Origin of the sequence: Pseudomonas corrugata (assembly GCF_001269905.1) — a bacterium.
GTDB lineage: Bacteria > Pseudomonadota > Gammaproteobacteria > Pseudomonadales > Pseudomonadaceae > Aquipseudomonas > Aquipseudomonas corrugata.
The window spans coordinates 798,025-855,165 of record NZ_LHVK01000003.1 but is presented as its reverse complement, the minus strand read 5'-3'; the positions used below and the strand labels follow the sequence as shown (position 1 = coordinate 855,165).

General features: G+C 61.3%; 51 protein-coding genes and 1 pseudogene (2 of these 52 cut by a window edge). 25 read left to right on the top strand and 27 right to left on the bottom strand.

What is annotated here, in order from left to right; translation table 11 throughout:
• Positions 1–67, bottom strand: partial view of a hypothetical protein gene (locus tag AD665_RS04240; protein WP_024780044.1) — the beginning only. The gene continues 404 nt to the left of window position 1, outside the view; only the first 67 of its 471 coding nucleotides appear in the window; its start codon is at positions 65–67; its stop codon lies beyond the left edge, outside the window.
• A gap of 407 nt (positions 68–474) precedes the next feature.
• Between AD665_RS04240 and AD665_RS04235 the strand changes: the two genes are divergently transcribed.
• Both AD665_RS04235 and AD665_RS04230 read left to right on the top strand, forming a co-directional pair.
• Complete coding sequence (locus AD665_RS04235) at positions 475–723, top strand: hypothetical protein (protein ID WP_033034800.1); 249 nt, start codon at positions 475–477, stop codon at positions 721–723.
• A gap of 82 nt (positions 724–805) precedes the next feature.
• On the top strand, positions 806–1,042 hold the full coding sequence (locus AD665_RS04230; RefSeq protein WP_024780045.1) for a DUF2789 family protein: 237 nt from the start codon (positions 806–808) through the stop codon (positions 1,040–1,042).
• 197 nt (positions 1,043–1,239) lie between these two features.
• Here AD665_RS04230 and AD665_RS04225 read toward each other — a convergent pair whose 3' ends face one another.
• From AD665_RS04225 to AD665_RS04170, 13 genes are all read right to left on the bottom strand, one after another.
• Positions 1,240–2,463 (bottom strand): methyl-accepting chemotaxis protein, encoded by a 1,224-nt coding sequence (locus AD665_RS04225; RefSeq protein ID WP_392397207.1) that lies wholly within the window; start codon positions 2,461–2,463, stop codon positions 1,240–1,242.
• A gap of 583 nt (positions 2,464–3,046) precedes the next feature.
• On the bottom strand, positions 3,047–3,451 hold the full coding sequence (locus tag AD665_RS04220; RefSeq protein ID WP_024780047.1) for a TraR/DksA family transcriptional regulator: 405 nt from the start codon (positions 3,449–3,451) through the stop codon (positions 3,047–3,049).
• Positions 3,452–3,777: 326 nt separating this feature from the next.
• The gene (locus AD665_RS04215; protein ID WP_024780048.1) at positions 3,778–4,800 is read right to left on the bottom strand and encodes an ABC transporter permease; all 1,023 of its coding nucleotides are present in this window, start codon (positions 4,798–4,800) and stop codon (positions 3,778–3,780) included.
• Positions 4,801–4,951: 151 nt separating this feature from the next.
• Positions 4,952–6,505: a sugar ABC transporter ATP-binding protein gene (locus AD665_RS04210; RefSeq protein ID WP_053191076.1), complete on the bottom strand. Its 1,554-nt coding sequence runs from the start codon at positions 6,503–6,505 to the stop codon at positions 4,952–4,954.
• A gap of 80 nt (positions 6,506–6,585) precedes the next feature.
• Positions 6,586–7,512, bottom strand: a complete 927-nt coding sequence (locus tag AD665_RS04205) for a sugar ABC transporter substrate-binding protein (protein ID WP_024780050.1) — start codon at positions 7,510–7,512, stop codon at positions 6,586–6,588.
• 53 nt (positions 7,513–7,565) lie between these two features.
• Entirely contained in the window at positions 7,566–7,718 is a 153-nt protein-coding gene (locus AD665_RS27560) for a hypothetical protein (protein ID WP_167355715.1), read from the bottom strand.
• 141 nt (positions 7,719–7,859) lie between these two features.
• Entirely contained in the window at positions 7,860–8,912 is a 1,053-nt protein-coding gene (locus tag AD665_RS04200) for a Gfo/Idh/MocA family protein (protein WP_024780051.1), read from the bottom strand.
• A gap of 208 nt (positions 8,913–9,120) precedes the next feature.
• Positions 9,121–10,131, bottom strand: a complete 1,011-nt coding sequence (gene iolG, locus AD665_RS04195) for a bifunctional inositol 2-dehydrogenase/D-chiro-inositol 1-dehydrogenase (RefSeq protein WP_024780052.1) — start codon at positions 10,129–10,131, stop codon at positions 9,121–9,123.
• Positions 10,132–10,161: 30 nt separating this feature from the next.
• Entirely contained in the window at positions 10,162–12,093 is a 1,932-nt protein-coding gene (gene iolD, locus AD665_RS04190; RefSeq protein ID WP_024780053.1) for a 3D-(3,5/4)-trihydroxycyclohexane-1,2-dione acylhydrolase (decyclizing), read from the bottom strand.
• 145 nt (positions 12,094–12,238) lie between these two features.
• Positions 12,239–13,060: a TIM barrel protein gene (locus tag AD665_RS04185; protein WP_024780054.1), complete on the bottom strand. Its 822-nt coding sequence runs from the start codon at positions 13,058–13,060 to the stop codon at positions 12,239–12,241.
• Positions 13,061–13,119: 59 nt separating this feature from the next.
• Positions 13,120–13,929, bottom strand: coding sequence for a 5-deoxy-glucuronate isomerase (iolB, locus tag AD665_RS04180; RefSeq protein ID WP_053191074.1), 810 nt, complete (start codon positions 13,927–13,929; stop codon positions 13,120–13,122).
• Positions 13,926–14,819 carry a myo-inosose-2 dehydratase gene (gene iolE, locus AD665_RS04175; RefSeq protein ID WP_024780056.1) on the bottom strand — a complete coding sequence of 298 codons (894 nt, stop codon included), beginning with the start codon at positions 14,817–14,819 and terminating at the stop codon, positions 13,926–13,928. The genes iolB and iolE overlap by 4 nt, the downstream gene beginning before the upstream one ends.
• A gap of 162 nt (positions 14,820–14,981) precedes the next feature.
• Positions 14,982–16,919, bottom strand: coding sequence for a bifunctional 5-dehydro-2-deoxygluconokinase/5-dehydro-2-deoxyphosphogluconate aldolase (locus tag AD665_RS04170; protein WP_053191072.1), 1,938 nt, complete (start codon positions 16,917–16,919; stop codon positions 14,982–14,984).
• Between the two features lie 311 nt (positions 16,920–17,230).
• Here AD665_RS04170 and AD665_RS04165 point away from each other — a divergent pair, with 311 nt between their 5' ends.
• Positions 17,231–18,151 (top strand): MurR/RpiR family transcriptional regulator, encoded by a 921-nt coding sequence (locus tag AD665_RS04165; protein ID WP_024780058.1) that lies wholly within the window; start codon positions 17,231–17,233, stop codon positions 18,149–18,151.
• A gap of 159 nt (positions 18,152–18,310) precedes the next feature.
• Here the strand turns inward: AD665_RS04165 and hcnC are convergent, their stop codons facing one another.
• The 3 genes from hcnC to hcnA are packed head-to-tail and all read right to left on the bottom strand — an operon-like array spanning position 18,311 to position 21,310.
• On the bottom strand, positions 18,311–19,588 hold the full coding sequence (hcnC, locus tag AD665_RS04160; RefSeq protein ID WP_053191070.1) for a cyanide-forming glycine dehydrogenase subunit HcnC: 1,278 nt from the start codon (positions 19,586–19,588) through the stop codon (positions 18,311–18,313).
• Positions 19,581–20,990, bottom strand: a complete 1,410-nt coding sequence (gene hcnB, locus AD665_RS04155; RefSeq protein WP_024780060.1) for a cyanide-forming glycine dehydrogenase subunit HcnB — start codon at positions 20,988–20,990, stop codon at positions 19,581–19,583. Before hcnB ends, hcnC begins: the two co-directional genes overlap by 8 nt.
• Entirely contained in the window at positions 20,987–21,310 is a 324-nt protein-coding gene (hcnA, locus tag AD665_RS04150; protein WP_024780061.1) for a cyanide-forming glycine dehydrogenase subunit HcnA, read from the bottom strand. Before hcnA ends, hcnB begins: the two co-directional genes overlap by 4 nt.
• 302 nt (positions 21,311–21,612) lie before the next feature.
• On the opposite strand from hcnA, the gene AD665_RS04145 reads away from it, so the two are divergent.
• A complete protein-coding gene (locus tag AD665_RS04145; RefSeq protein WP_024780062.1) occupies positions 21,613–22,296 on the top strand; it encodes a response regulator transcription factor in 684 nt (227 codons plus the stop codon).
• Entirely contained in the window at positions 22,274–23,659 is a 1,386-nt protein-coding gene (locus AD665_RS04140) for a sensor histidine kinase (RefSeq protein ID WP_024780063.1), read from the top strand. Before AD665_RS04145 ends, AD665_RS04140 begins: the two co-directional genes overlap by 23 nt.
• Positions 23,660–23,692: 33 nt before the next feature.
• Here AD665_RS04140 and AD665_RS04135 read toward each other — a convergent pair whose 3' ends face one another.
• The 4 genes from AD665_RS04135 to AD665_RS04120 all read right to left on the bottom strand — a co-directional run bounded on the left by AD665_RS04135 (position 23,693) and on the right by AD665_RS04120 (position 28,653).
• A complete protein-coding gene (locus tag AD665_RS04135; RefSeq protein WP_024780064.1) occupies positions 23,693–23,944 on the bottom strand; it encodes a DUF1652 domain-containing protein in 252 nt (83 codons plus the stop codon).
• A gap of 242 nt (positions 23,945–24,186) precedes the next feature.
• Positions 24,187–25,671: a helix-turn-helix transcriptional regulator gene (locus AD665_RS04130; protein WP_024780065.1), complete on the bottom strand. Its 1,485-nt coding sequence runs from the start codon at positions 25,669–25,671 to the stop codon at positions 24,187–24,189.
• 96 nt (positions 25,672–25,767) lie between these two features.
• Entirely contained in the window at positions 25,768–27,051 is a 1,284-nt protein-coding gene (locus AD665_RS04125; protein WP_024780066.1) for a Zn-dependent hydrolase, read from the bottom strand.
• Positions 27,052–27,174: 123 nt separating this feature from the next.
• Positions 27,175–28,653, bottom strand: a complete 1,479-nt coding sequence (locus tag AD665_RS04120; RefSeq protein WP_024780067.1) for an NCS1 family nucleobase:cation symporter-1 — start codon at positions 28,651–28,653, stop codon at positions 27,175–27,177.
• A 623-nt stretch (positions 28,654–29,276) separates the two neighbouring features.
• Here AD665_RS04120 and hydA point away from each other — a divergent pair.
• The 3 genes from hydA to preA all read left to right on the top strand — a co-directional run bounded on the left by hydA (position 29,277) and on the right by preA (position 33,513).
• Positions 29,277–30,716 carry a dihydropyrimidinase gene (gene hydA, locus AD665_RS04115; protein WP_024780068.1) on the top strand — a complete coding sequence of 480 codons (1,440 nt, stop codon included), beginning with the start codon at positions 29,277–29,279 and terminating at the stop codon, positions 30,714–30,716.
• A 154-nt stretch (positions 30,717–30,870) separates the two neighbouring features.
• Positions 30,871–32,238, top strand: a complete 1,368-nt coding sequence (locus tag AD665_RS04110) for an NAD(P)-dependent oxidoreductase (protein WP_053191068.1) — start codon at positions 30,871–30,873, stop codon at positions 32,236–32,238.
• A complete protein-coding gene (preA, locus tag AD665_RS04105; RefSeq protein WP_053191066.1) occupies positions 32,239–33,513 on the top strand; it encodes an NAD-dependent dihydropyrimidine dehydrogenase subunit PreA in 1,275 nt (424 codons plus the stop codon).
• 114 nt (positions 33,514–33,627) lie between these two features.
• On the opposite strand, the gene AD665_RS04100 is transcribed toward preA, so the two are convergent.
• Complete coding sequence (locus AD665_RS04100; protein WP_024780071.1) at positions 33,628–34,248, bottom strand: TetR/AcrR family transcriptional regulator; 621 nt, start codon at positions 34,246–34,248, stop codon at positions 33,628–33,630.
• 465 nt (positions 34,249–34,713) lie between these two features.
• Here AD665_RS04100 and AD665_RS04095 point away from each other — a divergent pair, with 465 nt between their 5' ends.
• The 7 genes from AD665_RS04095 to AD665_RS04065 all read left to right on the top strand — a co-directional run bounded on the left by AD665_RS04095 (position 34,714) and on the right by AD665_RS04065 (position 42,160).
• On the top strand, positions 34,714–35,943 hold the full coding sequence (locus AD665_RS04095) for an OprD family porin (RefSeq protein ID WP_055137624.1): 1,230 nt from the start codon (positions 34,714–34,716) through the stop codon (positions 35,941–35,943).
• A 442-nt stretch (positions 35,944–36,385) separates the two neighbouring features.
• Complete coding sequence (locus AD665_RS04090) at positions 36,386–37,207, top strand: NAD-dependent epimerase/dehydratase family protein (protein ID WP_024777388.1); 822 nt, start codon at positions 36,386–36,388, stop codon at positions 37,205–37,207.
• A gap of 43 nt (positions 37,208–37,250) precedes the next feature.
• Positions 37,251–38,156, top strand: coding sequence for an SMP-30/gluconolactonase/LRE family protein (locus tag AD665_RS04085; protein WP_024777387.1), 906 nt, complete (start codon positions 37,251–37,253; stop codon positions 38,154–38,156).
• A 54-nt stretch (positions 38,157–38,210) separates the two neighbouring features.
• Positions 38,211–39,188, top strand: a complete 978-nt coding sequence (locus AD665_RS04080) for a TRAP transporter substrate-binding protein (RefSeq protein WP_053191061.1) — start codon at positions 38,211–38,213, stop codon at positions 39,186–39,188.
• A 73-nt stretch (positions 39,189–39,261) separates the two neighbouring features.
• Positions 39,262–39,789, top strand: a complete 528-nt coding sequence (locus tag AD665_RS04075; RefSeq protein ID WP_024777385.1) for a TRAP transporter small permease — start codon at positions 39,262–39,264, stop codon at positions 39,787–39,789.
• The gene (locus AD665_RS04070; RefSeq protein ID WP_053191059.1) at positions 39,789–41,069 is read left to right on the top strand and encodes a TRAP transporter large permease; all 1,281 of its coding nucleotides are present in this window, start codon (positions 39,789–39,791) and stop codon (positions 41,067–41,069) included. The genes AD665_RS04075 and AD665_RS04070 overlap by 1 nt, the downstream gene beginning before the upstream one ends.
• Before the next feature lie 221 nt (positions 41,070–41,290).
• The gene (locus AD665_RS04065) at positions 41,291–42,160 is read left to right on the top strand and encodes an aldose 1-epimerase (RefSeq protein ID WP_024777383.1); all 870 of its coding nucleotides are present in this window, start codon (positions 41,291–41,293) and stop codon (positions 42,158–42,160) included.
• Between the two features lie 132 nt (positions 42,161–42,292).
• Here AD665_RS04065 and bkdR read toward each other — a convergent pair whose 3' ends face one another.
• The gene (bkdR, locus tag AD665_RS04060) at positions 42,293–42,781 is read right to left on the bottom strand and encodes a Bkd operon transcriptional regulator BkdR (RefSeq protein ID WP_003202929.1); all 489 of its coding nucleotides are present in this window, start codon (positions 42,779–42,781) and stop codon (positions 42,293–42,295) included.
• A gap of 191 nt (positions 42,782–42,972) precedes the next feature.
• On the opposite strand from bkdR, the gene AD665_RS04055 reads away from it, so the two are divergent.
• The 5 genes from AD665_RS04055 (at position 42,973) to AD665_RS04035 (ending at position 49,192) form a co-directional block, all read left to right on the top strand.
• Positions 42,973–44,208: a 3-methyl-2-oxobutanoate dehydrogenase (2-methylpropanoyl-transferring) subunit alpha gene (locus AD665_RS04055; protein WP_024777382.1), complete on the top strand. Its 1,236-nt coding sequence runs from the start codon at positions 42,973–42,975 to the stop codon at positions 44,206–44,208.
• 1 nt (position 44,209) lies between these two features.
• Positions 44,210–45,268, top strand: coding sequence for an alpha-ketoacid dehydrogenase subunit beta (locus AD665_RS04050; protein ID WP_024777381.1), 1,059 nt, complete (start codon positions 44,210–44,212; stop codon positions 45,266–45,268).
• The gene (locus AD665_RS04045) at positions 45,269–46,543 is read left to right on the top strand and encodes a dihydrolipoamide acetyltransferase family protein (RefSeq protein ID WP_053191057.1); all 1,275 of its coding nucleotides are present in this window, start codon (positions 45,269–45,271) and stop codon (positions 46,541–46,543) included.
• Positions 46,544–46,557: 14 nt separating this feature from the next.
• Positions 46,558–47,943 (top strand): dihydrolipoyl dehydrogenase, encoded by a 1,386-nt coding sequence (gene lpdA, locus AD665_RS04040; protein ID WP_053191055.1) that lies wholly within the window; start codon positions 46,558–46,560, stop codon positions 47,941–47,943.
• 229 nt (positions 47,944–48,172) lie between these two features.
• A complete protein-coding gene (locus AD665_RS04035) occupies positions 48,173–49,192 on the top strand; it encodes a branched-chain amino acid aminotransferase (protein WP_024777378.1) in 1,020 nt (339 codons plus the stop codon).
• A gap of 107 nt (positions 49,193–49,299) precedes the next feature.
• Here AD665_RS04035 and AD665_RS04030 read toward each other — a convergent pair whose 3' ends face one another.
• Entirely contained in the window at positions 49,300–50,055 is a 756-nt protein-coding gene (locus AD665_RS04030) for an ArsR/SmtB family transcription factor (protein WP_053191053.1), read from the bottom strand.
• 82 nt (positions 50,056–50,137) lie between these two features.
• On the opposite strand from AD665_RS04030, the gene AD665_RS04025 reads away from it, so the two are divergent.
• Complete coding sequence (locus AD665_RS04025; RefSeq protein ID WP_053191051.1) at positions 50,138–51,271, top strand: cytochrome P450; 1,134 nt, start codon at positions 50,138–50,140, stop codon at positions 51,269–51,271.
• Between the two features lie 15 nt (positions 51,272–51,286).
• Here AD665_RS04025 and AD665_RS04020 read toward each other — a convergent pair whose 3' ends face one another.
• A complete protein-coding gene (locus tag AD665_RS04020) occupies positions 51,287–51,628 on the bottom strand; it encodes an FKBP-type peptidyl-prolyl cis-trans isomerase (protein WP_024777375.1) in 342 nt (113 codons plus the stop codon).
• Between the two features lie 177 nt (positions 51,629–51,805).
• Between AD665_RS04020 and AD665_RS04015 the strand changes: the two genes are divergently transcribed.
• On the top strand, positions 51,806–52,867 hold the full coding sequence (locus AD665_RS04015; protein WP_053191049.1) for a M4 family metallopeptidase: 1,062 nt from the start codon (positions 51,806–51,808) through the stop codon (positions 52,865–52,867).
• Complete coding sequence (locus AD665_RS04010) at positions 52,867–53,190, top strand: protealysin inhibitor emfourin (protein WP_024777373.1); 324 nt, start codon at positions 52,867–52,869, stop codon at positions 53,188–53,190. The genes AD665_RS04015 and AD665_RS04010 overlap by 1 nt, the downstream gene beginning before the upstream one ends.
• A 26-nt stretch (positions 53,191–53,216) precedes the next feature.
• Here the strand turns inward: AD665_RS04010 and AD665_RS04005 are convergent, their stop codons facing one another.
• Positions 53,217–53,525 (bottom strand): RcnB family protein, encoded by a 309-nt coding sequence (locus tag AD665_RS04005; protein ID WP_024777372.1) that lies wholly within the window; start codon positions 53,523–53,525, stop codon positions 53,217–53,219.
• A 310-nt stretch (positions 53,526–53,835) separates the two neighbouring features.
• Entirely contained in the window at positions 53,836–55,914 is a 2,079-nt protein-coding gene (locus AD665_RS04000) for a putative bifunctional diguanylate cyclase/phosphodiesterase (RefSeq protein WP_024777371.1), read from the bottom strand.
• A gap of 319 nt (positions 55,915–56,233) precedes the next feature.
• On the opposite strand from AD665_RS04000, the gene pncA reads away from it, so the two are divergent.
• Both pncA and AD665_RS03990 read left to right on the top strand, forming a co-directional pair.
• Entirely contained in the window at positions 56,234–56,863 is a 630-nt protein-coding gene (pncA, locus tag AD665_RS03995; RefSeq protein ID WP_024777370.1) for a bifunctional nicotinamidase/pyrazinamidase, read from the top strand.
• Between the two features lie 3 nt (positions 56,864–56,866).
• A pseudogene (locus tag AD665_RS03990) lies at positions 56,867–57,141 on the top strand (DUF1345 domain-containing protein); it runs 366 nt beyond the window's last position.

Genomic DNA, 57,141 nt, shown 5'->3' with positions numbered 1-57,141 from the left:
TGACCAGTTTCGCCCGAAGATCACCCAGTACAAATAACGCATGCGTGTCGAGATTACTTACTGCCAAGGAAACATCCCCATCTTTGAAAACGGCCCGTTCCGCAGAAAGGACGGACCACGAGAACCCGTGCCGACTCTAGTGTGGCAATGGACCTGTAACTGAAATTCGAAGTGAACGGCGCACCCTGTCCCGGGGCGAGAGAAGACTAAAGGATTGTCACTCTCGCCGTCTTTTCCAGGAGGTCGTCAGAAGCTGAAGGAAATAGCCACTCTGAGCATCGGAAAAGGTGGGACTACTAACTTTAGGGAAAATTCTCACTTAAAAAAGCATTTTTCTGACATCGAGCCTAAAAAAAATTGCTTTAGATATGCGCAACCGTCCACTCAGCGCTGTTGATTCTAGAGCAGCCGGAGGTGCGGAGACTACTTGAAATACCTGCCAATTCGTCGGTAAACCATAGAAAAGGACTTCACATGGGCACTTTCACAACCTTTACCCACCCCATCACACCTCGCATCGTCAACCGCTATGACGCCTTTGACGGGATCGACTACCTGCCGGTTTCGTTGATTCAACCGCGTTATCGGGTCGTCCTGGCCGGCAAATGTTTTTTCCATATTGAAGAAACATCGACTGGACGTGTGAGAGGTTTCCGCACTGATCATAACGAAGCCTGCTACCTGGCCAGGCATCTCGAGAGAAATGCCGGAACACAGCAATAATCGAACTCCTGACGCTCGCTTGCCTCAGATAGAGGGACGCAACCGAAGCGCCATGACGGCGCATGCCCAAAGGAGAACCCCCATGGAACAGCCTTCCCACGAACTCAAGACCCTGTTCGATCAACTGGGTCTGTCCTCGGACGACAAAGCCATCGACAGCTTCATCGCGGCACACCCTCTGGACCCGGAGACAAAACTGGTAGAAGCCGATTTCTGGTCGGATCAGCAGAAGGACCTGCTACGGGAATGGTTGCTCGCCGATGGCGAAGAAGCGGTGTTGGTGGATCAACTGAACGTGCGTCTGCACGACGGCAAATAGCGGTTCAAGGCATCCGGGCTTGCTCGCGATGGCGGTGGCACTTCCCGGTATCGATGCAAGCTGGTCCACCGCTATCGCGAGCAGGCTCGCTCCCACAGTGGCCTTCGGTGGCCGCAAGATCCGCGAACACCACAAATCCCCTGTGGGAGCGAGCCTGCTCGCGATCAGCGGTGAGCCTGCTCTATCCAAATGGAAACCTATCGCGGCTTCTCGGGTTTGTAGCCCAACCGCAACCCACCCCAGTGGCGGCCCTTGAGCATGATGGGCACGGACAGGTCATGCATCAGCTCGCCCGTGTCGCGGGTGTAGGTCTGCAACAGCACCGGCTGCTGGTGACTGCCGCATCGAATCCCGGTCCGATCGGAGAACTTGCGCTTGGTACGGTTGTTCAGCGTGTCGACGGCTGGATCTCCGGTCAACGGCTGGCTGAAGACTTTGTTGTGGGTTGGCACGTACCCCTGTTGGGTGCAGGCAATCGCAAACACCAGCCCCTCATGCCGAGCAAGCAAAGGCTCCTGGATGGCCGGCAGGACCTGGTCGGTATAACGGTCGAAACGGGTCTGGAACTTGGCTGGATGAGTATCGGGAATGGCTTGGTAGTTACGATCGAACAGATCCTCCAGGCTGATACGTCCTTGATCGACATCCGCCTCGAATTGCGCGGCGATCTGGCTCGCGCCTTCACGGGCCAGGTCATAGACCCGCTGGTGATAATCGTCGAGCCCCACCTCGGCCAGGCGCTCGCTGATGGTTTCCGCCTGGCCCTCCATCTGCACAGCCGCCTCGGCCAGGCGTTGGGTCTGCTGGTCGCTGATGGACAGATCGCTGCGCATCTGCTCGATGGCGTGGAACAGGCTGTCGAGTTGTTCTCGGTTGGTGTCGGTGCCCTGGGCAATGGAACTGACCTGGGTTTCGACACCTGCGGCGAGCCGGGCAATGTTCTCAAGGTGCTGGCCCGTGTGCTCGACCTGCTGCACACCGCTGTCCAGATCTGCGGCCAACTGACGAATCTGTTCAACCACCTGGGTGGTGCGCTGCTGGATGTCGGCCACCATGACCCCAACTTCACCGGTCGCTGCAGCCGTGCGGCCCGCCAGGCCACGGACTTCATCGGCAACCACGGCGAACCCGCGGCCATGCTCCCCGGCCCGTGCCGCCTCGATGGCCGCGTTCAGCGCCAGCAGGTTGGTCTGGCTGGCAATCGACTGAATCACCAGGCTGACCCGCTGGATCTCGTCGCTGCGCACGCTCAAAGCCTCGATCAACTCGCGGCTGTCGTTTGCCCGCTGGCTGAGCTGGTGCATGCGGCTGATGGACTCCACCAGTTCGCTGCGCCCGGCAACGCTGCTGCGATGGGCTTCGCTGGCAGCGCCCAGGGCTTGCTGGCTGAGTTGGGAAGTGGCCTGTTCGGTGACGATCATCGCCTCTGCATTGCTGACGATCTGCGCTGCCGCATCGAGTTGTGACTGGACTTTGCCGGCCAGTTGCCTGACCGAATAGGCGACGCCGGCGGCCGACAACGCGTTATGACTGGTGGTGTAGGACAGGTCACGGGTCAGCTCGGCCAGTGAGCCGGAATTCGACAAGGGCTCGGGCGCGGTGACCAGGCGCGAGCGCAGGCGCGGCAACCAGACGATCAGCATCGCCAGGGGCAGGCCCAGGTATAGCGACCAGCCTCCCAGCACCATGCCGCACAAGAGCAAGGTCAGGGCAAGACTCTGCAAGGTCGGCGTCAGCCAGCGCGCCGTGCTTTTTGTAGCCGATACCGAGGCAGGCACCGCCGCCAGAGATCCGTCTGTCGCCATGTTCGTCACCACACTTCTCGTTGTTATGCCAGCATTAAACGCCACTACAGAGCCATTATCCATGGTCCATTAGTCGCGTTCTTGCAGCAGATCAACGCAGGTGTGATGAGTTTCGAGGGCTGTTACCCGGCCTGGCGGGAGCAAGCGCCCTCGTCACAAGGTCTGTACAGCCTTCGGTATCTCGAATGGCAGGTAGCGATCAGGCCTGACGCTGGTGCTTGTCGATCTGCTCGTGACGTTCCTGGGCTTCGATGCAGTACTTGGTGGTCGGGCTGATCAGCAGGCGCTTGAGGCCGATCGGCTCGCCGCTGTCGTCGCACCAGCCGAAGCTTTCATCGTTGATGCGATCCAGGGCCTGCTCCAGCTGGGGCAGCATGCGCTGGTCACGATCGATGGCGTTGACCAGCCAAGTGCGCTCTTCTTCTACGGAAGCAGCGTCGGCCGGGTCAGCCGGGGAGTCCAGGCTTTCAATGGCGATTCGGTTCTGTTCGATGCGCTCGTGGGTTTCGACTTTCATGTTCTGCAACAGCTTGGTGAAGAAAGCCAGCTGCTCGGCGTTCATGTAGTCATCCGCCGGCATGGCCAGCAACTTTTCCTTTGTCATTGATATCTCTATAAAAAAACGTGCATTAAGGCGAATTATGGAGCGTCCCGCAGCGCAGCTGCCACGCTCGTCAGGAAGGCGCCGTCTATTCCAAGCGCCACCCGGCACTCAATTTACGAGGGGCGGCAGTCTAAGGCCGAGTCGAGGCCTCAGCAACCGAAAACATGGGAAAATGTCCGACAACCCCTTCAAATGTTCTCTGACAGGCTTCTGGCGATCATCGGAGTGCGTTTATAACAAGAAATTCGCTGCGATGGCTGTATTAAGAAGACAAATGGCAACGCCACGCGGATCAGGCGTGGCGCTTTGTCGCAGCACGGTGATCGTTAACGCTTGAGCTTGCGCTTGTTGCGGTACTGATCGATGACCACCGCTACCACAATGATCAGCCCCTTGATGATGTCCTGGATGTACGCATCGACGCCGACGAATGTGAAGCCGCTGGCCATGACGCCGAGGATCAGCGCCCCGATCACCGTCCCGGTGATGCGCCCCACTCCACCGGCCAGGCTGGTGCCGCCGATCACCGCCGCGGCAATCGCGTCCAGCTCATAGGACATGCCCATGCCGGCCTGCCCGGTCGCGGCCCGCGCCGAGGCCACCACCCCGGCAAGCCCCGCCAGCAACCCGGCGATGCTGTAGACGATGACCAGATGCCGCTTGACGTTGATTCCCGAGGTACGCGCCGCCTGCATGTTGCCGCCGATGGCGTAGGTGTATTTGCCGTACTTGGTGTAGCGCAGGGCGATATGGAAAATCATCGCCACCACCAGGAAGATGACCACCGGCATCGCGCCATGACCGATGGCAGTGTAGGAATCCGACAACATGCTCACCGGCTGGCCTTCGGTGTAGTAACGCGCCAGCCCACGGGCCGACACCATCATGCCGAGCGTGGCAATAAAAGGCGGGATACCGGTGATAGCGATGATGCTGCCGTTGATTGCTCCGGCCAGCAGCCCCACGCCCAACCCCGCCACCACCGGTATCCATACCGGTAGATCGGTAAGGGAAGGAAACACGGCACGGGCAAAATCCGAGGTCTGGGCCAGGCTGGCGGCGATCATGGCCGACAACGCCAGCACGGAACCGGACGACAGGTCGATACCGGTGGTAATGATGACCTGGGTCACACCGATGGCCAGCAGACCAATAATCGACACTTGCAGGATCATCAGGACCAAGCGTTGGGAATTCATCAGGAAACTCTGGTCGCGCATGATCCAGCCGAACAACTCGAACACCAGGCCAATGCCGATCAGCACCAGGAAGATACTCAGCTCCGTCGGCAGCCGCCGACGCGTCCTGGCCGGTGCGGCCGCGGGTTTGTTTTCCAGTATTGCGTTCATTGCCATCCACCTTTTTATCAGTTGCGAGGGACCTTGCCCCCCGCTCGGGCACGATGCGGCCCTGTGTTTGGGTCTGCCGCGCCCGAGGCGTCGGACCGGCCCAGCGGGAGCAAGCTCCCTCGCCACGGGCTTATCGCTCGGCTTTGCGACCTCAGGACAGCCCCGAGGCCAGCTGCATGACCCGCTCCTGGGTCGCTTCGCTCCGGTCGAGGGTGCCCATCAGGTCACCTTCGTGCATCACCAGGACCCGGTCGCTCATGCCCAGCACTTCCGGCAGTTCGGAGGAGATCATGATGACCGCCATGCCCTCGCCGGCGAGGTAGGCAATGAGCCGGTAAATCTCGGCCTTGGCCCCAACATCGATGCCACGGGTCGGCTCGTCGAGGATCAGGATCCGCGGGTTGGTCATCAGCCAGCGGGCCAGCAGCGCCTTCTGTTGATTGCCACCGGACAGGGTGTCGATGCATTGCTCCAGCGACGGGGTCTTGACCCGCAGCTTCTTGCACATGTCTTCGCACAGCGCGCGCAAGGCCTTCTGCTGGATGAAGCCGTTGCCGACGTAATGGGGCAGCACGGCCATTTCCATGTTTTCCAACACCGACAGGCAGGGGAACAGTCCACTGAGCTTGCGATCCTCGGTCAGCAAGGCGAAACCCTTCTCGATCGCCATGTGCGGATCGCTGATGCGCACCGGTTGGCCGTCCAGCAAAATCTCACCACCGGTACTGGGCGTGACGCCGAAAATCGCTTCGGCTACGTTGGTCCGTCCCGAGCCCATCAGCCCGGCGATGCCGAGAATCTCCCCGGCATGAAGATCGAAGGAGACCCCCTTGAAGATGCCATCCAGGCTCAGGTCGCGCACCGACAACACCAACTCGCCAATGGGTTTTTCCCGTTCCGGAAACAGCTGGCTCAATTCCCGGCCGACCATCATCGAAATCAGACTGTCGCCGTCCATGCTGTCGGCCCGCTGCAGACCGATGTAGTTGCCGTCGCGAAACACCGCCACTTCATCGGCGATGGCGAACACTTCGTTCATTTTATGGGTGATATAGATGATGCCCTTACCCTGGGCCTTGAGGTCGGCAATGATCGAAAACAGGTGGGCAACTTCCGTTTCAGTGATGGCCGATGTCGGTTCGTCCATGATCAGGATGTCGGAGTCATAGGACACCGCCTTGGCGATTTCCACCATCTGCCGCTCGGCAATGCTCAGGTTGCCCACCTGCTCCTCGGGGTCGAGGTTGATCCGCAGGCGCTCCAGCAACCTGGCGGTGCAACGGTGCATCTCCCCGTGGTCGATCATGTGCAGGCCATTGAGCTGCTCGCGACCGATCCAGATGTTTTCGGCGATGCTCATGTGAGGCATCAGGTTCAGTTCCTGATGGATCATCGCAATGCCGGCCTGCAACGCCGCCAGGGGCGTGTCGAATGTGATCGGTTTGCCCCTCAGGCGCAGTTCACCGGCGTCCGGCTGGTAGATGCCGGCGATGATCTTCATCAGGGTGGATTTACCCGCGCCGTTTTCGCCCATCAAGGCCAGGACTGAACCGGGGCGTACCCGCAACTGCACGTCGGACAAGGCCACCACGCCGGGAAATCCCTTGCTGACATTGACGACTTCCAGCAGATACGGTTCGTCAGGTAGTACGCCCGGCGGGACATTCATTGCCGGGGCGCTCGAAGCTATCGCTGAGGCAAACATGGTCAGGTACTCCCTCGGCAAGGTCGGCGTGGCGTCCTTGCCTGCTTATTGTTGTGGTCGGACCGCTGGTGCGTGGAACGTTACTTGAACTGGTCGACGTTTTCCGGCGTGATCAGCCGATATGGCACCCACACGGATTGCTCCACCGGCTGCTTCTTGATCATCTTCACCGCCGTGTCGATCGAACCGTCGGCCTGGCCCTTGGCATCCTGGAACACCGAGACCGCCATGTCGCCCTTCTTCACGGCGTTCAGGCCATCCGGCGTGCCGTCGACCCCGGCAATCAGTACGCTGCCCTTCTCCTTGCCGGCACCTTTGAGCGCCATGGACGCGCCGATGGCCATCTCGTCGTTGTTCGCCACCACGGCGTTGAACTCACGCCCCTGGGTCAGCCAGTCGTTGACCAGAGTCATGCCCTTGTCTCTGGACCAGGTACCAGTCTGTTCCTGTTCGATCTTGATGTTCGGGTATTTGGCGAGCACTTCCTTGACGCCCTTTGTGCGGTTGGTGGTGGAGTTGTTGGCCAGGTCTCCCAACAGGATCACGATGTCGCCCTTGCCACCCATTTTGTCGGCCAGGTATTGCATCTGCATCCGGCCGGCTTCCAGGTCATCGGAGGCAACGGTCACCACGCCAGCCGGCAGCTTCAGGTCATCGGGACGACGGTTGACGTAGACCAGTGGAATGCCCGCGGCCACGGCGGCCTTGGTGATGCGCTGGGTCGCAGCGGTGTCCACCGGGTTGACGATGATCGCGTCGACCTTCTGACTGATGAAACTTTCAACCTGGCTCAGTTGCTTGACCACATCACTGCGTGCGTCTTCGAACTGCAGGCCGACGCCATCCGGCATGGACTTGGCTTTCTTGTCCATGGATTCACGCAAGTAAGTCAGCCAGGTGTCGTCGAACTGCGACATGCTGACCCCGATCTTCAGGTCCGCCAGGGCAGCGCCGCTGGCAAGCATCAACGACAGAGCCAACGAGGCGATACGGGTCTTGGTCTTCATGAACGGTCTTTCTCCACATTCTTGTTGGTTTTATGGATAAGGCGTGTCGGAACTCAGGAACGGGGCAAACGCACGATGGGCGCACCGGGCATGCAACACACCACGGCGCCGTTGCGCTGGATGCACAGGGATTCGAACAGAGGAAGGGCTGCGGACAAGCGCAGCAGACGTGACAGGTGAAACGCAGAGCGGCTGAAGGTTTTCATCGACGGTACCTGGCTGTGTTTCTTGTTTTTGTTGAGTCCGCCGCTTGTTTAAGAAGCCGGTGCACAAGCGGGAACAGGATGTCGGTAACCTGGAAAAGACTTTATTGGAAAATTTTTTCCATATCAACAAATTTTAGAATTTTATTCGTTTTTTGTTCCATGGCCGATGGGCGTGGCTAACACCATCACTTCATGGCGTTCCGCGCTCTGCCGGGCAGCGTCCAGCAGACGGGTAGTCGCCAGTGCATCACGGGGTTGGACTGGCAGCGGGCCAGCTCCCTGCAATGCGATTTGCAGGCGCTGATAGAACTCAATCCAGCAACCTCGCTCCGACGTCACCCGCTCACGCTCGGCGCCGTGCTCGAACCAGCCCCAGCGTCGATGCTCTTCGGTCCCCCAGCGCTCGCCCTCCGTCGCCGGGCTCAAACCGGCCAGAGCCTGGGCTTCCTGCCCGTCCAGGCCCTCGACGGTATAACACCCCTCGGAACCACTGACCCGGAACCGTGGGCGCGGCGCGTTCTGCAGGCAGCTGCCATTCAAGTGCGACACCACGCCGTTGGCATGGGTCAGGGAGATAAAGAAGCCATTGTCGAAAACCTGACCTGGCTGCCGATAGTCCAGTTCGGCGTAGATCCGCACCACCGGCCCGAACAGCTGCAACGCCTGGTCCACCAGATGACTGCCCAGGTCACGCAGGAATCCGCCACCGCTGCCCTTGCCCACCGATGTCGGCGAATAACGCTCGACACTGGACTCGAACCGCAGGACCTGTCCCAGGACACCGGACGCCAACAATTTACGCACGGTCAGGAAGTCCGAGTCCCAGCGCCGGTTCTGGTACACACACAGCGGCACGTTGCGTCGCTCGGCAGCCAGCACCATCGCCTCGGCCTGCGCGGCATCAGCGGCGAACGGTTTGTCGCTGACCACCGCCACGCCCCGCTCGATGGCCTCCATTACCACGGCCGGGCGACCGTCCAGCGGTGTGGAAACCACCACCGCGTCGACGCCGACCGCCACCAGTTGCTCCAGTGTGTCGAAAGCCTGGACATCGGGATGTTCGGTCGCCAGTTGTTGGCGGCGCTCGGCGGACCGGGTCACCACACCCACGAACGTCGCCCCCGGCAAACTGCTGATCAGCGGCGCATGAAAAAACCGTCCACCCTTGCCGTAGCCCACCAGTCCGATTCGCATGAAAGCTCCTTATAGATCGTTGAGTGGATGCGCTCGTTGTGGGAGCCGAGCTTGCTCGCGATAGCGTCGGATCAGATGGCATCGATGCTGACTGAACTACCGCCATCGCGAGCAAGCTCGGCTCCCACAGGGACAACCATCAACCGTAGAATGATGTCGCCTAACACACCGTCTTCGCGAGCAAGCCCAGCCCCCACAGGAACCACCATCAGCCGTAGAAACGCGGGCGCTCGGGCAGTTGCACCTTGACGATTTGCCCACTGCCCTGCGCCTCGATGCAGGCATCCGCCGCCACCGCCGCCGCGAAACCATCCCACGCCGAAGGGCCGCCCACCTGCCCGGCGCGGACGCCGTCGATAAAAGCTTGCAACTCGACGTCATAAGCGGCGATGAAGCGATCCTTCCAGTCCATCAGGATGGCATTGGACAGCTTGGCGCCGCTGCGCAACTGTACCTGGGACGGTTCCGGCAACTTGGCGATGCCGGTCTCCCCCACCACCTCGCATTGGATGTCATAGCCGTACTGGCAGTTGACGAACACTTCCACGTCGATGCGCGTGCCCCTGGCGGTTTCCAGCAGGACGATCTGGGGATCGCGCAGGTGGGCCAGGGCCTTGCTGGTCTTGCGGGGGAAGACCACTTGCACCGACACGTAGTCGTCCGCCAGCAGCCAACGCAACACGTCCAACTCATGGATCAAGGTGTCGGTGATCGCCATGTCAGTCTTGTAGTTCTCACCCACGCTGGGGTTGCGGTGGGCACAATGCAGCATCAGGGGTTCGCCGATCTGGCCGCTGTCGATCACCGCCTTGAGCGCCCGATAGCCTTCATCGTACGGACGCATGAAGCCGACCTGCACCAGTCGCTTGCCATGGACCACCTCGGCCTCGACGATCCGGCGGCAGCCTTGTGCAGTGACCGCCAAGGGCTTCTCACAGAACACCGGTTTGCCGGCAGCAATCGCCGCCAGCACGAACTCCTCATGACTAGGTCCCCAGGACGTGACCAGGATCGCTTCGACCTCCGGTGCCTTGATCAATGCGTGTCCATCAGGATAGACCTCGGCGGTCAGCTTCAGGTCGGCCACCACTTTCGCCGCCTGGGCCAGATTGATGTCGGTCACCGCCACCACCTGGCTGTTGAGCAAGGTCTGGCTGCAACGACGGATATGGTCCTGGCCGATGGCCCCGGTGCCAATGACGCCCAGCTTCAAAGACATGTAGAACTCCTTATGTAGGGTTGGGGCAAATCAGTACTGACGGGCCTGGGCCAGTCGTTCATTGAGGGCCTTGGCGACCGCATTGGTCCGGGCGCTGGTGGAGACTTGCGCCACACCGACCCGCCACCACGACAGGTAGCCGTGGATCATGGTCTTGGGCAGGACTTTGATATCGATCAGGGTCGAGACCGTTTGCAGTCGTGCGTCCGCCAGGGCCGCGAGCAGTTCGTCGAGGGTCTTCACCTTGTAGGTCTTGCAGCCGTAGGCCGCCGCGCTCATGGCGAAATCCACCGGCACGAAGCCGCCGTCGAGCTTGCCGGTGTCGGGGTTGCGGAAGCGGAACTCGGTGCCGAAACTGTCCATGCCGTTCCCCATCTGCAAGTTGTTGATGCAGCCGAAGGTCATGTTGTCCAGCAGCACCACGTTGATCTTGCGCCGCTCCTGGATCGAGGTCGCCAGCTCCGAATGCAGCATCATGTAGGAGCCGTCACCCACCAGGGCGTACACCTCTTTATCAGGCTCGGCGAGTTTCACCCCCAGCGCCGCATTCACCTCGTACCCCATGCAGGAATAGCCGTATTCGAGGTGGTAGGTATTCACGCCCTTGCTGCGCCAACTGCGCTGCAGGTCACCGGGCAGGCTGCCGGCGGCGGCGACGATGATCGCGTCATCCGCCAAGGCCTCGTTGAGCGTGCCCAATACCCGACTCTGGGTCAGGCAGGAGCCGGTAAGCTCGATGAACTCGCGAAACACTGCCGGGTCCATGCCGTCATCGATTTCCGGGACGAACCCCTCGACCTGATAATCGGCCTGGTAGACCCGGTCCACCTCAGCCTCCAGTTGCCCCTTGGCATCGGCAATCCGCCCGCCCCATTCGGCACGATAATCCCCCATGGCGGCGGACAGCGCGTCCAGCCCCGCGCGGGCATCGGCCAGCAGTTGCACGCCGTCGAGTTTCAGTGCGTCGCATGGACTGATATTGAGGTTGAGGAATTGCACATCCGGATGTTGGAACAACCATTTGGAGCCGGTGGTGAAGTCGCTGTAGCGAGTACCGATGCCGATGATCAGGTCCGCTTCCTTGGCCAGCAGATTCGCCGCCAGGCAACCGGTTTCGCCAACACCGCCGACGTTCAGCGGATGGCTGGAGACCACCGCGCTCTTGCCGGCCTGGGTCTCGGCAAAAGGAATGTCGAAGCGTTCGGCAAAGGCTTGCAATGCGCGGTTGGCGCCGGCGTACTTTACTCCACCGCCACAGATGATCAGCGGCTGGCGCTTGCCCTTGAGCAGGGCCAGGGCGTCCTCGAGCATTGCCTCGGTGGCCGGACGGCGGTCGATGCGATGCACGCGTCTTGCCAGGAAGTAGTCCGGGTAGTCATAGGCTTCGGCTTGCACATCCTGAGGCAACGCCAGGGTCACCGCGCCGGTTTCGGCCGGATCGGTGAGCACGCGCATAGCGTGGATCGCGGCGCTCATCAACTGTTCGGGACGGTTGATCCGGTCCCAGTATTTGCTCACTGCCTTGAACGCATCGTTGGTGCTGATGCTCAGGTCGTGGAACTGCTCGATCTGCTGCAACACCGGGTCCGGTTGACGACTGGCGTAGACATCGCCGGGCAACAGCAGCAATGGAATGCGATTGGCCGTCGCCGTGGCCGCCGCCGTCAACATGTTCGCGGCGCCAGGACCGACCGATGAAGTGCAGGCGTAGATCTTGCGGCGCAGGTTCTGTTTGGCGAAGCCAATGGCGGCGTGGGCCATGCCCTGCTCGTTGCGGCCTTGATGGACCACCAGGTCGCCGCTGTCCTGCTCTAGCGCCTGGCCCAGGCCCAGCACATTGCCATGGCCGAAAATGGTAAAGACTCCGGCGACGAACTTGCTCTGGACACCGTCGACCTCGACGTACTGGTTATCGAGGAATTTCACCAGGGCCTGGGCCATGGTCAGTCGTGTTGTGGACATGCTTGCACCTTGTCTGGAATGCGATCCCTGTGGGAGCGAGCCTGCTCGCGAAGCGGTGTATCAGACAACATCACTGTCGAATGTGAGATCGCTTTCGCGAGCAGGCTCGCTCCCACAAGGGGGCTCATCATTTTTGAGAGGCGTGTCAGGCCTGGGAATTCTGCAGATGGCTCATGCTCGCCCCCAACGCCTGGCGGATATCGGCCAGTTCATGCACGCTCTCGGCGAACGGTTCGAAGGACAAGTAACCTTCGTAGCCACCAGCCCGTAGCGCCTCGATCTGTGCGGCGTTGCCGAGGATGTCGGCCTTGCCCACCAACACCCGGTGGCCGTCGCGGATCGTCGCCAACGGCACTTGGGCATCTTCCACGCCGGAGATGTGCACCAGCCCGGTCAGTTCGGGGAAGAACGCCTGTTCACCCGCCAGATGGTGGTGAAAGGTATCGTGCACCAGGCGGAATACATCCAGCCCGCCGATGGCCTTGATCGCTTCCACCGCCGCCCCCTTGCGGCGCAACGAGCATTCCTCGAACCCCAGGGGCTCGATGAAGCCGTAGATACCAAAGGCTCGCAGAATCGGCGCCAGTTCGCTGAGCGCCGTGCGCAGCCCCTCCCCGCGCTCGGCCTCGCTACGCGGGTCGGCACGATCATTGAGCGGGCACATGACCAGGCCCTCGGCGCCACATTCGCGCGCATAGTCGGCCAGCCTCAACGCCTGGCCGCGACGCTCATCGTTCCACACATCGAAAGGATAGAGGGCGTTGATCGACAGCACCTTGATGCCCCGCTCTTCGCACAACTCGCGCACGCGAACAGGCGCCATGCCGTTCTCGATCTCGACGCCTTCAAGATCGTTGCGGATCTCGATGGCATCAGTTTTCAAGGCCAAGGCCAGATCGATGAATTCGGGCAACGCCAGGCGCGGGGCAACCATTCGGTTCAAGGCAAAACGCAGGGGCTTATTCATCTTGTTATCCCTCCAGTGTCCATACGAAACGGCTTGGGTGAGCGGGCAGCAAACGGTGCTCAGAGATCCAGTAACCAACTGTGCTGCGGATCGTTATGGAACTGCCAGACCCGCTTCGGGCCGGCCATGACGTTCAGGTAATACGACTCGTACCCGTAGGGCACGCTGACCGGGTGGTAGCCCTTGGGTACCACCACCAGGTCGCCGCTCTCCACGGCCATGGCCTGGTCGATACTGCGGTCGTCGGTGTAGACCCTCTGGAACACGAAACCCTGGGAAGGACTGACCTGGTGATAGTAGGTTTCCTCCAGGAAGCTCTGGTGCGGCAGATCGTCGGTGTCGTGCTTGTGGGGTGGATAGCTCGACGAATGACCCGACGGTGTGCGCACTTCCACCACCAGCAACGAGTGGGCCGGTTCGCTGTCCGGCAGGATGTCGCAGACATACCGGGTATTCGCCCCTTTCCCGCGCACGCTGCGCTTCATGCTGTCGGGACGGATCAGCCGTGGGCCGTAATCGTTCAGGCTGGAGCCCGGCGCGCTACAGACGGCGACCTGTACGTCGCTCAGGGCGATCACCTGGGCCTGGCTGCCGGGCGGCAGGTAGGCGGCGTAGGGCGATTTATCCTCGAACACCGACTGGCGATCGCCGAGGTTGTCCCAGGCGAAGCTGCCCTGCCCCGGCGCTTCGCCCTTGAGGCTGATGCGGCCACTGAGCAGCACCAGGCACAACTCCTTGTCGCCGGCAGCCACCGGCAGGGTTTCGCCGAGGCTCAAGCGGTAGGCCGCGAACCCGACGTATTCCAGCTCGCCCGGGGGCAGTTGGACCATGGTCCGACCACTGGACTGGCTCTTGATCAACAGACTCATGACGAACTCCTTTCCTGCAGCAAGGCGCGCAAGGTGTCGTAACCCTTTTTGGCGTAGGCATAACTCGGCGCCACGGCCGGATCCTGCTCGGCTTCCACCACCAGCCAGCCCTGGTAATCGGCGGCCAGCAGGACGTCCAGCAACGCGGCGAAATCGATGTCGCCGTCCCCCGGCACAGTGAAGGTGCCATTGACGATGCAGTCCGGGAAGCTCCAGAGATGGTTGCGCGCCAGTTGTACCACCGGTTTGCGCACATCCTTGAAGTGCACATGACAGACCCGCTCGATGTGCTTGCGCAACACCTGCAACGGCTCGCCGCCGCCCATGTAGCAGTGGCCGGAATCGAACAACAGGCCGACCTCACTGCCGGTCAAGGCCATCAGTTTGTCGATGTCCGAGGGCGATTCGACGTAGGCCCCCATGTGGTGGTGATACGCCAGTCGCACGCCTTGGGACAAGGTGAAACGTGCCAGTTCGGTCAGCTTGTCGGCATAAGCCTGCCAGGCGTCGTCGGTGTGGAAACGCGGCCGCTCGATCAGGGGAATGCGCTGGCCCTGGATCGAGTCGGCGACTTCGCCATAGACCAGCACTGTTGCACCGTTCTGCGCCAGCAACTGGACGTGGGCGGCAATCGCGTCGATCTCCTCGGCCGCCGAGCGCCGTGCCAGGCGACTGGAGTACCAACCGGACACCAGTGCCAGGTCGTAGGGGCGCAGCACATCGCCAACGCCCTTGGCGTCCTTGGGAAACTTGCCATTGAGCTCGAAACCCTCGTAGCCGATGGCCTTGCCTTCGCTCAGCGCGGTGCTCAACGGCGTCTCCCCGCCCAGGGACGGCAAGTCGTCGTTGCTCCAGGAAATCGGGTTGATACCAATTCGAATAGCGGGCATGGCTGCACCTTTTATTGTTTTTACATAGCAATTGAAAGCTGCGCAGAACCTTGTGGGAGCGAGCCTGCTCGCGATAGCGGTCTTTCAGGCGACTGATGCTCAACAGTTAGTCCGCTATCGCGAGCAGGCTCGCTCCCACATCAGGTTCAGTGTTCACATTATTCAGCTCCGGGCAGCGCGCCACGCCTCGATCAACTCCACAAACGTGCCCTGCACCTGCTGGATCAGGGCTTCGTCATCGATTTCTCCCGCCAGCCAGGCCCGGCTCGGCTCCTGAAAAATCGTGCGACCCACGGCGAATCCCCGGCAGGTCGTGCTCTGGCTGGCCTGGCGAAATCCTTCGGCCAAGGCGGCAGCCGGGGCGTTGAGCCCCAGGAGCACGACCCCGCGGCAATAGGGATCGCGCTGCTGGATCAGTTCGTCGAGCTGCTTCCACTCATCCGCAGTCTGAGCTTCAATCTTCCACCACGCCGGGTAGATGCCCAGGTTGTAGAGGCGCTTGAGTGCGCGGTACAACACATCAGGATGCTGCGAGGGATGATCCTTCGGTGGAATGACCTCCAGCAGCAATTCATGGCCGCTGACCTGGGAGGCCTTGTAGAGTCCCATCAGCTGCGCCTCCTGCTCCAGGCGCAGCAGTGGTTCGTCATCGGGGTGGAACTGCACCAGGCACTTGATGATTTGCTCGCTGGGCCAGGCGATCAGGTTGCTGCCGATGGAACGCCCGTGTTCGAACGCCAGCGGCCGCGAGCCTTGCACTTCCACGGGCCGCGCGACCCACCAGCCGCGCCCGGTGGCGGCGTTCAACGAATCCTGGCCGAAGCGTTGATCGGCCAGCAAGCCAACGTCGGCCTCGATGCCCTGGTGCTTCAGGTCAGCTTCGACCCGCTCCACCGCCTGGACGAACAGTTGCTTGAGTGCACCAATGCAACTCAGGTCTCGATCACCTTTTTGCGCCAGTTCCACCAGTTGCCAACGATGGTCGAAGGCAAAGATGAACAGTTGTTTCCAGGACTTGCGCGGCACGCTGACCTGATGCAGTCGCTGCAGCACGAGGTCCTGGTCCGGCCGGGTGATCGGCACCGGGCTGTCGAACAGGTAGTCGAGTTCAGCCCGGGTCGGCATCGCCGGCGCACAGCCGTGACGCGACACCACCAGGCCACCGCAAGCGTTGGCCAGTTGGCAGCAACGCTCATCGCTGGCATCCTCCAGCCAGCCGGCGAGGAAGCCCGACATGAATGCATCGCCGGCGCCCAGTACATTCAGGACCTCGACCCGGACACCCGGATAAATGGCGCCGTCCTCGAGTCGAGCCGGGATGGCGCCGTGAATCACCGTGCAACCCTGCGGGCCGAGCTTGACCACCAGGGTGGCCGCCGTCAGCGAACGGACAGTACGCAGCGCCGTCAGCAGATCTTCGCTGCCGCCGGCAATCAGGAATTCTTCTTCGGTGCCGACGATCAGGTCGAAGCGCGGCAGGATGCCTTGCACATGCTGGCTGACTTTCTGGTCGGCGACAAAACGGGTTTCCCCATCGGCCTTGCCCGTCAGGCCCCAGAGCACCGGTCGGTAGTCGATGTCCAGTATGCGTTTGACGTTGTGCTTGGCAGCATGCTCCAGCGCCTGGAGACTGGCCTCGTAGACGCCTTCGGTGGAGAAATGAGTGCCGGTGATCAGCAGGGCCTTGCTGGAGGCAATGAAGGCCTCGTCAATGTCTTCTGCGCGCAACGCCATGTCGGCACAGTTTTCCCGGTAGAACACCAGGGGAAAGCTTTCCCGATCCTTGATGCCCAGCAGGACCAGGGCGGTCAGACGCTCAGGGTCGACCTTGATACCGCTGACATCGCAGCCTTCGCGCGCCAGGGATTCCACCAGGAAACGGCCCATGTGGTCATCCCCCACCCGGCTCAACATCGCCGACCTGAGCCCAAGTCGTGCGGTGCCGAAAGCGATGTTGGCCGACGATCCGCCCAGGTATTTGGCGAAGCTCGACACATCCTCCAGCCGCGCCCCGACTTGCTGCGCGTACAGGTCCACGCCCAGGCGTCCCAGGCAGATCACATCCAATTGACGCCCACTGGCAAAACGAGTCTGGCCCATGCTGGCTCCTGTTATTTTTATCAGCCCGCGTTCGCTGCCGGACCGGCGCCAACGCTTTTGGTGGATGCAGACTAAAACGAGCAAGGCCCAACAATCAATAATTTTTCTATAATATTTTTATGTGGAATATTTTTTCCAATAAGATGGAAAGCAGGCGTGTCAGACGCAGTGCATCGTTTCAGCCAGTGATTGCAATGTCACCCACCATGATTTTCCCTGCGCCTACGCTGTAGACTGCGAGCAGCCAACTTATTGTCGAGGGCCGGTCTTTTACCGGGCGGTCCTATAAGAACAAGCCAGAAGGATTATCTATGACCCGCCCCGATCTGCCGGCGCTATCCGAGAGCGCGTCCGAGGCCGCCCTCGCCAGCCCACCGATCAATGCCGAGCGTCTTTTGCAACTGATCACCGATGAGTATGAAAGCCTGCCGCGCCAGCTCAAACGCATCGCCAGCTACATGAGCCAGCAAAGCGACCGGATCATGGTGGATCGCATCAGCGACATCGCCCGCGAGTGCGAAGTGCATCCCTCGGCCATCGTGCGTTTCTCCCAACGGTTCGGCTTCAGCGGGTTCAGCGAAATGCAGGCATTGTTTCGCGAGGCCTATACCCACAAGACCACGCCGGTGCAGAACTACCAGCAACGCATTCGCAGCATGATCGCCAACAAGTCGCAGAAAGCCAGCGGCGGCGACCTGGCACGCGAATGCATCAACGCCACGCTGTCGGGCATCGAGCGACTGGGGCTGGAATTGGACGACCTGGCGTTCGACAAGGCTGTCGATCTGGTGGTCAACGCCGACAACATCTATGTAGTGGGCGTGCGGCGCTCCTTCGCGGTGGCTGATTACCTGGTCTATAACCTGCAGCACACCAACAAGCGCATCCATCTGGTTTCCGGCCTGGGGGGCAGTTATCGCGAGCAGATGCGCAGTGTGCGGGCCAACGACCTGGTGATCGCCATCAGCTTCACCCCCTACGGCAAGGAAACCCAGCACTGCCTGCGCATCGCCCAGCATCACCAGGCCAAGACGCTGATCATCACCGACAGCAACTTGTCGCCCCTGGCAAAACGGGCCAACACCGTGCTGCTGGTGAACGAAGGCAGCTCCTTCGCCTTCCGCTCGCTGAGTGCCACCCTGTGCCTGTGCCAGGCGTTGTTCATTGCCGTGGCCTATCGGCTGGAACTCAAGGTTGATGAGATTCATGAACAGGTGGGGTTCGAGGATTGACGCTCGATCTACAACCCATCCCTGTGGAAGCAAAGCTTGCTCGCGATAGTGGCAGACCAGTCAATATTGTTGCTGACTGACTTAACGCAATCGCGAGCAAGCGTTGCTCCCACAGGGTGGAGGCTTCACTGACTTGCATTCGAGCACAGGCTCGCTGCCTCAGGCCAATTCCATTTCCTTCGGTTCAGCGGCCATCGGGATGACCTCGAAGCGGTCCGCCAGGAACGGCGTGATATCCAGCGGCAGCGGCTCGTTGTTTACCAGCCTGTCCAGCAAGACGCCGGTGATGGCCGAGGTGAGGATGCCCGTGCGGAAATGCCCGCACGCATTGAGGTAGCCTTCCACGCCTCGCATCGGCCCCAGGATCGGCAACTCATCGGGGGACCCCGGACGCAGGCCGGCCCAGGTCCGCTTGAGGTTGATGTCGGCCAGTTGCGGGATGCACCGCATCGCGCCCTGCACCAGTCCCTCGATCTCGGGGTAGGTGGTGGTCACGTCGAAGCCCTTGTCTTCGGTGGTGCTACCGATGAGGATTTCGCCGTTGTCTTTCTGCGCCACGTAGCAGTCGCTGGTGGTCAGGCATCCGTTCAGGAGCTTCGGCATGCGCTCGGTCAGCAGGATCTGCCCCTTGACCGGCTTGACCGGAATCCGCACGCCGGTGGCCTGCTCGCTCAGGTCCGCCGCCCAAGCACCGGTGGCATTGATCAGGGTCCGGCAGTGGAAGGTTCCGGCCTCGGCGGTGTTTACTCCCGTCACCCGCGCCCCGCTGCGCAACACCTCGGTAACGTGGGTATTGAAGTACAGGTCGACACCATTCTGCCGGGCACCTTCGGTGTAGGCGTCGGCCAGCCGGAACGGGCTGACCTGGTGATCGCACAGGAATTCCAGGGCGCCCCGGGCTTCATGGCTGACGCCGGGCTCAGCCTGGCGCAGGGCAACCTGATCGAGCCAGCGCACCTGATCGGCCAGGTGGGGAATGCAGGCGACGATGTGCTCGGCATACAAGCGATCCTCATCGTCGTAGATCACGAACTTGAGCCCGGTTTCCTCGAATTTGATATCCATGCCATGGTTGTCCAGCAGCTCCCGGTGCAGTTGGGGGTACATCGCATTGGACTGCAAGGCAAAGTCGAAGAACGACTGCGGAAGGATATGCGGCGTGCTGGCATCCACCGCCACAGCCGCTCCCTGGGTCTGGCGCTTGCGGTTGGCCGACATCATGCGAAAGAAGATCACCCCGCAACCCAGCCCCACCGACTCGCCAATGGCCCACAGCCCGCCAGCCGAAGCGCGGGTCGCGTTGCCGGGGCGCTTGGCGTCGATCAGGGCGACTCTCAGGTGCTTGCGCTTGGACAGTTGGTAGGCACAGGAAGCGCCGATCACGCCGCCACCGGCGATGACTACATCGTAGTCCTGGATCCCTGGATGTTCAGTCATGCCGGGCGGCCTCCATGTCAACACTGCGGAACGCTGAAAACGGTATCGGATCGATCGGAAAGCGTGGTCGCAGCCAGCCGACATCGGCACGCCCGGTGGCTTCGCGCAGGCGGTCGCTGCAGTACCCGACGCACATCCGTCCCTGGCAATCGCCCATGCTCACGCGGGTGCGCATCTTCAGGCTGGCCATGTCCTGCACACCCTGCTCCAGGGCCCGGTCGATATCGGCGCGGGTGGCGTGTTCACAGCGGCAGATCACCGTATCGGCCGCTGGCAGCGCGGTTTGTCCCGCACCGCGTCGGGTGTAGCGGTCCACGGCGGCACGGAAGCGGAGGATCCGATCCAACTGTGCCTGATACCGCTTGCGGCGCTCGAGGGCGACATGGGGCTCCAGCACATTGCATTGCATCAGCACCGACAGCGCAGCGATGCGCCCGCTCAGCATGGCCGCTTCACCACCGCGAATCCCGCCCATGTCACCAGCCAGGTGAATGTGCGCCTCGCTGCTTTGCTGCCAGGCATCGGACACCGCCCGCAGGTAGCCATCGTCGCTGAAACCATGTTCCAGACCGATCTGCTGGCTCAACTGGGTGCGCGGTATGAAACCGTAGCCGACCGCCAACGTCTGGGCCGGCACCTGTTCGGCGCGTTCCAGGTCGGGCTCCCAGTCGCTGGAATACGGCGCGACGGTGACCATGTTCAACTCGCCCTCGCCATGGGCCTGCACCACGCCCCAGCCATAGCGTACGGGTATGCGATGACGCTTGAGGTAGGCCAGCATGCTCAGGCCATCGAGAAAGAGTTGCGGCTTGTTCAGCAATGCCAGGCTTTCCCTGGCGATCCTGCCGAATGCGCAGGCTTCATAGACACCGGCCACGGCCACGCCTGCGGCATGCAGCTGACACGCCACCAGCGGCAGCAACGGACCGGTACCCGCGATCACCACCGGGCTCGGTGGCTTGACCACCCCGCTCTTGATCTGCAGTTGCAGGCCACCCAGCAGCATCACTCCCGGCAAGGTCCAACCGGGGAAAGGCACGCTGCGCTCATGACAACCGGCCGCCAGGACCAGGTGTGAATAGGTGACCTCGCGCACGCGTTCGCTGGCATCGAGCAACATCAGCGCCCGCAGCCCTTCGACCCCGATGACGCGGTGGTTGAGCCGGACGTCGATCAGCCCGGCATGCCGGCCGAACTCACCATGGAGTTTTTCCAGGGCTTCGCTGTAGCGCGGTCCCAGGTAGTCGAGGCTGACGCCGTCGCGCAATGGACCCCGATACACAACGCCGCCAAGGCGCGGCGCCTCTTCAAGCAAGGTACAGCGCACCCCGTGCTCCGCCAGCTCGATGGCGGCCGCCATACCCGCCGGCCCACCGCCGACAATCACCGGATCGAGGCTCATGGCGCCTCCATTTCGACGATGCGGTTGGTCCGGGTTTCGATCTGCATGCCAGGGCGCACCTGGGTCTGGCAGGCGCGGCGCTTGTGACGGCCGTCGATCCTGACCAGGCAGCATTGGCAGACGCCCATGCCGCAGTAGGCACCGCTGATCTGCCCGTGATCGTTGCGGGCCACCTGGCGCTGGCCCTGGGACTGGATGACGGTCAGGACGGTTTCGCCCCGGGCGGCATTGACGACCCGCCCGTCCAGGTGCACCGTCATGTCGGGTCTGGTTAATGGCTGGATATCGAATTTTTGGCGTAGAAGGTCTTGAGGCTGCATGATGCGGCTCTTCCTTGATGCTTTTATTGAATGCTTTATCGAAGACCGGTGAGGTCTCGGCTCCTTGCGGCACACCACCACCGGTTAGCGTCATTACCCGACAGCGACAGCGCGCCAAAGCAGGGCAACGAACGCAACATAATAGTGCGCACTCAATTCATGTTAGGGATTATTTGTGACCAAGTGTTGATCCAGGCCGGTGAAACCGCTTGCCCTTCCATGAACTTTTTTTCAGAAAGCCGACAGGTTTTCTTTGGCAGAATGCTGCGCAATGGCATCAATTTCTCAACTCGGTACCGCCCATGAACCGCATCCTGACCATCGAAGACGACGCCGTGACCGCCCGTGAAATCGTCGCCGAACTGACCCGTAACGGCCTGAACGTCGACTGGGTCGATAACGGTCGCGAAGGCCTGGAACGAGCGGTGAGCGGAGACTACGATCTGATAACCCTCGACCGCATGCTGCCCGAGCTCGACGGCCTGGTGATCGTCACCACGCTACGCACCATGGGCGTGGCGACACCGATCCTGATGATCAGCGCTCTTTCCGACGTGGACGAGCGTGTACGTGGCCTGCGCGCCGGCGGCGACGATTACCTGACCAAACCGTTCGCCACCGATGAAATGGCCGCCCGCGTGGAGGTGCTGCTGCGGCGCAGTAATGGTGCCAGGGAACCGGAAACCGTCCTGCGCGTGGCCGATCTGGAGCTGGATCTGATCAGCCGCGAGGCGAGCCGCAACGGGCAGTTGCTCAGTCTCCTGCCCACCGAATACAAACTGCTGGAATTCCTGATGCGCAACAGCGGGCAGATTCTTTCACGCATGATGATTTTCGAAGAAGTCTGGGGCTACCACTTCGACCCCGGCACCAACCTGATCGACGTCCATATCGGTCGCTTGCGCAAGAAAATCGATCCGCCGGGCCTGGATCCGCTGATTCGCACAGTGCGGGGTTCGGGCTATGTCATTGCTGAACCCTGCTAAGGGCTGGCGCTCTTCCAGCAGCCGCCTGCTGGCGCTGTACAGTTCACTGTTCGTGCTCTGGAGCGCGATCCTGATGGGGGTGATGTACTACGAGGTATTCGGCTACCTCGACAGCCTGGCCAAACATTCCCTGATGCAACGCCAACACCTGTTCGCCCGCATCCACGGCGATCAACTGGAAGACGCGCTCATGGCCAGCCTGACCCTGGACGACCGCGGTGTCGACGCCTACGGCCTGTTCGACCCTCAGCTGCGCCACCTGAGCGGACCGATCCTGCGGATTCCGGCCGCCCTGCCGCTGGACGGCAAAATCCACATACTCAGCGATTGTGTCGACTACGACGACCCGAGCGTGCCTTCGGACAGTTGCGATGCCGTGGCGACCCGGACCCAGGATGGACGCTGGCTGGTACTGGCGCGGGACAACGGTTCGCTCTTCGCGGTGACCCGCATCATCCTCCACGCGTTGTTATGGGGTGTGTCGCTGACCATCCTGCCGGGAGTTGCCGGTTGGCATCTCTTGCGCCGTCGACCGCTGCAGCGTATCCGTAAATTGCAGGCCAGTGCCGAAGCCATCGTGGCCGGTGACCTGAGACATCGCCTGCCGCTGTCGAGCCGGCGGGATGAATTGGACATGCTGGCGGCAATCGTCAATGCCATGCTCGATCGCATCGAACGCCTGATGAACGAGGTCAAGGGTGTGTGCGACAACATAGCCCATGACCTGCGCACGCCGCTGACCCGCCTACGCGCCCAGCTTTATCGTATCCAGCAGCAGGCCGCGGATGGGTCGCCCGAGGCCTTGCAGATGGATCAGGTGATTGCCGAGACCGATACCCTGATGGCACGGTTCCGAGGTTTGCTGCGGATCTCCGAGCTGGAAGACCAGCAGCGCCGCTCAGGCTTCGTGCGTGTCGACCCGCTGCAGTTGCTGCAGGAGTTGCATGACTTCTATCTGCCCCTGGCCGAAGAAGGTGAGTTGATCTTCAGCCTCGAAGTGCCCGAGACCCTGCCCTTGCTCAACGGCGACCGGGCGCTGCTGTTCGAAGCGGTGTCGAATCTGTTGAGCAATTCCATCAAGTTTACCCCGGCGGGGGGCAAAGTGACCCTGCGCGGTATCGACCAGGGCGACAGCACCCGCATCGAGGTGCTCGACTCCGGCCCCGGCATTCCAGAGCCAGAGCGCAAGGCCGTGTTCCGCCGCTTTTATCGCGCCGAGGGCAGCACCCACCACGGCGGGTTTGGCCTTGGCCTGTCGATCGTCGCGGCGATTGTCAATTTACATGGGTTCACTCTGGAGGTAGGCAGCAGCGAATACGGCGGCGCGCGACTGGCGCTCGATTGCCGGGCAACGCTGTTGTAAGGCCGAACCCTGTCAAATGAAGCCACAAATGGATCAGTCAGCGGGATCGTTGCGATGACCAGGGGTGCTCTGTAGCTCATACCGCAATTCGTCGATCAGCTTTGCCAAACTTTCTTCCGAGCGAACGCTGTCGAGGTTCAAGCCACTCACCACAAGGTCCACCTCCCCGCTCTCGCGGCGATAGAGACGGACAGTCAGGGTGCCATCGCCGTTGAGGCTGCATTCGCAGGACAACGGCGAGAAACTTTCTTCGAGTCGGGCGCGCAGGGGGGCCAATTGAGTCATGGACTGCCCCCTCAACGCAAGACACGCAGAGGACCGGCAAACAACGCCAGGCTCCCGGTTTGAGCAGACATCCTGTCGATGACACGTTGGCGTTGATTACTACACATTGCGGCGTATTCCTTGACTGTTTCGTGGGGACGCGGCCCTGCTCTGAGAGTGCCGCACCCCCATATCCTAAGCAGCCGCCTGCTCGCCAGAAACCCGAATTTGCACTAACCCATCCAGTGCATTTGCACTGGCTATCATGGTGCCTTCACATTCCAGTCGCTCACGAACAAACCTCGTTCCCGGGCCCAGACAATGGCCTCGCTGCGGCTGTGGACATCCAATTTTGAGTACAGCGTAGCGACGTGATTTCGCACGGTATTGGGAGCCAGTTTCAAGCGTGCGGCAATCTCTTTGTCTGCCAGTCCCTGACAAATAAGCCCCAACACATCACGCTCGCGGGCAGTCAGTTCGGTGTAAGAGGTGCTGGGCAATTGCGTGTTGATACTCTTCACATTGGCCAGCTTCTCGATCAGCGTTCGGCTGAACCAGGAAGCATCCTTCATCACCTCCTCGATCGCCGCCACCAGCTCCAGTTGCGAGCGCTTGCGTTCAGTGATGTTCACCAGGACCAGCAGGTAACAAGGCTGGTCCTGGATGACCACGGTGTCGGCCGCCACCTCGCAGTCGATCAGCTCGCCACCCCTTTTGCGGACCTTGACGTCGACATTGGACACCGTCGTGGTCTTCTCCAGGCGGGCAAACAGCGTGGCACTGGCGTCCTTGTCGAGAAAGCCGATTTCTGCCACGGTCTTGCCAAAGAGTTCTTCACTGGCGTACCCGGTGGTGTCGAGAAACGCATCGTTGATTTCCAGCAACAGCTGCTCGGCGCTGCATACCAGGGTGGGCACGGGGGACAGGCGAAACGACTTGGCAAAGCGCTCCTCGCTCTGGCGCAGCGCCGTTTCGGCCTTGCGTCGCGGCTCCATGTCCATGAAGGAAAACAGCATGCAATCCTCGTCGTGCAGGTCCAGTGGCTGGCCGGCGACGATCACTTGCTTGCTCGTGCCTTCCGGCAACTTCAGCTCGGCCTGCATCTGCGGAATAGTTGCGCCCTGCCCCAGGCGCTCGATGGCCAGCTCACGGCGCTCGGCCGCCTCCAGCACATCCAATTCGTAGACTGAACGGCCAATCACCTGTTCGCGGCTGTAGCCGGTCATCTCCAGGAAGCCCTGGTTGACCTTGATGTAGCGCAGGTCGCCGAGGCGGCAGATCACCGCCGGCGCCGGATTGGCAGCGAAGGTTTTCTCGAAACGCTGTTCGGCGCTGGCCCACTCTGTGGCGTCGCTGAGAATCAGCACCAGCAACGTCGGTGCGTCGTTGCGGTCGGTCAGTACCATGCTGCGAATGCGGTGGACCCAGGTGCGATCAGGATCATCCACCGGTGTGACCTCCACCAGCACATCACTGAACTCATCGCCACGGGCGACCCGGGCAATGGGGTAGTTGTCCGCTGTCAACGGGTGGTTGTTGCGATAGCGCAAGTTGAAGCGCCGAGCGTACTCCCGGGCATTGGCGCCCAACTCCCCGAGGTCCTTGACTCCGTGCATGTTCAGCACGGCCTCGTTGGCCCAGGCGATGGTCTGGTCGACTTCGATCAACATCACCCCGTCCGACAGTCCGGCGATGATTTGCAGCAATTGACGACGATTGGTCTCCGTGGTGGGGACGTCCTGGCTCATTGGGTCTCCATAGGTCAGAAGCGCATGGAGGTTACGACCGTCCGTGGTCGTCGTGCGTTCCCTTGCGGGTACTGGTGGAGCCGCCGATTCCCCCGTTCAAGCCGCCATGCGCCCTTCGGCAATGGCCTGGGAGGCGGCGAGCATCGCCCGCAGCAACACCGCGCAGCCGGCAGCGAGATCATCAGGGGCGGCGTTCTCGATTTCGTTGTGGCTGATCCCGCCTTCGCAGGGCACGAAGATCATCCCGGCCGGGCCCAGTTCGGCCAGGAAAATCGCGTCATGGCCGGCGCCGCTGACGATGTCCATGTGTGACAGGCCCAGCCCCTGGGCGGCACCGCGTACGGCGTCGACACAACCCGGATCGAAATACAACGGCGGGAAGTCAGCGGTGGGGGTCAACTCATAGGTCAGGCCGTGTTGCCGGCAAGTGTCATCGATGACCTGCTTGACCTCGGCAATCATCGAATCCAGCTGCGCCGGTTCCAGATGACGGAAATCCAGGGTCATGCGCACTTCGCCCGGAATGACGTTGCGCGAGCCTGGGTAGGCTTGCAGGCAACCGACAGTTCCACAAGCGTGGGGTTGATGGCCGAGGGCGGCACGGTTGACGGCTCCGACGATGATCGATGCGCCGACCAGGGCGTCCTTGCGCAGGTGCATCGGGGTCGGGCCGGCATGGGCCTCGACACCCCGCAGCGTGAGGTCGAACCACTTCTGCCCCAGTGCGCCCATGACGACGCCGATGGTCTTGTGTTCGTCTTCCAGGATCGGGCCCTGTTCAATGTGCGCTTCGAAATACGCGCCCACCGGATGACCGGTGACCTGACGCGGACCGGCGTAGCCGATGGCATTCAGCGCTTGCTCAACGGTGACGCCTTCGGCGTCGACCTTGGCGAGGGTTTCTTCGAGGGTGAATTTCTCCGCGAACACCCCGGATCCCATCATGCAGGGCGCGAAGCGTGAGCCTTCTTCGTTGGTCCACACCACCACCTCCAGCGGCGCTTCGGTTTCGATATTCAAGTCATTGAGGGTGCGCAGCACCTCCAGCCCGGACAACACGCCAAAGCAACCATCGAATTTGCCACCCGTGGGCTGGGTGTCGATGTGGCTGCCGGTCATCACCGGGGGCAGGATTGGATTGCGCCCCGGACGGCGAGCGAAAATATTGCCCACCCCATCGATGCTGACGGTGCAGCCAGCCGCCTCGGCCCACTGCACGAACAGGTCCCGGGCCTGACGATCCAGGTCGGTCAAGGCCAGTCGACAGACGCCGCCCTTGACCGTGGCGCCCAATTTGGCCAAGTCCATGAGCGACTGCCAGAGGCGGTCGCGGTTGATGTGTCGATGGGTGGATTGCAGGACGTCGATGGCGGCGTTCATGGGGATCTCCTTTTTCCAGGCATTTTTTCGCTGTATTCGAAGCCGCCATCGCGAGCAGGCTCGCTCCCACAGGGGAATGCATTGCACATGTGGGAGCGAGCCTGCTCGCGATAGGGCCCTCCTCTACACGGCGGACTTGGCGACGGATGGGCTCGCACGCAAACTGCACAACCCGTAATAAATCACCCCACCCAGGGCCGAGCCGGTGAACCATCCATAGCTGTAGAACCAGCTGAACGCATCACTGCCCAGGGATAGCAGCGTCAACACCACCGGCACGCCGAAGGCGATGAAGCCCTTCCAGTTCCATGCCGGGTAAACGTCGTCGCGGTACAACCCGGCCAGGTCCAGCTGTTGTTTCTTGATCAGGAAGTAATCCACCACCATGATCCCGGCAATCGGCCCCAGCAGGCTCGAATACCCCAGCAACCAATTGGAATACACCGATTCAAGGCTGACGTCGGAGACGATCCAGCCGAGCTTTTTCAGCAGTTCGTGGGCCATCAATGCCAGCCCCACCAGCCCGGTCAGTATCACCGCCTTGGAACGGCCGATCACTTTGGGCGCCAGGTTCTGGAAGTCATTGGTGGGCGAGACGATGTTGGCGGCAGTGTTGGTCGAGAGCGTGGCGACGATGATCAGCACCATGGCCAGCGCGACCCACAACGGACTCTGGATATGTCCGATCAAGGTCACCGGGTCGGAGACGGTCACGCCCACCAGTTTTTCCGAGGCGGCGGTCATGACCACGCCGAGGGAGGCGAACAGGAACATGGTCAGGGGCAAGCCGATGATCTGCCCCACGATCTGATCCTTCTGGCTTTTGGCATACCGGCTGAAGTCCGGAATGTTCAACGACAGGGTCGCCCAGAAACCGACCATGGCCGTCAGCCCTGCAAGGAAGTAGCCGGTTACGCCGGCCCCCTCGGGCCGTTTCGCCGGCACCGCCATCAGTTCGGTCACGGAGACATTGGGCACGGCCCACACCAGTAAGCCGGCCCCCACCAGCACCAGCAGCGGCGCAGACAAGGTTTCCAGCCATTTGATCGATTCGGCGCCCCGCAATACCACCCACAGGTTCATAACCCAGAACATCATGAAACCGAGCACCTCACCCGTGCCCCCCAGGCTCTTCCAGCCTTCGAATACCGAACCGAGAAACAGATGGATCGCCAGCCCGCCGAACAGGGTCTGGATCCCGAACCAGCCGCACGCTACCAGGGCGCGGATCAGGCAAGGGACGTTGGAACCGATGACTCCGAAGGACGAGCGCAGCAGCACCGGAAACGGAATACCGTACTTGGTTCCGGCAAAGGCGTTCAGTGTCAGGGGAATCAATACGATGATGTTGGCAAACAGAATCGCCAACAGGGCTTCGCCCACCGTCAGGCCGAAATAGGCGGTGAGTACGCCACCGAGGGTGTAGGTCGGCACGCAGATCGCCATGCCGACCCACAATGCGGTGATGTGCCATTTGTTCCAGGTTCGCTCATGCACCTTCGTCGGGGCGATATCGTGGTTGTAACGGGGGCTCTCGAGTACGTCGCTGCCAGCTTCAAGCTCGAACAATCCGTCGCGCTCGGTCACAGTTGATCTGGTCATGTCCGCTCCACTGTTTTCATTATTTTTGCTCATCGACGGGGCGATGGCCGGAGTACTTGCATGTAAAGCACGCTGGTGACCGACGACCCCGCCTGGCAATACGGACACTCAATTACCGTGCCGAATGACGCGCCGGGTTGACTGGTCGATCGATATAAGCGTTACAACCCTCTGATTCCTTGAGATTAATCCCCCATTCGAGGTTCTGCTGCATTGCACTGTTGCCGTGTTCAGGCTAGATGACGTGCGCAATCTGTCGAGCCCGGGATTCAAAGTGGTGCATCCAGAATGAACGCAACGTGTCCAGGCAGCACGCTCACTGTTTTCAAGCCGCTGATTTACCATGACAAATCTCGCTCAAATAACGATCCTGTCAAGTGCGTCAAAATGGTGAGCCCCCTCATCATTTTGGTGATTTATGAAATTAACTGTTTATTTTCAACAAGTTATGAAAACAGTTAGCTTATTTAAAATAATCTTGATCATTTCAAAAACTCCAGCTAGCGTCTAATCCTGACAGCGATGACAGGATCGGCAATCCGCAGAACTGCGTCACAGTCCAATCGTGATCTATAAAACATAAAGAACCGGCATCAGTCGGTCATGCCTGCGAGGAACTCGGAATGTCTCTGTTGATCCGTGGCGCCACCGTTATTACCCATGATGAAAGTTACCGCGCCGATGTGTTCTGCGCCGACGGCGTGATCAAGGCCATCGGCGAAAACCTGGATGTTCCGGCCGCGGTTGAAGTGCTCGATGGCAGCGGTCAATACCTGATGCCCGGCGGCATCGATCCCCACACCCATATGCAGTTACCATTCATGGGCACGGTCGCCAGTGAAGACTTCTTCAGCGGTACGGCCGCAGGCCTGGCCGGAGGAACCACCTCGATCATCGACTTCGTGATCCCCAATCCCCAGCAGTCGCTGATGGAAGCCTTTCACCAATGGCGCGGCTGGGCCGGGAAAAGCGCCAGCGACTACGGTTTTCACGTCGCAATCACCTGGTGGAGCGAGCAGGTCCGTGAAGAAATGGCCGAGCTGGTCAACCACCACGGTGTGAACAGCTTCAAGCATTTCATGGCCTACAAGAACGCGATAATGGCCGCCGACGACACCCTGGTGGCGAGTTTCGAGCGCTGCCTGGAGCTGGGCGCGGTGCCCACGGTGCACGCCGAGAACGGCGAACTGGTCTATCACCTGCAACGTAAGCTGCTGGCCCAGGGCATCACCGGGCCCGAAGCCCATCCGCTGTCACGGCCTTCGCAAGTGGAAGGTGAAGCCGCGAGCCGGGCCATCCGGATTGCCGAGACACTGGGAACGCCCCTGTACCTGGTGCACGTTTCCACCAAGGAAGCGCTGGACGAAATCACTTACGCCCGCAGCAAAGGCCAACCGGTCTACGGTGAAGTGCTGGCCGGGCACCTGCTGCTGGACGACAGTGTCTATCGCCACCCCGACTGGCAGACCGCAGCCGGTTACGTGATGAGCCCGCCCTTCCGTCCCCGCGGACATCAGGAAGCGCTGTGGCACGGCTTGCAATCGGGCAGTCTGCACACCACCGCCACCGACCATTGCTGTTTCTGCGCCGAACAGAAAGCCGCAGGCCGCGACGACTTCAGCAAGATCCCCAACGGCACCGCCGGCATCGAAGACCGCATGGCCGTGCTCTGGGACGAAGGGGTCAACAGCGGCAAATTGTCGATGCAGGAGTTCGTCGCACTGACCTCCACCAACACCGCAAAGATCTTCAATCTCTACCCACGCAAAGGGGCGATCCGCGTCGGAGCCGACGCCGACCTGGTGCTCTGGGATCCTCAAGGCAGCCGCACGATTTCGGCCAAGACCCACCACCAGCAAGTGGACTTCAACATCTTCGAAGGCAAGACCGTGCGCGGCGTGCCCAGTCATACCATCAGCCAGGGTCGGCTGGTGTGGGCCGACGGTGACTTGCGGGCCGAGCGCGGTGCCGGGCGCTATATCGAACGACCGGCGTATCCGGCGGTGTTCGATTTACTGAGCAAGCGGGCTGAGTTGCATAAACCGACTGCGGTGAAACGCTGAAATCGAGGCCTTCGGCCGATCGCGAGCGGGCTCGCTCCCACAGGGGGCCGCATTTCCAATGTGGGAGCGAGCCTGCTCGCGATGAGGCCAGCGCAGCACCCAGAAAAACACTGCCCACCAGAGGCAGCACCTCCAACACCGTGAGGCCCATACCATGATCCAGCCCTTGAGCCATCTTCCCCATTCCCTGGAAGATCCGACCACCCTCGCCGCCCGCTTCAGCGACCTGGCACCACCGCTCAACGCCAGGCAAGCCCATCTGGAAGCGTCCCGGTGCCTGTACTGCTACGACGCTCCGTGCGTGAACGCTTGCCCGAGCGAGATCGATATTCCTTCGTTCATTCGCAACATCCACCAGGACAATGTCCAGGGCGCGGCCCAGAAGATTCTCTCGGCCAATATCCTCGGCGGCAGTTGCGCCCGGGTGTGCCCTACGGAAATCCTTTGCCAGCAAGCCTGCGTGCGCAACAACAGCCACGAGTGCGCCCCGGTGTTGATCGGCCTGTTGCAGCGCTTTGCCGTAGACAATGCCCATTTCAGCGAACACCCGTTCAAACGGGCCGCCAGCACTGGCAAGCGCATTGCCGTGGTCGGTGCCGGCCCGGCGGGCTTGTCCTGCGCTCACCGCAGTGCGATGCACGGCCATGACGTGGTGATTTTCGAGGCCCGGGACAAGGCCGGCGGTCTCAACGAATACGGAATCGCCAAGTACAAACTGGTGGACGATTATGCCCAGCGTGAACTGGACTTCCTGCTGGAGATCGGCGGCATCGAAATCCGTCACGGTCAGAAGCTCGGCGAAAACCTCAGCCTGAGCGAACTGCACCAACAGTTCGACGCGGTGTTCCTCGGCCTCGGCCTGGCCGCCAGCAAACAACTGGGCCTGAGCGATGAACAAGCGCCGGGATTGCTTGCCGCCACTGACTACATCCGCGAGCTGCGCCAGGCCGACGACCTCAGCCAGTTGCCGTTGGCAGACCGTTGCATCGTGCTCGGTGCCGGCAACACGGCCATCGACATGGCCGTGCAGATGGCCCGCCTCGGCGCCCGGGATGTCAGCCTGGTTTACCGCCGCGGTCTTGAGGACATGGGCGCAACCGGCCACGAGCAGGACATTGCCAAGGCCAATCAGGTCCGCCTGCTGACCTGGGCCCAACCGCAGCAGGTGCTGCTCGACGACGCCGGGCACGTGCGAGGAATGCGCTTCTCGCGCACCCATCTGGAAAACGGTCGACTGGTCATCGATGCCGACACGTTCGACCTGCCGGCCGACGGCATTTTCAAGGCCATCGGCCAGGCCTTTGACGAGCACGCACTGGCGGACCCATTGGCCCGGGAACTCAAGCGCCAGGACGGGCGGATCCTGGTAGATGAACAACTGCGCACCAGCATCCCCGGGGTCTATGCCGGCGGCGATTGCACCAGTCTGGACCAGGACCTCACCGTACAGGCGGTGCAGCACGGCAAGCTCGCCGCCGAGGCGATCAATGCCCAACTCATGCTCAACGTGGAGGCTGCGTAAATGGCCGATCTGTCGATTGTCTTCGCCGGCATCAAAGCCCCCAACCCGTTCTGGCTGGCCTCAGCGCCGCCCACCGACAAGGCCTACAACGTGGTGCGTGCCTTCGAGGCCGGCTGGGGGGGCGTGGTCTGGAAAACCCTGGGTGAAGACCCGGCGGCGGTGAACGTATCGTCGCGCTACTCGGCCCACTTTGGCGCCAATCGCGAGGTGCTGGGCATCAATAACATCGAGTTGATCACCGACCGCTCCCTGGAGATCAACCTGCGGGAAATCACCCAGGTGAAAAAGGACTGGCCGGACCGGGCGTTGATCGTGTCGCTGATGGTGCCCTGTGTCGAGGAATCCTGGAAACACATCCTGCCCCTGGTGGAAGCCACCGGTGCCGACGGTATCGAGTTGAACTTCGGTTGCCCCCACGGCATGCCGGAACGGGGCATGGGGGCAGCGGTCGGCCAGGTGCCGGAGTACGTCGAGCAGGTGACCCGCTGGTGCAAGATCTATTGCTCGCTGCCGGTGATCGTCAAACTCACGCCGAACATCACCGACATCCGCGTCGCCGCCCGGGCGGCCCATCGCGGTGGCGCGGACGCGGTGTCGCTGATCAACACCATCAACTCCATCACCAGCGTCGACCTGGACCGGATGGTCGCGCTGCCCACCGTCGGCAGCCAGAGCACCCATGGCGGTTACTGCGGCTCGGCGGTCAAGCCGATCGCACTGAACATGGTGGCGGAAATCGCCCGTGATCCGCAGACCCACGGCTTGCCCATCTGCGGCATCGGCGGCATCGGCAGTTGGCGCGACGCCGCGGAATTCATCGCCCTGGGCAGCGGCGCGGTGCAGGTGTGCACGGCGGCGATGCTGCACGGTTTTCGCATCGTCGAGGAGATGAAGGACGGCCTGTCACGTTGGATGGACAGCCAGGGATACGCCAACCTCCAGGCGTTCTCTGGTCGCGCGGTCAGCAACACCACCGATTGGAAATACCTGGACATCAACTATCAGGTCATCGCCAAGATCGACCAGGAGGCCTGCATCGGCTGCGGCCGCTGCCACATCGCCTGCGAAGACACCTCGCACCAGGCCATCGCCAGCCACAGGCAGGCTGACGGAACGCATCAATATGAAGTGATCGATGAAGAGTGCGTGGGCTGCAACCTGTGCCAGATTACCTGTCCGGTGCAGGATTGCATCGAGATGGTGCCGGTGGAAACGGGCAAGCCGTTCCTGGACTGGGATCATGATCCGCGTAATCCCTACCATGTAGCCGTTTGAGAGCTGCGGTGCCTGGACTGGCGCCATCGCGAGCAGGCTCGCTCCCACAGGGGATCGCATTTCCAATGTGGGAGCGAGCCTGCTCGCGATAGCGCCGTCAGCCCCACCACAACACTAAGGCTCCAACCCGATCCCCCGCAGAATCACCGCGGTCACTGTCTGTACCGCCCGCTCGAACTGCATGTCCGACAGTGGCTGGTGATCGTTGAGGATGTTGATCTGGTGGTCGAAGTCGGCGTAATGCTGGGTCGAAGCCCAGATCATGTAGAGCAGGCTCGACGGCTCCACCGGCAGGATGCGTTTGTCCTCCACCCACTGGCGAATTTTTGCTTCCTTCATCTTGGCCCATTCATAGAGGCTGGCATCCAGCGCCTGCCCCAGCGTGGGCGCGCCATGGATCACTTCATTGGCCCAGACCTTCGAACCATAAGGCCGGCTGCGGGAATGATTCATCTTGGCGCGGATATAGCTGCTGAGCACCACCCGCGGATCGTCGAACATTTCGAAGCACAAGGCGTCCTGCTTCCAGACTTCCAGCAGATCGAACAGCACGGCGCTGTACAACTCGTTCTTGGTGCTGAAGTAGTAATGCAGGTTGGAACGGGGCAACTGCACTTCAGCCGCGATGTCAGCCATGGTGGTGCTGCCGAAGCCTTTTTCGGCAAAGACCTTCTCGGCGGCCAGCAGGATTTTCTCGACGTTACTGCGACGAATCTCGATCTTGTGATTGCCCATGAGGGCTCCCTGGCAACAGCGATGCCCAAGACTAGCATCCACCCTCTTTCGAGAACACCGGGGCTCCCTGTGGGAGTCGCTTCTTGTGGCGAGGGGATTTATCCCCTCGCCACAAGAGCTGAGGTGCTTCGAGGGGACCATTCGACCAATGTCTTAGACCAGTCATCGCATAACTTTCAAGCAAGACCACTACCAGTAAAAAGCCCCCGCCAAGGCCTCGTTCTGCACTTTTCTTTGCTGCGACCATTGATCCAGCCGATTTTCAAGCGTCGCCCAATTGGATAATTCCGATCATGGCCAGTTGACAACGCGTAACGGGCCACAAATAATCCACGCCATGTTGTACGACGACGTATGACAAATAAAAACAACAAAAAGGTAGGAGCAGTCATAGTGAGCACACGTGTCCGTTTTTCGCCCGACAATCGTCCCACCCGCCGCACCCTCTTCAATTCCAGTCCCGCAATGCTGCTGCTCGGTTGCACCGGCCTGGCCGCTTTCCTGCCAACCGTCGCCCACGCCGAAGGATTTGTCGACGACGCCAAGGCCACGTTGACCCTGCGCAATGCCTACTTCAACCGCAACTTCACCAACCCGAACAACGCCCAGGGCAAGGCCGAGGAATGGACCCAGAGCTTCATCCTCGACGCCAAGTCCGGTTTCACCCAGGGCACGGTGGGGTTCGGCATGGACGTGCTGGGCCTGTATTCGATCAAGCTCGATGGCGGTCGCGGCACCACAGGAACACAGTTGTTGCCGGTGCACGATGACGGCCGCCCGGCCGATGATTTCGGCCGCCTGGGTGTCGCCCTCAAGGCCAAGGTGTCGAAGACCGAATTGAAGGTCGGCGAATGGGCACCGGTGTTGCCGATCCTGCGTTCCGACGATGGCCGCTCCCTGCCGCAAACCTTCCGTGGCGGCCAGGTCACCTCCACCGAAATCAGCGGCCTGAGCCTCTACGGTGGCCAGTTCCGCGCCAACAGCCCGCGCAACGATGCGAGCATGGAGGACATGTTCATGAACGGCCGCCCGGCCTTCACCTCCGATCGCTTCAACTTCGGCGGCGGCGAGTACGCCTTCAACGACAAACGCACCCAGGTCGGCGTCTGGTACTCGGAACTGAGCGACATCTACCAGCAGCAGTATTTCAACCTGACCCACAGCCAGCCCATCGGCGACTGGACCCTGGGCGCCAACCTCGGCTACTTCATCGGCAAGGAAAACGGCAGTGCCCTGGCCGGTGACCTGGACAACAAGACCGCCTTCGCCATGCTCTCGGCCAAGTACGGTGGCAACACCTTCTACGTCGGCCTGCAAAAACTCAGCGGCGACGATGCCTGGATGCGCGTCAACGGCACCAGCGGCGGGACCCTGGCCAACGACAGCTACAACTCCAGCTACGACAACGCCAAGGAAAAATCCTGGCAAGTGCGCCACGACTTCAACTTCGCCGCCGTCGGCGTACCGGGCCTGACCCTGATGAACCGCTACATCAGCGGCGACAACGTGCACACCGCCACGGTGGACGACGGCAAGGAGTGGGGACGTGAGACCGAACTGGCGTACACCGTGCAGAGCGGTGCGCTGAAGAGTCTCAACGTGAAGTGGCGTAATGCATCGATCCGTCGGGACTACAGCAGCAATGAGTTCGACGAGAACCGCCTCTTTATCAGCTACCCGATCAGCTTGTTGTAAAGCGGCTGCGGTGGGTCTGTCGCTCAAGTGGCGACTGACCCACCGCTATCGCGAGCAAGCTCGGCTCCCACAGGGAATGGTGATGAACACATTATTTGCACGCGACGCCAAACCACTGTGGGAGCCGAGCTTGCTCGCGATGGCGGCGGTACATCCAACTTCTATGCGAGCTGACCCACCGCTTTTGCGAGCAGGCTCGCTCCCACAGGGAATGGTGATGAACACATTATTTGCACGCGACGCCAAACCACTGTGGGAGCCGAGCTTGCTCGCGATGGCGGCGGTACATCCAACTTCTATGCGAGCTGACCCACCGCTTTTGCGAGCAGGCTCGCTCCCACAGGGGAATGGCGCTGAAGATCAGCATGAGGACAAGGATATTTTCCAGCGGTCAAACGGCAACCTATAACTGATACCTCTCACTGTTTGCTCAGGTAATTCCATGACTACCACACACATTCGTCACCCCTTCAATCGCTTGTTGCTGACCGGCGCCAGCGGCGGCCTGGGCAAAGTCCTGCGCGAACGCCTCAAGCCTTTCGCCCGGCACATTCGCCTGTCAGACATCGCCAACATGGCGCCCGCCATCGATGAAAGCGAGGAAGTGGTGCTGTGCGACCTGTCCGACAAGCAGGCGGTGCATCAACTGGTGGAAGGCGTCGATGCGATCCTGCATTTTGGTGGTGTGTCGGTAGAACGCCCATTCGAAGAAATCCTCGGCGCCAACATCAGCGGCGTGTTCCATATCTATGAAGCCGCCCGCAAGCACGGCGTCAAGCGCGTCATTTTCGCCAGTTCCAACCACGTCATCGGTTTCTACAAGCAGGACGAAGCCCTCGATGCCCTTTCCCCTCGCCGTCCGGATGGCTACTACGGCCTGTCCAAATCCTACGGCGAAGACATGGCCAGCTTCTACTTCGATCGCTATGGCATCGAGACCGTCAGCATCCGCATCGGCTCTTCGTTCGTCGAACCCCAGAACCGCCGGATGATGAGTACCTGGCTGAGCTACGACGACCTCACCCAACTGATCGAATGCTCGCTCTACACGCCAGAAGTCGGGCATACCGTGGTGTACGGCATGTCCGCAAACCGTGACGTCTGGTGGGACAACAGCCACGCCGCGCACCTGGGCTATAAGCCCAAGGACAGCTCCGAGATTTTCCGCGCCAAGGTCGAAGCGCAGCCAATGCCGGCCGCCGATGACCCGGCCAGGATCTACCAGGGCGGTGCTTTCGTAGCGGCCGGTCCGTTCGACGACTGATTCACCTGTATTTCATGGGATACGAATGCACAAGGGAATCACCATGCAAGCTGAATTGATTGTCGACGCACGCAACGCCGTCGGGGAAAGCCCGGTCTGGGTCCCCGAGGAAAACGCGCTGTATTGGGTGGACATCCCCAGCGGCGGCCTGCAGTGCTGGAACGCCGGGACCGGTCAACTCAAGGGCTGGGAAGCTCCCGAGATGCTCGCCTGTATCGCCCGCCACCAGAACGGTGGCTGGATCGCCGGCATGGAGAGCGGTTTCTTTCGCCTGCATCCCAACGATGACGGCAGCCTGGACAGCGAACTGCATGCGAATGTCGAGCACAGCCGCACTGACATGCGCCTCAACGATGGTCGCTGCGACCGCCAGGGGCGTTTCTGGGCCGGCAGCATGGTGCTGAACATGGGCGCCAACGTCGACCAGGGCCGGATGTATCGATATGACGCTGGCCAGCGCAGCCCGGTCGAGGCGCAGTTGAGCGGCTTCATCGTGCCTAACGGCCTCGGTTTCAGCCCGGACGGACGGACGATGTACCTCTCCGACTCCCACCCTCTGGTGCAACAGATCTGGGCCTTCGACTACGACACCGACAGCGGGACGCCCTCCAACCGGCGACTGTTCGTCGACATGCAGCCCTTGGCCGGACGCCCGGACGGCGCAGCGGTGGACGCCGAAGGTTGCTACTGGATCTGCGCCAACGACGCCGGGCTGATCCATCGTTTTACCCCGGATGGCCGGCTGGACCGCTCGCTGGCCGTACCGGTGAAGAAGCCGACGATGTGCGCTTTTGGCGGCAGTCGTCTGGAGACTCTGTTCGTCACCTCGATCCGCCCCGGCGACGACACCGACCCACAGTCCCTGGCCGGAGGCGTATTTGCCCTCAACCCGGGCGTCAGGGGCCTGGCCGAACCCGCTTTCGGGGGAGTGAACATTCCCGCCAACTGACCTGCAACGCCGTTTCACTCGATAGCTATAAAAACAACAAGACTGGAGATTGACATGAATTTCAAACGCACACTTTTGATCGCCGCGCTTCCCCTGGCCTTCCTGGCCCAGTCGGCGCAAGCCCTGGAGATCAAGTTCGCCGACATCCACCCCGAAGGCTACCCCACCGTGGAAGCGGAAAAGGTCCTGGGCAAGACTCTGGTCGACGAAAGCAAGGGCATGAAGGACCCTATTACTTTCAAGATGTACTCCGGTGGCGTATTGGGCTCCGAGAAGGAAGTTGTCGAGCAACTTCAAGTGGGGGCAATACAAATGGCCCGCGTCAGCCTGGGCATCGTCGGCCCCGTGGTGCCGGACGTGAACGTTTTCAACATGCCATTCGTGTTCCGCGACCAGGCGCACATGCGCAAAGTCATTGACGGTGAAATCGGCCAGGAAATCCTCGACAAGATCACCAACTCCGAATTCAACCTGGTGGCCTTGGCCTGGATGGACGGTGGCACGCGTAACCTCTACACGAAGAAGCCTGTGCGCAAGCCCGAAGACATGCATGGCATGAAAATCCGGGTAATGGGCAACCCGATGTTCATCGAAACCCTCAATGCCATGGGCGGTAACGGGATCGCAATGGACACTGGTGAAATCTTCAGCGCCCTGCAGACAGGCGTCATCGACGGCGCGGAAAACAACCCGCCGACCATGCTCGAACACAACCATTACCAGAACGCCAAGTTCTATAGCCTGACCGGTCACCTGATCCTGCCTGAGCCGGTGGTGATGTCCAAGTTCACCTGGGAAAAACTCACCCCGGAGCAGCAGGAACTGGTGAAAAAAGCCGCCAGGCAATCTCAGCTGGACGAGCGCGTGCTGTGGGACAAGAAGACCGTTGCCAGTGAAGAGAAACTCAAGGCGGCAGGCGTCGAATTCATCACCGTGGACAAGAAACCCTTCTACGACGCCACCGCGCCGATCCGCGCCAAATACGGCGCTCCGTATGCCGATCTGATCAAGCGTATCGAAGCCGTTCAGTAATACCCCTTACTAGTACCCTGAAAGGCCTGGCGCGCCGGATATCTCCCGGCGCGCCCGGTTACGGTGGAACCCGATGAAGAATTTACTGCTGCGTATCAATGACACGATCTACATGACTTGCATCTGGGTCGCCGGTCTCTCTGTCCTGGCAATTGCGCTAATGATTCCCTGGGGTGTTTTTGCCCGCTACGTGTTGGGTAGCGGCTCGAGCTGGCCGGAACCCACCGCCATCTTGCTGATGATCGTTTTCACATTCATCGGCGCCGCCGCCAGCTATCGCGCTGGCGCACACATGGCCGTGGACATGCTCACCAATCGCATGCCTCCCGCCTTGAAAGTCATCTGCTCGGTAGTCTCCCAATTACTGATGGCTGCGATCTGCCTTTTCATGATCGTCGGCGGCACCAAACTGTGCATCGCCACGTGGAACCAGTTCATGAGCGCCCTTCCCACCCTGCGGGTCGGCATCACATATATGCCCATTCCGATCGGTGGTTGCCTGACATTGGTGTTTGTCCTGGAAAAACTCTTGCTGGGTGATCAAAGCCAGCGTCGGGTCGTGCAGTTCGACCTGGTTGAAGAAAACGAAGGTGCCGCTTAATGGACGCTCTGATTCTGCTGGGCAGTTTTTTCGTATTGGTCCTGATCGGCATGCCGGTCGCCTATGCACTGGGCGCTGCCGCCCTGATCGGCGCATGGTGGATCGATATTCCGTATCAGGCCGTGATGATTCAGGTGGCGGGTGGGGTGAACAAGTTCTCCCTGCTGGCCATTCCCTTCTTCGTGCTGGCAGGTGCAATCATGGCCGAAGGCGGCATGTCTCGCCGCCTGGTGGCTTTCGCCGGTGTTCTGGTCGGGTTCGTGCGCGGCGGCCTGTCGCTGGTCAACCTCATGGCATCGACCTTCTTCGGTGCAATCTCCGGGTCTTCGGTGGCCGACACCGCCTCGGTTGGTTCAGTGCTGATCCCTGAAATGGAACGCCGCGGCTACCCACGGGAATTCTCCACGGCGGTCACCGTCAGTGGCTCGGTCCAGGCGTTGCTGACCCCGCCAAGCCACAACGCGGTGTTGTACTCCCTGGCAGCCGGCGGGACGGTTTCCATCGGAGCACTGTTCATGGCAGGTATCGTACCCGGCCTGCTGATGAATGCATGCCTGATGGCGCTGTGCCTGATCTTCGCGAAGAAGCGCAATTACCCCAAGGGCGAAGTGATTCCCCTCGAGCAAGCGCTGAAAATCTGCCGGGAAGCCATGTGGGGCATGATGACCATGTTCATCATCCTTGGCGGCATTCTGTCGGGTGTGTTCACCGCCACTGAATCAGCAGCCATCGCCGTAATCTGGGCATTCTTCGTGACCATGTGCATCTATCGCGACTACAAATGGAGCGAGTTGCCCAAACTGATGCATCGCACGGTACGCACCATCTCCATCGTGATGATCCTGATCGGCTTCGCCGCCAGCTTCGGCTACATCATGACGTTGATGCAGATCCCGGCGAAGATCACCACCCTGTTCCTGACCATCTCCGACAACCGCTATGTGATCCTGATGTGCATCAACGCGATGCTGCTGATCCTCGGCACCGTGATGGACATGGCGCCACTGATCCTGATCCTGACGCCAATCCTGATGCCGGTAATCATGGGCATCGGGGTGGACCCGGTACAGTTCGGCATGATCATGCTGGTGAACCTGGGTATCGGCCTGATTACGCCACCGGTGGGTGCGGTGCTGTTCGTCGGCTCGGCTATCGGCAAGGTGAGCATTGAATCCACCGTCAAGGCGCTGCTGCCCTTCTACGGCATGCTGTTCCTGGTACTGCTGGCCGTGACCTATATCCCTGCGATCTCGCTGTGGCTGCCGCATCTGGTGTTGTAACTCGAAGCAATCCCCTTGTGGCGAGGGGATTCATCGAAACGTCGCACCGCCCCGCTGGGCTGCGCAGCAGCTCCAAAACCTCCCGACTCGGTGTGTCAGACAGATTGAGTCTGCTGTGATGGGGCTGCTGTGCAGCCCAGCGGGGCGGTGCGACGTTTCGCGAAATCCCCTCGCCACAACAGCGTTCGCATTAGACCCTCTCCTCAGCAGGCAAGATGATCATGACGCCCCCCCTATTACACCTCGAAGACAAGTTGACCCGCCTCACCGTGGCGCCACACCTGGGTGCCAGCCTGGTCAGTTGGACCTTGCGCAGCGACGGTCATCCCTTGCTGCGGCCACCCGCACCACAAGCACTGGAAAACCGCCTGCCCGGGAAACTCGGCTGTTTTCCATTGATTCCCTGGTCGAACCGGATTGCCAACGGCGGCTTCGATTGCCCCGGTGGCTGGCTGGCACTGGAGACCAACAGCCCCAACGACCCTTTGCCAATTCACGGCAGCGCCTGGCAACAAGCGTGGCAGGTGATCGAGCAAGGCCCTCAAGAGGCGTTGCTGCAACTGCACAGCCAATACCCGTTCGCCTACTGCGCCAGCCTGCGAATCCGCCTGGACGATGGCCACTTGCAGATCTCGATGCACGTCACCCACCTGGCCGAACAGGCGGCCTGGCATGGGTTGGGCTTGCATCCCTACTTTCCGCGCACCGCTGCTACCCGCCTGCAGACCCGTGCCACCAACGTCTGGCTGTGTGATGCCACAAAGCTGCCGACGGAACTGAGCGATGTTCCCGCGCACTGGGACTTCCAGCAGCCTCGCGTCCTGCCGGATACCCTCGTGGACAATGGTTTCGGCGGTTGGGACGGACACTGCCTGATTGAGCAACCCGACCTTGGCTATGCACTGGAATGCCGGGCCAGCGGTAGCGATTACTTCCTATTGTATTGCCCCGTGGGCCTGGACTTCTTCTGCATTGAACCGGTCAGCCACCCGGTCAACGCCCACCACTTGCCAGCACGACCGGGGTTGCGCCTGCTGGAGCAAGGGCAGTCGGTGGCGCTGGGGTTTTCGATGCAGTGCCGGCTGCTGTGAATTCCTGCTGACCACGCCCATGGGAGTTGCAAAGCTGCGATCTTTCGCTCCTGAGACTGCATTTGCAGGACGTCTTGGGCCCTCACTAAGCTACGGAGCGCTCCCACAGGGATTGCGGCTATCCATTGATGTTCAGGTACCCAAGGTCAATCCATTCGCTGGCAGCGGCAACGCCGTCTTGTAGCGAACCTGCTTGAGCGCAAAGCTGGAGCGGATATTTGCTACCCCCGGGACCTTGGTCAGGAAGTCCATCATGAACCGCTCCAGGGACTGGATCGTCGGCACCAGCACGCGGATCAGGTAATCCGGATCGCCCGCCATCAGGTAGCACTCCATCACCTCGGGTCGATCGGAGATCGCCTCTTCGAAATGCTGCAGAGCCTCCTCCACCTGCTTCTCCAGGCTGACGTGGATGAATACATTGACGTGCAGGCCCAGCAGATCGGCGTCCAGCAGCGTGACTTGCTCGCGGATCACTCCCAACTCCTCCATGGCCCGTACGCGGTTGAAGCACGGCGTCGGCGAAAGGTTGACCGAGCGGGCAAGATCGGCGTTGGTGATGCGGGCGTTCTCCTGAAGGCTGTTCAGAATGCCGATGTCGGTGCGATCCAGTTTACGCATGAGACAGATATTCCTGTTTTTTATCGTTGTGCAGATTTTTTATCTGCAAATAGTCCGAACAGCAAGCCAACAGAGAAAAATATTCTTCACGGTCGAGCCTATGATTGTTGTAGGACAATTCTCCGTACCCGGGAGACTTGTCAGCTAGCGCGCCCACTACAAGAAATTCACAAGATCGAGCGTAGAAAGCCATGAACCCAGCGTACGAACCGCTACGCCTGCACGTCCCTGAACCTTCGGGCCGTCCCGGCTGCAAGACCGACTTCTCCTACCTGCATCTGAGCGATGCGGGCACGGTGCGCAAACCGTCCATCGATGTTGAGCCGTCCGATACCGCCGACCTGGCCCGAAGCCTGATCCGCGTGCTCGACGACCAGGGCAATGCCCACGGTCCATGGGCCGAAGACGTGCCCCTCGACATTCTGCGCAAGGGCATGCGCGCCATGCTCAAGACGCGGATCTACGACAACCGCATGGTGGTCGCCCAACGCCAGAAAAAGATGTCGTTCTACATGCAGAGCCTCGGCGAGGAAGCCATCGGCAGCGGCCAGGCCCTGGCGCTGAACATCGACGACATGTGCTTCCCTACCTATCGCCAGCAAAGCATCCTGATGGCCCGTGACGTGTCTTTGGTGGACATGATCTGCCAACTGCTGTCCAACGAGCGGGACCCGCTCAAGGGCCGCCAGTTGCCGATCATGTATTCGGTCAAGGAAGCCGGCTTCTTCACCATTTCCGGCAACCTCGCCACGCAGTTCATCCAGGGTGTGGGTTGGGGCATGGCCTCGGCGATCAAGGGCGATACCAAGATCGCATCGGCCTGGATCGGTGACGGCGCCACCGCCGAGTCGGATTTTCACACCGCCCTCACCTTCGCCCACGTCTATCGGGCGCCGGTGATCCTCAACGTGGTCAACAACCAGTGGGCAATCTCCACCTTCCAGGCCATTGCCGGCGGTGAAGCCACCACCTTCGCCGGACGCGGCGTCGGTTGTGGCATCGCCTCGCTGCGGGTCGACGGCAACGACTTCATGGCCGTCTATGCCGCCTCGCGCTGGGCCGCTGAACGCGCCCGTCGCAACCTCGGGCCGACTCTGATCGAATGGGTCACCTACCGCGCCGGTCCGCACTCCACCTCCGACGATCCCTCCAAGTACCGTCCTGCCGATGACTGGAGTCATTTCCCGCTGGGCGACCCGATTGCCCGTCTCAAGCAGCACATGATCCGCATCGGCCAATGGTCGGAAGAAGAGCACGCCGCCGTCACCGCCGAGCTGGAGGCCCAGATCATCGCGGCCCAGAAGGAAGCTGAACAGTACGGCACCCTCGCCGGCGGCCAGGTGCCGAGCGCCGCGACAATGTTCGAAGACGTCTACAAAGAGATGCCGGAGCACTTGAAGCGCCAGCGTCAGCAGTTGGGGATCTGACATGAACGATCACAACAACACTATTGCGCTGGATACCGCCATGACCACTACCACCATGACCATGATCCAGGCCCTGCGCTCGGCCATGGACGTGATGCTCGAGCGCGACGACAACGTCGTGGTGTTCGGCCAGGACGTGGGTTACTTCGGCGGCGTGTTCCGCTGCACCGAAGGCCTGCAGAACAAATACGGCACCTCGCGGGTGTTCGATGCGCCGATCTCCGAAAGCGGCATCGTCGGCGTGGCCGTGGGCATGGGCGCCTACGGATTGCGACCGGTGGCCGAGATCCAGTTCGCCGACTACGTCTACCCGGCCTCCGACCAGATCATTTCCGAAGCGGCGCGCCTGCGCTATCGCTCGGCCGGCGAGTTCACCGCGCCGATGACCTTGCGCATGCCCTGCGGCGGCGGCATCTATGGCGGCCAGACCCACAGCCAGAGCATCGAGGCAATGTTCACCCAGGTCTGCGGCCTGCGCACTGTGATGCCATCGAACCCTTATGACGCCAAGGGCCTGCTGATCGCCTCCATCGAGAACGATGACCCGGTGATCTTTCTCGAACCCAAGCGCCTGTATAACGGCCCATTCGACGGCCACCACGACCGTCCGGTAACGCCGTGGTCGAAACACCCGACAGCACAAGTACCCGACGGCTATTACACGGTACCGCTGGATGTCGCCGCCATCACCCGCCCTGGCAAGGACGTGACCGTCCTCACCTACGGCACCACGGTGTACGTGTCCCAGGCCGCCGCCGAGGAAACCGGCATCGATGCCGAGGTCATCGACCTGCGCAGCCTGTGGCCGCTGGACCTGGACACCATCGTCAAGTCGGTGAAGAAGACCGGCCGTTGCGTGATCGTCCACGAAGCCACCCGTACCTGCGGCTTCGGTGCCGAGCTGGTGTCGCTGGTCCAGGAACACTGCTTCCATCACCTGGAAGCCCCTATCGAGCGTGTCACCGGTTGGGATACTCCCTACCCGCACGCGCAAGAGTGGGCGTATTTCCCAGGGCCGTCCCGTGTGGGCGCGGCGTTGAAACGGGTCATGGAGGTCTGAATGGGCACGCACGTTATCAAGATGCCGGACATCGGCGAAGGCATCGCGGAAGTAGAATTGGCGGCATGGCACGTCAAGGTTGGAGACCTGGTGACAGAGGATCAGGTCCTGGCCGATGTCATGACTGACAAGGCCATGGTGGACATTCCTTCACCGGTGCATGGCCGGGTCATCGCCCTGGGTGGTGAGCCGGGTGAAGTCATGGCGGTGGGCAGCGAACTGATCCGTATCGAAGTGGAAGGTGCCGGCAACCTGAAGGAATCGGCACAGCCACCGGCTGCGGCTGCGACTTCAGCCGCCGAGCCCGCACCGCCCAAAGCGCCTGAGCCGCTGGCGGAAAAACCTGCCGCCGCGCCCCGCCCGGCCCAGCAACCCCAGGCCCCCGTGGCCCGCAATCCCGACGAGCGCCCACTGGCCTCGCCAGCTGTGCGCAAACACGCCCTGGACCTGGGCATCCAACTGCGTCTGGTCCAGGGCAGCGGCCCTGCCGGCCGGGTACTGCACGAGGATCTGGAAGCGTATCTGGCCCAAGGCCCCTCGACGCCAGCCAAAGGCGGCTCAGGCTACACCGAACGCCACGACGAGCAGCAGATCCCGGTGATCGGCATGCGGCGCAAGATCGCCCAGCGCATGCAGGAAGCCACCCAACGCGCCGCCCATTTCAGCTATGTCGAGGAAATCGACGTTACCGCCCTCGAAGAGCTGCGGGTTCACCTGAATGAAAAACACGGCGCCAGCCGTGGCAAGCTGACCTTGCTGCCATTCCTGGTGCGGGCGCTGGTTGTGGCCTTGCGGGACTTCCCGCAGATGAACGCGCGCTATGACGACGAAGCCCAGGTCATCACCCGATCCGGTGCAGTGCACGTCGGTGTTGCGACCCAGAGCGACGTCGGCCTGATGGTGCCGGTGGTGCGTCATGCCGAGACCCGCAGCCTGTGGGACAGCGCGGCGGAGATCGCACGCCTGGCCACGGCGGCCCGCAATGGCAAGGCCAGCCGCGACGAACTGTCCGGCTCGACCATCACCCTGACCAGCCTCGGCGCGCTGGGCGGGATCGTCAGCACTCCGGTGCTGAACCTGCCTGAAGTGGCGATCGTCGGCGTGAACAAAATCGTCGAGCGGCCTGTGGTCATCAAGGGCCAGGTGGTGATCCGCAAGATGATGAACCTCTCCAGCTCCTTCGATCACCGGGTGGTCGACGGCATGGATGCTGCGCAATTCATCCAGGCCATGCGTGGCCTGCTTGAACAACCCGCCACCTTGTTTGTGAACTGATACCAGGAGCAGGCATGCAACAGACTTTGAACACCACCCTGCTGATCATTGGCGGTGGCCCTGGCGGTTACGTAGCGGCGATCCGCGCTGGCCAGTTGGGCATTCCGACCATTCTCGTAGAAGGCCAGGCACTGGGCGGGACTTGCCTGAACATCGGCTGCATTCCGTCCAAGGCGCTGATCCATGTGGCCGAACAGTTTCATCAGGCAGGACACCATAGCCAGGGCTCTGCCCTGGGTATCACGGTGTCGGCACCGGTGCTGGACATCGACAAGAGCGTGGAATGGAAGAACGGCATCGTCGATCGCCTGACCACCGGCGTTGCGACACTGCTGAAAAAGCACAAGGTCCAGGTCATTCACGGCTGGGCCAAGATCATCGATGGCAAGACCGTTGAAGTCGGCGATACCCGCATCCTGTGCGAACACCTGCTGCTGGCGACCGGCTCGAAAAGCGTCGACCTGCCGATGCTGCCCATCGGTGGCCCCATCGTGTCTTCCACCGAAGCCCTCGCCCCGACCTCGCTGCCCAAGCATCTGGTAGTGGTCGGTGGCGGTTACATCGGCCTGGAATTGGGTATTGCCTACCGCAAGCTCGGTGCCGAAGTCAGCGTCGTGGAAGCCCAGGAACGGATCCTGCCGGCCTACGACGGCGAGCTGACCCAGCCGGTGCATGAGGCGCTCAAGCAATTGGGCGTGAAGTTGTACCTCAAGCACAGCGTCGAGGGTTTCGACGCCCAGGCCAGCATGTTGCAAGTGCGTGACCCCGCCGGCGATACCTTGAACCTGGCCACCGACCGGGTCCTGGTGGCGGTCGGTCGCAAGCCCAATATCCAGGGCTGGAATCTCGAGGCCCTGGACCTGACGATGAACGGTTCGGCAGTGAAAATCGACAGCCGCTGCCAGACCAGCATGCGCAACGTCTGGGCTATCGGCGACCTGAGCGGCGAACCGATGCTCGCCCACCGGGCCATGGCCCAGGGCGAAATGGTTGCCGAACTGATCGCCGGCAAGGCGCGCGAATTCGCCCCGGCGGCCATCCCCGCAGTGTGCTTTACCGATCCAGAGCTGGTGGTGGTGGGCAAGACACCGGACGAGGCCAAGGCAGCCGGCCTGGATTGCATCGTTTCCAGCTTCCCGTTCGCCGCCAACGGTCGGGCGATGACGCTGGAATCGAAGAGTGGTTTCGTACGGGTAGTAGCGCGTCGGGACAACCATGTGATCGTCGGCTGGCAAGCGGTCGGCGTCGGCGTCTCGGAACTGTCCACCGCGTTTGGCCAGTCCCTGGAAATGGGCGCACGGCTGGAAGACATCGCCGGCACCATCCACGCCCATCCGACGCTCGGCGAGGCGGTACAGGAAGCGGCGCTGCGGGCATTGGGGCATGCGTTACATCTGTGAGATAGCGACCTGGGGATCGTTCCCACGCTCCGCGTGGGAATGCAGCCAGGGACGCTCCGCGTCCCAAAGCCGAACGCGGAGCGTCCGTTGAAGTATTCCCACGCGGAGCGTGGGAACAATCATGCGAGTGAGGCTGCGAAATACCCCCGGAATGAAGTATTGTTGTCCCCATCCAAAAAACGTCAGAAGCCTTGACCGTTTCGACGGTTATGAAGATATAGAGGGTGTCATGGGTAACGAGAGCATCAATTGGGACAAGCTGGGCTTTGACTACATCAAGACCGACAAGCGCTACCTGTCGCACTGGCGCAATGGTGCCTGGGACACCGGCACCCTGACCGACGACAACGTGCTGCACATCAGCGAGGGCTCCACTGCCCTGCACTACGGCCAGCAGTGCTTCGAAGGCCTCAAGGCCTACCGCTGCAAGGACGGTTCGATCAACCTGTTCCGCCCGGACCAGAACGCCGCCCGCATGCAGCGCAGCTGCGCCCGCCTGCTGATGCCACACGTCGACACCGAGCAGTTCATCGACGCCTGCAAGCAAGTGGTTCGTGCCAACGAGCGCTTCATTCCACCTTACGGCACCGGCGGCGCGCTGTACCTGCGCCCCTTCGTGATCGGTGTGGGTGACAACATCGGCGTGCGCACCGCACCCGAGTTCATTTTCTCGGTGTTCTGCATTCCGGTCGGTGCCTACTTCAAAGGCGGCCTGACCCCGCACAACTTCCTGATTTCCAGCTTCGACCGCGCCGCCCCACAAGGCACCGGCGCCGCCAAGGTCGGTGGCAACTATGCCGCCAGCCTGATGCCCGGCTCCCTGGCCAAGAAGGCCAGCTTCGCCGACTGCATCTACCTCGACCCGCTGACCCATTCGAAAATCGAAGAAGTCGGCTCGGCCAACTTCTTCGGCATCACCCATGACAACAAATTCGTCACGCCCAACTCCCCGTCAGTCCTGCCGGGCATCACCCGCCTGTCGCTGATCGAGCTGGCCAAGACCCGTCTGGGCCTGGAAGTGGTTGAAGGTGATGTGTTCATCGACAAGCTGTCGGACTTCAAGGAAGCTGGCGCTTGCGGTACCGCGGCGGTAATCACCCCGATCGGAGGCATCAGCTACAAGGACAAGCTGCACGTGTTCCACAGCGAAACCGAAGTCGGCCCGATCACCCAGAAGCTCTATAAAGAGCTGACTGGCGTGCAGACCGGCGACGTTGAGGCGCCGGCTGGCTGGATCGTCAAGGTCTGATCCGATTGTACCGGGGGGCTTGCTCCCCCGCGTGGCGGTGCTGCTGATGACGCCATCGCGAGCGGGCTCGCTCCCACAGGGATTCTCAGTGGTCATGAGGCTTGCGTTCAACGCAAATCCACTGTGGGAGCGAGCCTGCTCGCGATAGCGCCGGCGGGTTCGACATCCCTCTGCGCACTGACACCCAATCGCCCGGGCATTTCCCGGCGCCCCTTGGCCGTCACTGCCAACGCCCGGCTGTCCAGATCCTGGATCACCCACTGGCGCTTGATCGCCAGTTGCAACAACGCCGCCCCCAAGGCACCGCCCAGATGCGGCCGACGCATGCTCCAGTCCAGGCACGGGCAGGCGAATCGGCGTCGTTCACTGGCCAGGGCCTGGGCGTCAATGCCTAACGCCTCGAACAGCATCTTGCCGGATTCGCTCAGCCGATAATCCTGCCCCTCCACCTCCACCAACCACCCGGCTTCGATCATGCGGTCATGCAACCGTACCGCCAGGGTGCCGGCCATGTGGTCATAGCAGGTGCGGGCGAATTGCAGGCGATCCGGGGTACGCGACACAAAAGCCGGCGCGGGCTTCTGACCGATCACCATCAGCGCTTCCAGAGCCTGGGCGACACGCTTGTCCGCCAGGCTGTAGTAGCGATGGCGACCCTGGACATGCAGACGGACCAGGGCCAGGTCCTTGAGCTTCGCCAGATGGGCACTGGCAGTGGAGGCGCTGACCTCGGCAATGCTTGCCAATTCCGTACTGGTGCGGGCATGGCCGTCCATCAACGAACAGAGCATCCGGGTACGCGCCGGTTCGGCAATGGCCGCAGCCACCTGGGACACACCGATATCTGAGTGCTCTGCGTTCATATTTCGCTCCCGGACGAATCAAGCCATGTATCAGCTGGAGATAGTAGCAACACTTTCGCCCTCACGAACAAGGCAGCGCTTCATGGATCCGATCACCGCCGCGACCCATCCCGACCCCTACCCTTACTACGCCAGCCTGCGAGCCCTGGGCGGGCTGACATTCGACGCTCACCTGACACTGTGGATCGCCAGCAGCGCCGAAGCGGTGTGCGCCGTGCTGCGCCACCCCGATTGCCATGTGCGCCCGGCCCACGAACCCGTGCCGAAAGCCATTGCCGATGGCCCTGCCGGCCGGGTATTCGGACGCCTGATGCGCATGAACGAAGGCGAGCGCCAGCACTGCCCCCGATCGGTGATTGCACCGGCGTTGCAGGACATCGATCCGCAACAGGTGGAAACACTGGTCAGGGCCCCTGTCATCACGGAGGCCGCCGAAGGTCTGCACCATGGACAATTCGTCGGACCGACCAGTGTGATAGCCACACTACTGGGCTTCAGTCCAACGCAAAGCCGCCTGGTCAGTGCGCTGACGGGGGATTTCGTCGCCTGCCTGTCGCCCTTGAGTCAAGCGACGCAGTTGCAAGTGGCGCACCGGGCCACCGAGCGATTGGAAGCACTTTTCCGGGAACGCATCGAGGCGCCGCATACCCCCTTGCTGGCGAGTATATGCCGAGGCTTGGCAACCGACCCCGACAGCCTGATCGCCAACCTGATCGGCCTGCTTTCGCAAACCTTTGAAGCCACGGCGGGCTTGATCGGCAACACATTACTGGCGCTGATCCGCGATCCGGCGTTGCGCCGGGCAGTCATGGCCGATCCCAAGCGGATCAGTCTGTTGCTGGCCGAGGTCCAGCGCTTCGACCCTGGCGTGCAAAATACCCGCCGCTTCGTCGCCGCCCCCTGCGAGATCCTGGGCACGACACTGAACCCCGGCGAAGTAATCCTGGTGCTGCTGGCCTCGGCCAACCATGACCCGCGGCTCAACTCGCAACCGGATGACTTCTTGCTGGATCGCCCGAACCGTCGCAGTTTCAGCTTCGGAACCGGGCGTCATGAATGTCCCGGGCAAACCCTGGCGCTGAGCATCGCCCACGCCACGCTCCAAGCGATGCTTGAACGAGAACCGCGATGGGACCGTTTGACCTGGAGCTACCGCCCCTCGATCAACGGACGCATCCCGATGTTCAGCGACCGACCAGGCACCCAAGCACCTTGACGTGCCCCAGCGCCATCAGTCGTCCCTGGTCAGCACTTCCAGCAGTTCGATTTCAAAGATGAGGTTGGCGTTGGGCTTGATGTGGGCACCCATGGATCGCTCGCCATAGGCCAAGTGCGCCGGGACCAGCAGCTTGCGCTTACCGCCGACTTTCATCCCCATCAGGCCCTGGTCCCAGCCCTTGATGACGCGTCCGGTTCCGATCACGCACTGGAAAGGTTTGCCGCGACTGTAGGACGAATCGAACTCGGTGCCGTCCTCGAGGGTGCCGCGGTATTGCGTCGTAATCAGCGCACCTTTGACTACGCTTTTGCCATCGCCCTGTTCCAGGTCAATGATCTGCAGTGCTTCGTTCATGAGCATTACCGTGTGATTTCCAGGCGCGGGTTTTCGCAGAAATCAGCGCGCCTGGCAACTCCAACGGCCTGTGGGCTCAGTCTGCGCCTGCAGATGAACCCCGTGAACAGGAGGGAACCACAGCGTCCGCGTCAGTTCACATGGGTATCGACCCTGTATTCAGATAAGGATGTTCTGATGATCGACTCTCGTGCGCCCCATGGCTTCATTCCTCCCTATATTCTCAATCGCATCATCGCCCACGGTTCCGAACAACAACGCTCCTGTGCCCTCGGCACCCTGACCCATGTGCGCAGCCTGCGGCACAACCCGGGTCCGCCCCACAACCCTGCCGCCACCGCTGCGCCAGCCAAGCCGGACAAGGCCGGACACCCCCAGCGTAGCGTGCACGACGCACAGAACAGAATGGAACTGCCCGGTCAGCCCATACGCCTCGAGGGCCAACCAGCCAGTGGCGATGCGGCCGTGGACGAGGCCTACAACGCCCTGGGCGCCACCTATGACTTCTTCTGGAAAGTCCTGGGCCGTGACTCCATCGACAACAAAGGCTTCGCCCTGGTGGGCAGCGTGCATTATGGCGAAGGCTACGAAAACGCCTTCTGGAACGGCGCGCAGATGGTTTTTGGCGACGGCGACGGGGAAATTTTCCAGCGCTTTACCCGGTCCCTGGACGTCGTGGCCCATGAACTGGCCCATGGCGTTACTGAAAGCGAAGCCGGGTTGATCTATGCCAATCAGTCCGGCGCCCTGAACGAGTCCATGTCCGATGTGTTCGGTGTGCTGGTCAAACAGTTCGTCCTCGAACAGACTGCCGACCAGGCAGACTGGCTGATCGGCGCCGACCTGCTCACCGACAAGATCAACGGCGATGGCCTGCGCAGCATGGCCAATCCTGGCACCGCGTACGATGACCCGCTCCTGGGCAAGGACCCGCAGCCCGCGCACATGCGCCAATTCGTCATCACTCGCGAGGACAACGGTGGTGTGCACATCAACTCCGGTATTCCCAACCGCGCCTTCTATCTGATAGCCACCGCACTGGGCGGATTTGCCTGGGAAAAGGCCGGGCGGATCTGGTATGAAACCTTGTGCGACAGGAAACTGGCCAACGACGCAACCTTCAGTGCCTTCGCCCACCTGACCGTCGAGCATGCCCGCCGACGTTTTGGCGAGCGGGAGGTACGCGCGGTACAGGACGGCTGGGCCCAGGTCGGCGTCAACCTGACCGAGGAAAGCTGATGAAAACCCTTCCAGACCTTGGCGACCACGCCGTGGTGCGCCTGTCACGCCAGGGCGGCGTGGCAGCGATCCATGCCTTGACCCGCCCGCGGGAAATCGAATTCGCCCAATGCGACCTCGACCAACGCACGCGCATCCATTCGGTTCTGGAGGGTTGCCTGCCGCTGACCTCCTCCACCTCGGGTCAGGGGGATCAACGCTTCTTCCAGATCGAAGTACGCTATCGCACTGACGATCAGGACAATGAAATGGTGTTACAGGTGCCCGAGGACCGGGCACCCGGCGAGCTGGTTCACTTGTGGGACAAAGGAGAAGTGCTCTGAAGTCCTAAAGACTTTTCACACAGAGCCTAACGCGTGGCCGGAACGATCTTGACGATCGCGCCGGACACGATTTCGATCAGCAAATACTTGTCGTCGATATGCACCCATTGCTGGTCGTTTGTCGGCTGTTCGAGCTTCTTCTGTTTCCAGTCTTTCATCGCTCTGTCCGCGCGCTGGTAATCGGCGGGTACCCGGTCGTTCTCCACCAGCCTGCGGCCATTGCTCGGCGAATGCTCCAAGGCATCCCCGGTTTTCTCGACCGCTTGTGCGACAGGCCCAAGGGCTCCAAGGCCGACGATCAGGACCAGGCTGGCGATCAGGGTTGGTTTGCGCATAGAAAGACTCCAGTTATCAAGGTACTGAATCTCCGACTTCAACAGCGGCGAATCATTCCTTTTACTGTAGCTACCCACCAAGGTACATAAAACCTGTGGGAGCGGGCTTGCTCGCGAAAGCGGTGTATCTGCCACAAAGATGTTGAATGAACCGCCGCCTTCGCGGGCAAGCCCGGCTCCCACAGGTCCAGCGGCGTACTCGATGTCTCCTGCACCATGACTCCCCCTGTGGGGGCGAGCCTGCTCGCGATGACGGCTCAACTGAACCATCGCTATCGCGAGCAGGCTCGCTCCCACAGGCGATGCTGTTTCAGACCACCGCCAAGTCTGGCACCTTGCGAATATTCTGCAGGAAGCGATCGGCCGGCAGTGGGTGGCCCAGCAGGTAGCCTTGCAGCGAGTCGCAGCCCAGTTGGGTCAGGAAGTCCTGTTGTACGTCGGTCTCAACCCCTTCGGCGACGATCCGCAGGCCAAGGGCCTGGCCGAGGGCGACGATGGCCGAGACGATGGCGGCGTCGTCACTGTCGTGTTCCAGGTCGCGCACGAAGCCGCGATCGATCTTCAGCTCGTTGGCCGGCAGTCGCTTGAGGTACATGAGGCTCGAGTAGCCAGTACCGAAGTCGTCGATGGACAGGTCCACCCCCATATCCGAAAGCTGCTGCAGCACCGTCATGCTGGCATCGGCGTCGCTCATCGCGGTGGTTTCAGTGATTTCCAGGGTCAGGTTGTTGGGCAGCAGATGATGAATCTCCAGCGCCTTGGCGACACTCTGCACCAGCCCGGTGTGGCAGAACTGCAAGGCCGACAGGTTCACAGCGATACGCCAATCGGCATAACCGAGCACGTACCATTCACGCATCTGGCGACAGGCCTCATTCAATACCCATTCGCCGATGGGAATGATCAGCCCGGTCTTTTCCGCCAGGTCGATGAAGGTGTCGGGCATCAACAGGCCCTGGGTCGGATGGTGCCAGCGCAGTAACGCCTCGGCGCCGACCGGACGACCGTTGGCGGCGTCGAACTTGGGTTGGTAATGCAGGCTGAACTGCCGCTGTTCGACGGCGATACGCAAGTCTTGCAGCAACTGCAATTGCTTGCGGGCATTGCTGTTCATCGAGACATCGAAAAAGCTGTAGCCGTTCTTGCCGGCCCCTTTGGCGTGATACATCGCCGCGTCGGCGTTCATCAACAACTCTTCGGCGCTCAGACCATTGCCCGGGAATACCGCGATGCCGACGCTGGCCGAAATCTGCAGATCATGCTCGGCGACCCGGAAAGTGCGGCCGATCAACCCAACCTGGCGCGCCGCCAGCCGCAAGGCATCGTCAGGCTCGGCCAGTTGCACCAGCAGCACGAATTCATCACCACCGATCCGCGCCAGGGTGTCATGGCTGCGCAAATCTTCGCGCAAGCGCAGGGCCACGTCCCGCAGCAGTAAATCCCCCATGTGATGGCCAAAGGCGTCGTTGACCGGCTTGAAGCCGTCCAGGTCGATGAACATCAAGGCGAAGCAGCCACCCTGCTCCTGCACCCGGTGCATGGCTTGGTCGATACGGTCGGCCAGCAGCACTCGGTTGGGCAATCCGGTGAGGGGGTCGTGCAGGGCCAGTTGAGTCAGCTCCCGATTCGCCAGGGTCAACGATTGGGCCAGTTCCGCGGTGCGGGCTTCCAGGCGCGCGTCGAGAATCGACGTCAGCAAGGCGATGGCCAGCACCGCCAGCGTCGTGATCAGCACCACATTGTCCAGGCCTTTACCGCTCAAGCCGTCGAGGGAACCACAGAAGCTGCCCTCCCTGAACTGTGCTCCGGCCATGCCGGTGTAATGCATGCCGACAATGGCGATGCCCATGATCACCGCGGCACCGGCACGGGCCAGTCGTACATGGGGGCTGTTGTGGCGCAGGCGAAAGGCGATCCACAACGCCGCGGCGGAAGCCCCTACCGCGATCACCAGCGAAGCGCCGAACAGCGTCGGGTCGTAGTCGATGCCCGGCTGCATCCGCAAGGCCGCCATGCCGGTGTAATGCATGGCGCTGATGCCGGCGCCCATGATCAGCGCGCCGAAAGCCAACTGCCAGGCCGGCAAACGTGGCTGACTGACCAACCAGAGGGCAAAACCGCTGGAAAGGATGGCGATCAACAACGACAGCGCGGTGATCGACACATCGTAGCCAAGCTCCACCGGCAAGGTGAATGCCAGCATGCCAATGAAATGCATGGACCATATGCCCACCCCCATCGCCAGCGCGCCACCGGCCATCCAGAGATGGGCAGCATGGCCACGGGTGGTAGCGATACGCCCGGCCAGATCCAGCGCAGTGTAGGACGCCAGTATTGCTACCAATAGGGAAATCGAAACAAGGGCGGGGGAATAACTGCCGATGAGCATGGGGAGTTTTTTCTCGTAGCTGAAACGCGAATTGCCTCCATGCCCGGTTGAGGCCGGGATTGTACCCAATCCCTTCGCAAGAAGTATCAAAAAGCCATCAACCTTGGAATATTTGCGACGAAAGACATCTTTGCCTGTATGGAGATCGTCACTGGATGTGCCACCGCTTCGCGGGCAGGCCGGCTCCCACTGAGCAACGCGAGCAATTCAGTCAATTGGGGGAGCAAGGCTGCTGGCGATTACGCAGTCAGCGTCGCGGCGATACTGGATCCGATCCGGTTCGGCTAAGCTTGCACACGACTCCAAGGAGAACGCAGCAATGACCCGCGCCACATCCACTGCATTACTGGTGATAGACGTACAAAACGACTTCATCCCGGGGGGGCCGTTGGCCGTGCCGGAGGGCGACCAGATCGTGCCGCTGATCAACCGGTTGGGGCGCTCATTCAACCAAGTCATTCTCGCCCAGGACTGGCACCCGGCCGGGCACGCCTCGTTTGCATCCAGTCACCCAGGCAAGCAACCCTTCGACACCGCCGAGCTGCCCTACGGCGAACAAACGCTGTGGCCCGACCATTGTATACAAGGCAGTCCGGGCGCGGCGCTGTATCCGACACTGGACCTGCCCCACGCCCAACTGATCATCCGCAAGGGCTGCAACCCGGACATCGACAGTTATTCGGCGTTCATGGAAGCCGACCGCCAGACACCCACCGGTTTGGCGAGCTACCTCAAGGAGCGCGGCATCGACACAGTCTACGTAGTGGGACTCGCTCTGGATTTCTGCGTAATGTTCACCGCCCTGGATGCCCGGATCGCGGGGTTCAACGCCGTCGTGGTGCTCGACGCTTGCAGGGGAATCGATATCGAGGGTTCGATAGACGCGGCGCTCCGACGGATGCAACAAGCGGGCGTGCAATTGATTCAGTCCACCGACATGACGAACTAGCCTGTGCCCTTCCTCGCCCGCACCCACCCACGCCTTTCCGCCGCGACGGCCCTTGGCCTGATGGCCGGACTCCTGGTTCCCGCGGATTCGGTCATCGGCAAGATCCTCATCGGCTGGAATGTCGGTGTCTGGACGTACCTTGCGTTGATGTTCTGGCTGACCGTGCGAGCCAAGGCGCCCGACGTCAGGCGCATCGCCGAAACCGAAGACGAAAATGCCGGGCTGGTCCTGCTGGTCGTCTGCATCGCGGCGTTGGCCAGCCTGGCAACCATCACCTT

Excerpts from the sequence above, each read along its gene's own strand:
- AD665_RS04235 (WP_033034800.1), top strand. The coding sequence starts at position 475 with ATGGGCACTTTCACAACCTTTACCCACCCCATCACACCTCGCATCGTC.
- AD665_RS04230 (WP_024780045.1), top strand. The coding sequence starts at position 806 with ATGGAACAGCCTTCCCACGAACTCAAGACCCTGTTCGATCAACTGGGT.
- AD665_RS04225 (WP_392397207.1), bottom strand. The coding sequence starts at position 2,463 with ATGATCGTCACCGAACAGGCCACTTCCCAACTCAGCCAGCAAGCCCTG.
- AD665_RS04220 (WP_024780047.1), bottom strand. The coding sequence starts at position 3,451 with ATGACAAAGGAAAAGTTGCTGGCCATGCCGGCGGATGACTACATGAAC.
- AD665_RS04215 (WP_024780048.1), bottom strand. The coding sequence starts at position 4,800 with ATGAACGCAATACTGGAAAACAAACCCGCGGCCGCACCGGCCAGGACG.
- AD665_RS04210 (WP_053191076.1), bottom strand. The coding sequence starts at position 6,505 with ATGTTTGCCTCAGCGATAGCTTCGAGCGCCCCGGCAATGAATGTCCCG.
- AD665_RS04205 (WP_024780050.1), bottom strand. The coding sequence starts at position 7,512 with ATGAAGACCAAGACCCGTATCGCCTCGTTGGCTCTGTCGTTGATGCTT.
- AD665_RS27560 (WP_167355715.1), bottom strand. The coding sequence starts at position 7,718 with ATGAAAACCTTCAGCCGCTCTGCGTTTCACCTGTCACGTCTGCTGCGC.
- AD665_RS04200 (WP_024780051.1), bottom strand. The coding sequence starts at position 8,912 with ATGCGAATCGGACTGGTGGGCTACGGCAAGGGTGGACGGTTTTTTCAT.
- iolG (WP_024780052.1), bottom strand. The coding sequence starts at position 10,131 with ATGTCTTTGAAGCTGGGCGTCATTGGCACCGGGGCCATCGGCCAGGAC.
- iolD (WP_024780053.1), bottom strand. The coding sequence starts at position 12,093 with ATGTCCACAACACGACTGACCATGGCCCAGGCCCTGGTGAAATTCCTC.
- AD665_RS04185 (WP_024780054.1), bottom strand. The coding sequence starts at position 13,060 with ATGAATAAGCCCCTGCGTTTTGCCTTGAACCGAATGGTTGCCCCGCGC.
- iolB (WP_053191074.1), bottom strand. The coding sequence starts at position 13,929 with ATGAGTCTGTTGATCAAGAGCCAGTCCAGTGGTCGGACCATGGTCCAA.
- iolE (WP_024780056.1), bottom strand. The coding sequence starts at position 14,819 with ATGCCCGCTATTCGAATTGGTATCAACCCGATTTCCTGGAGCAACGAC.
- AD665_RS04170 (WP_053191072.1), bottom strand. The coding sequence starts at position 16,919 with ATGGGCCAGACTCGTTTTGCCAGTGGGCGTCAATTGGATGTGATCTGC.
- AD665_RS04165 (WP_024780058.1), top strand. The coding sequence starts at position 17,231 with ATGACCCGCCCCGATCTGCCGGCGCTATCCGAGAGCGCGTCCGAGGCC.
- hcnC (WP_053191070.1), bottom strand. The coding sequence starts at position 19,588 with ATGACTGAACATCCAGGGATCCAGGACTACGATGTAGTCATCGCCGGT.
- hcnB (WP_024780060.1), bottom strand. The coding sequence starts at position 20,990 with ATGAGCCTCGATCCGGTGATTGTCGGCGGTGGGCCGGCGGGTATGGCG.
- hcnA (WP_024780061.1), bottom strand. The coding sequence starts at position 21,310 with ATGCAGCCTCAAGACCTTCTACGCCAAAAATTCGATATCCAGCCATTA.
- AD665_RS04145 (WP_024780062.1), top strand. The coding sequence starts at position 21,613 with ATGAACCGCATCCTGACCATCGAAGACGACGCCGTGACCGCCCGTGAA.
- AD665_RS04140 (WP_024780063.1), top strand. The coding sequence starts at position 22,274 with ATGTCATTGCTGAACCCTGCTAAGGGCTGGCGCTCTTCCAGCAGCCGC.
- AD665_RS04135 (WP_024780064.1), bottom strand. The coding sequence starts at position 23,944 with ATGACTCAATTGGCCCCCCTGCGCGCCCGACTCGAAGAAAGTTTCTCG.
- AD665_RS04130 (WP_024780065.1), bottom strand. The coding sequence starts at position 25,671 with ATGAGCCAGGACGTCCCCACCACGGAGACCAATCGTCGTCAATTGCTG.
- AD665_RS04125 (WP_024780066.1), bottom strand. The coding sequence starts at position 27,051 with ATGAACGCCGCCATCGACGTCCTGCAATCCACCCATCGACACATCAAC.
- AD665_RS04120 (WP_024780067.1), bottom strand. The coding sequence starts at position 28,653 with ATGACCAGATCAACTGTGACCGAGCGCGACGGATTGTTCGAGCTTGAA.
- hydA (WP_024780068.1), top strand. The coding sequence starts at position 29,277 with ATGTCTCTGTTGATCCGTGGCGCCACCGTTATTACCCATGATGAAAGT.
- AD665_RS04110 (WP_053191068.1), top strand. The coding sequence starts at position 30,871 with ATGATCCAGCCCTTGAGCCATCTTCCCCATTCCCTGGAAGATCCGACC.
- preA (WP_053191066.1), top strand. The coding sequence starts at position 32,239 with ATGGCCGATCTGTCGATTGTCTTCGCCGGCATCAAAGCCCCCAACCCG.
- AD665_RS04100 (WP_024780071.1), bottom strand. The coding sequence starts at position 34,248 with ATGGGCAATCACAAGATCGAGATTCGTCGCAGTAACGTCGAGAAAATC.
- AD665_RS04095 (WP_055137624.1), top strand. The coding sequence starts at position 34,714 with ATGCTGCTGCTCGGTTGCACCGGCCTGGCCGCTTTCCTGCCAACCGTC.
- AD665_RS04090 (WP_024777388.1), top strand. The coding sequence starts at position 36,386 with ATGACTACCACACACATTCGTCACCCCTTCAATCGCTTGTTGCTGACC.
- AD665_RS04085 (WP_024777387.1), top strand. The coding sequence starts at position 37,251 with ATGCAAGCTGAATTGATTGTCGACGCACGCAACGCCGTCGGGGAAAGC.
- AD665_RS04080 (WP_053191061.1), top strand. The coding sequence starts at position 38,211 with ATGAATTTCAAACGCACACTTTTGATCGCCGCGCTTCCCCTGGCCTTC.
- AD665_RS04075 (WP_024777385.1), top strand. The coding sequence starts at position 39,262 with ATGAAGAATTTACTGCTGCGTATCAATGACACGATCTACATGACTTGC.
- AD665_RS04070 (WP_053191059.1), top strand. The coding sequence starts at position 39,789 with ATGGACGCTCTGATTCTGCTGGGCAGTTTTTTCGTATTGGTCCTGATC.
- AD665_RS04065 (WP_024777383.1), top strand. The coding sequence starts at position 41,291 with ATGACGCCCCCCCTATTACACCTCGAAGACAAGTTGACCCGCCTCACC.
- bkdR (WP_003202929.1), bottom strand. The coding sequence starts at position 42,781 with ATGCGTAAACTGGATCGCACCGACATCGGCATTCTGAACAGCCTTCAG.
- AD665_RS04055 (WP_024777382.1), top strand. The coding sequence starts at position 42,973 with ATGAACCCAGCGTACGAACCGCTACGCCTGCACGTCCCTGAACCTTCG.
- AD665_RS04050 (WP_024777381.1), top strand. The coding sequence starts at position 44,210 with ATGAACGATCACAACAACACTATTGCGCTGGATACCGCCATGACCACT.
- AD665_RS04045 (WP_053191057.1), top strand. The coding sequence starts at position 45,269 with ATGGGCACGCACGTTATCAAGATGCCGGACATCGGCGAAGGCATCGCG.
- lpdA (WP_053191055.1), top strand. The coding sequence starts at position 46,558 with ATGCAACAGACTTTGAACACCACCCTGCTGATCATTGGCGGTGGCCCT.
- AD665_RS04035 (WP_024777378.1), top strand. The coding sequence starts at position 48,173 with ATGGGTAACGAGAGCATCAATTGGGACAAGCTGGGCTTTGACTACATC.
- AD665_RS04030 (WP_053191053.1), bottom strand. The coding sequence starts at position 50,055 with ATGAACGCAGAGCACTCAGATATCGGTGTGTCCCAGGTGGCTGCGGCC.
- AD665_RS04025 (WP_053191051.1), top strand. The coding sequence starts at position 50,138 with ATGGATCCGATCACCGCCGCGACCCATCCCGACCCCTACCCTTACTAC.
- AD665_RS04020 (WP_024777375.1), bottom strand. The coding sequence starts at position 51,628 with ATGAACGAAGCACTGCAGATCATTGACCTGGAACAGGGCGATGGCAAA.
- AD665_RS04015 (WP_053191049.1), top strand. The coding sequence starts at position 51,806 with ATGATCGACTCTCGTGCGCCCCATGGCTTCATTCCTCCCTATATTCTC.
- AD665_RS04010 (WP_024777373.1), top strand. The coding sequence starts at position 52,867 with ATGAAAACCCTTCCAGACCTTGGCGACCACGCCGTGGTGCGCCTGTCA.
- AD665_RS04005 (WP_024777372.1), bottom strand. The coding sequence starts at position 53,525 with ATGCGCAAACCAACCCTGATCGCCAGCCTGGTCCTGATCGTCGGCCTT.
- AD665_RS04000 (WP_024777371.1), bottom strand. The coding sequence starts at position 55,914 with ATGCTCATCGGCAGTTATTCCCCCGCCCTTGTTTCGATTTCCCTATTG.
- pncA (WP_024777370.1), top strand. The coding sequence starts at position 56,234 with ATGACCCGCGCCACATCCACTGCATTACTGGTGATAGACGTACAAAAC.